This is a genomic window from Halomonas sp. (genome assembly GCF_052095765.1).
GTDB lineage: Bacteria > Pseudomonadota > Gammaproteobacteria > Pseudomonadales > Halomonadaceae > Halomonas.
Genome location: NZ_JBQDJZ010000005.1, coordinates 1 through 52,014, shown reverse-complemented (window position 1 = coordinate 52,014; position 52,014 = coordinate 1). Strand labels below are relative to the sequence as shown.

Below are 52,014 nucleotides of genomic sequence, written 5' to 3'. Positions count from 1 at the left end.
GAGCAGGTGCGCGACCTGTTCCGCAACTCGCGCACTATCGGGCGGCGTTTTCGCATCGTTCACGTACGCTTCGGCCGCGAGGTGATCGAGGTCACCACCTTCCGCGGCAAGCCAAACGATGACCATGCCAACCATATCGCCCAACAGGCCGATAACGGCATGCTGCTGCGCGATAACGTCTGGGGCAACATCGAGCAGGATGCCCTGCGCCGTGACTTCACCATCAATGCGCTGTACTACAACATTGCCGACTATTCGATTCACGACTTCGCCAATGGGGTCACCGATATCAATGAGCGCACCCTGCGCCTGATCGGCGACCCGGAAACACGCTATCGGGAAGACCCGGTTCGCATGCTGCGCGCCGTTCGCTTTGCTGCCAAGCTTGATTTCCAGCTGGCACCCGAAACCGAGGCACCGCTTCACGAACTGGCACCGCTTCTGCTGCAGATACCACCGGCGCGTCTGTTCGACGAATGCCTCAAGCTGTTCATGAGCGGCCACGGTCTGGCGACTTTCCGCCTGCTGCGCCACTATGGGCTCTTCGCCATGCTGTTTCCGGGGGCCGATGAAGCCATGGCAGAACTGCCATGGGCCGAAACAGTAATCGAAAAGGCGCTGGCTAGCACCGATCAGCGTATCCAACAGGAACGTCCGGTAACACCGGCCTTCCTGTTTGCAGCACTGCTCTGGGGCCCTGTCCATCTCCAGCGCCAACAGCAGGAGCAAGATGGTTTGCCGCCGATTCCGGCACAGCACGCCGCTGCCCAAGAAGTCATTCAGCGCCAGCTTGAACACGTCTCGATTCCCAAGCGTTTCAGCATGCCGATGCGTGATATCTGGGACCTGCAGCTGCGCCTGCCCCAGCGTCGCGGAAAACGCGTCATCCAGATCCGTGAGCACCCGCGCTTTCGTGCTGCCTACGATTTTCTACTGATCCGTGAAGCAGCCAATGAGCTCACACCGGGGCTTGGAGACTGGTGGACCGCCTTCCAGGAAGCTGATGAGCATGAGCAACAGCGCCTGATGGCCAAGGTGGACGCTGACCCGAACGCACCAGCCTCTCCGCGCAAACGTCGCCCACGCCGACGCAAGCCGCGACGCACCAGTCCGGAACAATGAAACTTTCCCTTGCCTGGGTCGGTCTGGGCAGCAATATTGACAGACCGCACGAACATATCGAGCGGGCTTTCCGAGAGCTTGACCGGTTGCCGCTGACCCACTGCCGACAGCAGTCATCGCGCTACCGGAGCCGCCCAGTAGGACCTGCTGATCAGCCCGACTTCGTCAACGCCGTAGCGCAACTTGAGACGCGACTCTCGCCACTGGCGCTACTTGATCAACTGCAAGCGCTGGAGCAGCAACACGGTAGGGTTCGCCAGCGTCACTGGGGGCCGCGCACCCTGGATCTGGACCTGCTGCTGTTTGATGACCTCAGCCTGTCAACCCACCGCCTGACTGTGCCACATACGCAGATGCATCAACGTGGTTTCGTACTGGTACCACTGACTGAGCTTGCCCCCGACTTGCGTCTACCGGACGGTCAGCGTATTGATGAGCTGCTGGCTATACTTGATACCAGTGACTTGCAAAGAATGTTACCAAAAGACACATAAGCCTCCAGTTGGTACCACCTATCGACACCACTGTGAACATCAGGTAACAATTGACCTACCCATCGAGGGCCAGCAACCCTCGGCGACCCGAACATACAATGAGAGACAATCATGAAAACCGTCACCCTGAGCACGCTGCAAGCCTACAAGCGCGCCGGTGAAACCTTCAGTTGCCTGACCGCCTACGACGCCAGCTTTGCCCACGCTGCCAGTGCGGCAGGCATAGAAGTACTGCTGGTTGGCGACTCACTCGGCATGGTGCTTCAAGGCCACTCCAGCACCCTACCGGTAACCCTGGAAGACGTTCGTTACCACACCCACTGCGTGGCCCGCGGCAACCAGCGCAGCCTGTTGATGGCTGATCTGCCCTTCATGAGCAACGCCACCACCGAGCACATGCTGAAAGACGCAGCCGTGCTGATGCGTGCCGGTGCGCACATGATCAAGGTAGAGGGTGAGGCTTGGATGGCCGACGGCATCCGTGAACTGACGCGGCGTGGCATCCCCGTCTGCGCACACCTTGGCCTGACACCCCAGACGGTCTATCAGTTGGGCGGCTATAAGGTGCAAGGACGTGGTACCGAGCAAGCCAGACAGATCCTTGAGGATGCCCACACGCTGGTTGACGCTGGCGCTTCGATCATTCTGCTGGAGTGCGTGCCCACCGAGCTTGGCCAGGCAGTGGCAGAAGCCCTTGATGTGCCGGTCATCGGCATTGGTGCAGGCCCAGGCACTGACGGCCAGATTCTGGTCATGCATGACATCCTTGGCGTTTCCAACGGAGTGAAGCCGCGCTTCGTCAAGAATTTCATGGCCGAGGCTGACGACATTCATGATGCCCTCCGCCGCTACCACACAGATGTCAAAGAGCGTCGCTTTCCCGCGCCCGAGCATGGCTTCTGATGCAAAGAGTTCAAGACATTACCGCGCTGCGGCAAGCTCTCGATGCTGTCCGCCAGCGCGGCCAGCGAATTGCTGTGGTGCCAACCATGGGCAACCTTCACGACGGTCATCTGTCGCTGGTCCATGAGGCTCGCCGGCGGGCAGATTTCGTTGTGGTAACGATCTTCGTCAACCCGATGCAATTTGGTCCCAACGAAGATCTGGATACCTACCCACGCACTCTGGCAGACGATCAGGCGCGCCTAGCCGAGGCAGACTGTGACCTGCTATTCACGCCAGATACCGCGGACATCTACCCGCGCGGCCTGAAAGCCCAAACCCGGATCACCGTGCCCGAGGTCAGCATAGGTCTCTGCGGTGGTTCACGTCCCGGCCATTTCGATGGCGTTGCTACCGTTGTCACCATGCTGTTTAACTTGGTGCAGCCCCAGCTAGCATGCTTTGGTGAAAAGGACTATCAACAGCTGGCCGTAATCCGTCGTCTGGTGGCTGACCTGCACCTGCCCGTTGAGATCATCGGCGTGCCCATTGCGCGCGCAGCAGACGGCCTGGCGCTATCATCTCGCAACAGCTATCTCAGCGAGGAAGAGCGCCAGCGTGCGCCCCGTCTGCAGGCCATCCTGAACGAACTGCGCAGCGCCCTGCTGGCCGGCCAGCCTCCGACAGAGGTGCTGGACAATGGTCTGAAGCAGCTTGTTGACAGCGGCTTTGTGCCTGACTATCTGGAGCTGCGAGCAGCCGACCTGACACCACTACGAGCCGAAAGCCGCGAGGCCGTGCTGTTGGTTGCAGCGCACCTCGGCAACACTCGCCTGATCGATAACCTTGTACTGACACTACCTTGCCAGAATAGTCACTGAGCAGACCTGGACATCACCACCACACGTCAACCGATACTGGAGAACTGCAGACCGTGCTGACCACCATGCTAAAAGCCAAGCTGCATATGGCCCGGGTTACCCATTCCGTACTCAACTACGAAGGCTCTTGCGCCATCGACGGAGAGCTGCTGGACATGGCCGGAATACGCGAAAACGAGCAGATACAGATCTACAACGTCGAAAATGGCCAGCGCTTCACCACCTACGCCATTCGCGGTGAGGAAGGCTCAAAAATCATTTCGGTCAACGGCGCTGCTGCCCATTTGGCCGAGGCAGGCCAGCGGGTAATCATCTGCAGCTATTGCCAGTACACCCTGGCAGAGCTTGAGTCCCACGCACCAGCGCTGGTCTATTTGCAGGAAGGCAACGTGGTCAGCCACACCAGCAATGCCATTCCGGTGCAGTTGGCCTAACGGATCGCCTGGTAGCCAGTCTGACACGTCCTGCGCAGAATGCTGATGCTAGTCGCTGACATAGCCCAAGGCGTAATACTCATGTGTGCAGACTGACCTATACTTGATTACCCGTTGGGGATTGCCGCAGCATACAGCCCTCCCCTATGCTGGACAGAGCGAAAGGCCGTAAATCTCAGTTTGTGAAATTCAGTCCGTGAACCTCAGGAGTATTTCTTATGCGAGATGTGGTGATTGTTGCTGCTCGTCGGACCGCCGTAGGCGCCTTTGGCGGCTCACTGGCTAGTGTTCCTGCCAGCGATCTGGGCGCCAGTGTGATCAAGGACATTCTTTCAACCACCGGCGTTGCCGGCGATCAGATTGACGAAGTATTACTCGGCCAGGTACTGACAGCGGGTGTCGGACAGAACCCTGCCCGTCAGGCCGTTATCAAGGCTGGCCTGCCGGACGGCGTGCCAGCCATGACCATCAACAAGGTCTGCGGCTCGGGGCTAAAAGCGCTACATCTGGCCACCCAGGCGATTCGCTGTGGCGATGCCGAGATCATTCTGGCCGGTGGCCAGGAAAACATGTCGATGTCACCGCACGTGCTGCCTAACTCGCGCACCGGACAACGCATGGGCGACTGGAAGGCTGTCGACTCCATGGTGCATGACGGTCTGTGGGATGCGTTCAATAACTATCACATGGGTATCACTGCCGAGAACCTGGCAGAGAAATACAGCATCACCCGTGAAGAGATGGACGAGTTTGCCGCTGCCTCGCAGCAAAAAGCCTCTGCTGCCATCAAGGAAGGCAAGTTCAAGGGCCAGATCGTTCCCATCGAGATTCCCCAGCGTAAAGGCGATCCGGTGGTCTTCGACACCGACGAAGGTCCGCGTGACGTAACCGCCGAGAAGCTGGCTGGCATGCGTCCAGCATTCAAAAAAGACGGTACTGTTACTGCCGGCAACGCGTCATCCATCAATGATGGTGCAGCCATCGTCATGCTGTGCTCTGCCGAGAAGGCTAAGGAGCTGGGGCTTGAGCCGCTGGCTCGTATCAAGGCCTACTCCAACGCTGGCGTTGACCCTGCCATCATGGGTATCGGCCCGGCACCGGCGACTCGTCTGTGCCTGGAGAAAGCCGGTTGGAGCATCGACGACCTGGATCTGATCGAGGCCAATGAGGCGTTTGCTGCCCAGGCATTGTCAGTCAACAAGGAGCTTGGTTGGGACGCGTCGAAAATCAACGTCAACGGCGGTGCCATTGCTATCGGACACCCCATCGGTGCCTCCGGCTGTCGTATCCTTGTCACCCTAGTGCACGAGATGATTGCCCGTGATGCCAAGAAAGGCCTCGCAACGCTGTGTATCGGTGGCGGGCAGGGCGTGGCGCTGGCCATCGAGCGCTAAGCCTCTATAAGCCGCGCTACGGCACCAGTGGGAAGCGCCTGAAGCAGGAAGTAACTGAAATAATAGCCCCCGCAGTCTCTGACTGCGGGGGCTATTCCTGTTACGGCTTGTCGCTTGCGACTTACTGCTCCGTAGCGGCCTCTTCAGCTTCGAAGGCAGCCTTCTCTTCTTCGGTCATTTCCTTGATGGTGAGCTTGACCCGATTGCGGTTGTCGATGTCGAGTACCTTGACGACCGGCTCATCACCCTCATTGAGGAAGTCGCGCACATCGTTGACCCGCTCCGGCACAATCTGGGAAATGTGTACCAGACCATCGGTGCCAGGCATGATGTTAATGAAAGCACCGAAGTCGGCGATACGCACCACCTTGCCGCGATACAGCTTGCCAATTTCCGCCTCGGCAGTGATCTCAAGAACGGTATCGATGGCTTTTTTCGCTGCCGCCTTGTCTTCGGCATAGATGCGCACGGTGCCGTCGTCGTCCAGATCAATGGATGCGCCGGTGTCTTCACAGATCTTGCGAATGGTGGCGCCACCCTTGCCGATGACATCGCGGATCTTGTCGGGATCAATCTTGATGGTGGCCATGGAGGGCGCGTTATCAGACACCTCCTCACGACTCTGGCTGATCACCGTATTCATCTTCTCAAGAATATGCAGACGTGCTGCATGCGCTTGCTGCAAGGCCTGCTCCATGATCGGCTCGTCGATGCCTTCGATCTTGATGTCCATCTGCAGCGCGGTCACACCTTCAGCAGAACCCGCAACCTTGAAGTCCATGTCGCCCAGATGGTCTTCGTCACCCAGGATATCGGTCAGTACGGCAAAGCCGTCGTCGTCTTTGACCAGCCCCATGGCGATACCGGCTACCGGTGCCTTCAGCGGCACACCGGCGTCCATCAGTGCCAGCGACGCACCACACACCGAGGCCATCGAGCTAGAGCCATTGGACTCGGTGATCTCGGATACCACACGGATGGTGTAGGGGAAGTCTTCGTCGTTGGGCAGCATGGCCTGGATGCCACGACGCGCCAGGCGACCATGACCGATCTCACGACGCTTGGGACCACCCATGAAACCTGCTTCGCCCACGCTGTAAGGGGGGAAGTTGTAGTGCAACATGAAACGGTCCTTGCGCTCACCTTCCAACGATTCGATCAGCTGGGAGTCGCGCAGGGTGCCTAGCGTTGCCACCACGATGGCCTGTGTTTCGCCACGGGTGAAGATCGCTGAGCCGTGGGTCTTTGGCAGGCTACCGATCTCGATATCCAGAGGACGCACGGTCTTATGGTCGCGGCCGTCAATACGCGGCTCTCCCTTGACCACACGCGAGCGCACCACGCGCTTCTCAAGGCCAGCGAAGGCGCTCTTTACCTCATCGGCAGCAAACTGGCCCTCAGCGTCACCGGCCAACTGGGCGACGGCGGCATCCTTGAGCGCGGACAGCGCGTCCTGGCGCGCCATCTTGTCGGTTACCCGATAGGCGTCGCCAACCTTGGCTTCAAAGGCCTCGGCCACCGCCTGTTTGAGTGCGGCGTTCTCTGCTGGAGCCTGCCACTCCCAGCGCGGCTTGCCCGCCTCGGCGACCAACTCATTGATGGCTGTAATGGCCGTTTGCATTTCCTGGTGACCATACAGCACAGCGCCCAGCATTTCGTCTTCAAGCAGCTCCTGGGCTTCAGACTCAACCATCAACACGGCTTTTTCGGTGCCTGCCACCACCATGTTCAGCTCTGAGGTCGCTAGGTCCTCAACACTGGGGTTGAGGTAATAACCGCGATCTTCGTCGAAACCGACCCGCGCTGCACCAATAGGACCGTTAAACGGCACGCCGGAAATGGCCAGGGCAGCGGAGGTACCAAGCAAGGCTGCGATGTCCGGATCCTGGTCGCGATCAGCTGACAGAACGGTGCACACCACCTGCACTTCGTTCATGAAGCCGTTGGGAAACAACGGGCGGATCGGGCGGTCGATCAGCCTTGACGTCAGGGTTTCCTTTTCGGTGGGCCGCCCTTCGCGCTTGAAGAAACCGCCAGGAATCTTGCCGACCGCGTAGGTCTTTTCCTGGTAGTGGACAGAGAGAGGGAAGAAAGGCTGCGACGGGTTGGCTTCCTTTCTTGCTACCACGGTGCACAGCACCACGGTATCGTCCATGGTGACCATCACTGCACCAGAGGCCTGGCGGGCAATACGCCCAGTTTCCAGGGTGACGGTGCTGCGACCATACTGGAATGATTTCTTGACCGGATTCACGGCAACTTCCTTCGACGTTTGCGATTCATTTGGGATCATTTTGACTCGGCGACCATTTTAGTGCTTGACGCGCCCGGCGGCCACCATTAGCGGTTTTTCAATACATGCAACGCAAAACGGGCAGCCCCAAAGGGCCACCCGTTTTTGCATCCTGCGGTATGCACGGCGATGCCGCCGCCTCTACTACCGTTTACAGCCTACCTTAGCGACGCAGACCCAGGCGCTGGATCAGCGACTGATAGCGTTCGAAGTCTTTACGGTGCAGATAATCAAGCAGCTTGCGACGCTGGTTGACCATGCGGATCAGGCCACGACGCGAGTGGTGGTCATGCTTGTTGGTCTTGAAATGGCTCTGCAGGCCGTCGATGTTGGCGCTCAGCAGGGCCACCTGGACTTCGGGTGATCCGGTGTCGTTATCGCCACGACCAAACTCGTTGACGATTTCTGACTTCTGTTCGGCAGTAAGTGCCATCTGTCTCTCCAATAGCAATATGCTAGATAGTGAATGTAGAAGACCACGCATATTTGCAGTCTTCATGCCCGTTCAGAGAACGGTTACGTCAAGCTTGCCTCATCGGCAGTACTCAACAGGCGGCGCGGGGCGATCTCCCCGACCGCTGACACCACGCCAAGGCCCATGAAGGCCTCGTCGCAATACAACCTTGCCACCTCATCGGGCACCAGGTTGTCCGTATCAACATTCGCGCTCTGACCATAGCGCAGGCTGCGTGCTGCCCGTGTATCCACATTCAGTCGCGGCACATCGGCAACCAGTATGTCTACTGGCAGCAGAACGTTTTCGCGAGCCTGCTGGTCCGGCAAGGCCTCCAGCGCCTCAGGCGTCAACATGCCGTGTGCCGAAAAAGGCCCGACCTGTAACCGGCGCAGCTGGCTGATATGCGCACCACAGCCGATGGCTTTACCGATATCTTCGGCCAAGGTACGAATATAGGTGCCTTTGCTGACCCGCACTTCAAGTTCAAAGGCCGTGCCGTCAAACCCAAGCAGGCGGGCATCATACACCGTCACTCGCCGGGCTGCACGTGCTACTGTCTTGCCTTCACGCGCCAGCTCGTAGAGCTTGCGTCCCTGATGCTTGAGCGCTGAATACATCGGCGGAACCTGTTCGATCTCACCGATGAAACATTCAAGCACCTGCTCAAGCGCCACAGTACTGAGCTCAGGCACCGCACAGCGTACGGTCACCTCGCCCTCGGCATCACCGCTATCGGTGGCCACACCCAACTCAACCCGGGCGCGATACACCTTGTCAGCATCAAGCAACCAGCTTGAAAACTTAGTGGCTTCACCGAAACACACCGGCAGCAAGCCTGTCGCCATAGGGTCCAGAGTGCCGGTATGACCGGCTTTCTGAGCCTGAAACAGGCGACGAGCCCGCTGCAAGGCATGATTGCTTGAGGCGCCCTGTGGCTTGTCAAGCAACAACACGCCGTTGACCGGCAAACCGCGACGCCGACGTGCCACTAGCTGTTCTCGCTATCCGTATCCGAGCCGTCTGCGCTTGTGTCATCGCTGACATGGCGCGTGCGATCTTCGGCCACAGCCTCATCAATCAATGACGACAAACGCTGGCCCCGCACGACGCTCTCATCAAAATGAAAACGCAGCTCCGGCACATGACGCAGCTTAACTCGTTGAGCCACCTTGCTACGCAGGAAACCGGCAGCGCGCTTGAGCACACCCAGGTTTTCCTTGACGCGCTCCGCATCAGTATCACCAAGCAGAGTCACATGCACATCGGCATAGCCGAGATCACGACTGACCTCAACACCACTGACGGTCACCATGCCCAGACGCGGATCCTTGATCTCACGCTGAATGAGTACCGCCAGCTCCTTCTGGAGCTGGTCGGCTACCCGGTCGGTACGCTTGAACTCGCGCATTACACTGGCCTCGCGACTAGAGCGTCCGTTCGACTTTGATCTGATCGAAGACTTCGATCTTGTCGCCAACCTGGACGTCGTTGTAATTCTTCACGCCGATGCCGCACTCCATGCCGTTACGCACTTCGTTGACATCGTCCTTGAAGCGCCGCAGCGACTCCAGCTCACCTTCATAGATCACCACGTTGTCGCGCAATACGCGGATCTTCTTGTGACGATAAACAGTGCCTTCGACCACCATACAGCCAGCCACTGCACCAATTTTTGGCGCACGGAAGACATCACGAACCTCAGCTATGCCGACGATCTCCTCCTTCCACTCTGGCTCGAGCATGCCGCTCATGGCCTGCTTGACCTCATCGACCATGTGATAGATGACGCTGTAGTAGCGCAAATCCAAGCCTTCACGTTCAATGATCTCGCGGGCAGAGGCATCAGCACGCACGTTGAAACCAACAACGATAGCCTCAGAGGCCAGCGCCAAGTTGGCGTCGGTGCCAGTGATACCGCCCACGCCCGAAGACACTACCGCGACCTCGACTTCGTCGGTGGACATCTCTTCCAGCGCGCCCTTGATCGCTTCCAGCGAGCCCTGCACATCGGCCTTAAGCACGATGTTGAGCTTGGCGGCAACGTCCTGGCCCATCTGGCTGAACATGTTCTCCAGCTTGGCCTTCTGCTGACGCGCCAGGCGTACTTCGCGGTACTTACCTTGACGGAAGTTAGCTACCTCGCGGGCTTTCTTGTCATCGGCGACGACCATGAAGTCATCACCTGCCTCAGGCGTTCCGCCCAGACCCTGGATTTCCACTGGCATTGCGGGGCCAACTTCATCAACCTGCTGGCCGAGCTCATTGGTCAGTGCGCGCACGCGGCCATAGTGCAAACCCGCAAGCACGATATCGCCTTTCCTGAGCGTACCGTTCTGCACCAGCACCGTAGCTACCGGTCCGCGCCCTCTGTCCAGACGCGACTCGATCACCACGCCCTTGCCGGGCGCCGATGGCACCGCGGTCAGCTCAAGCACTTCTGACACCAGCTGGATCGCCTCGATCAAATCATCGATGCCTTCACCGGTCTTGGCTGATACGTGTACGAACTGGGTATCGCCACCCCACTCTTCCGAGATGACACCGTGCTGGGAGAGCTCGTTCTTGACGCGGTCGGGGTCCGCCGTTGGCTTGTCAATCTTGTTGACCGCCACGACCAACGGAACGCCGGCAGCACGCGAATGCTCGATACCCTCAATGGTCTGGGGCATGACGCCATCATCAGCAGCAACGACCAGCACCACCACGTCGGTGGCCTTGGCACCGCGTGCACGCATCGCGGTAAAGGCCGCGTGACCGGGGGTGTCAAGGAATGTTGCGCCGCCCTTGCCATCTTCAACATGGTAGGCACCGATGTGCTGGGTAATGCCACCGGCTTCACCAGTAGCGACCTTTGCGCGACGGATATAGTCGAGCAGCGAGGTCTTACCGTGGTCAACGTGGCCCATCACCGTGACAACCGGCGAGCGGGAAATCAGCTCGCCCTCATAGGAGATGTCCAGCACTTCGGTTTCCAGTGCGTCGTCCTTGACCAGCTTCGGTGTATGACCCATCTCCTCGACTACAATGGCCGCAGTTTCCTGGTCAATAGTCTGGTTGATGGTCACCGCAGCACCCATGGTGAACATCGCCTTGATGACCTCATTGGCCTTGATCGACATCTTGTCGGCAAGATCGGCCACGCTGATCGATTCAGGGATAGACACCTCACGCACGATCGGCTGGGTCGGCTTCTGAAAGCCGTGCTTGCCGCCGCTGGCCTGGGTGCCACCACGACGGCTGCCACGCCGTTCGCTACGCTTGGCCTTGCGACCGCCACGACGCCGCTCTTCGCGATCGCCGCGATCATCCTCGCGCTCCCTTCTAGTGTTCTTGCCAGTTGCCTTTTTAGCTGGCGCACGACGCGCTTCACCACGACCCTCCTTGGGCGGTGCCGGAGCATCATCCGGAGAAGGCGTCAGGTCAACAGGCAGCGGCACGTCCGGCACTATCGTGTCAGCACTCGCCGTCTTGGCAGGTGCTTTCTGCTCGGCGGCTTTCGCGGCTTTCGCGGCCTGCTCTTCAGCACGCTGCTTTGCTTCTTCAGCGGCCCGAGCCTGCTCGGCCTTACGCTGCTTTTCCTCTGCCTGCTGCGTATCAGCCATGTCGCCAACCAGCTGACGCGGCCCGCTTTCTTCAGGCGCGGCTTCCTGGGCCGGGGTTTCTTCACGCTTCACGTAAGTGCGTTTTTTGCGCACCTGCACTTCAATGCTTTTGCCACGCTCGCCGGTCTTGATCCGGCTGCGCGTATTGCGCGTCAGGGTGATACGATTACGCCCTGCGCCTGCGCCACCACCGTGACTTTTGGTCAAGTGCTCAAGCAACGTGCGCTTGTCTTCTTCAGACACCACATCGCTTTCGTCTTTGTGCTCAAGCCCTGCATCTTTCATCTGTTCAAGCAGGCGGGGCACTTCACGGCGCACCTTCTCTGCTAAATCCTTAACGGTCATTTCTGACATTACGACCCTCCTCAGCCCGTGACCCGTTTCATTGTTCGCTTTCGAACCATGGTGCACGGGCAGTCATGATCAATGCTGCTGCGCGCTCTTCATCAAGCTCTTCGATATCTATCAGATCATCGACGGACTGCTCGGCAAGGTGTTCCATGGTAACGATGCCTCGACTGGCCAGCAGGTAGGCCAGTTCGCGCTCCATGCCGTCCATGTTCAGCAGGTCGTCTGCCGGCTGGGCACCATCGATTGCTTCCTCGGAAGCAATCGCCAGATTGAGCAGCTCGTCTTTTGCACGAGCACGCAGCGCTTCGATGAGCTCTTCGTCGAGCTCTTCGATTTCCAACATCTCTTCAACCGGCACGTAGGCAATCTCCTCTAGTGAGGTAAAGCCCTCCTCAACCAACAGGCGGGCCAGATCATCTTCGATATCAAGATGCTGGATAAAATGTTCGACCAGCGTATCTTCTTCCTCGTCACGCTTGGCCTCTGCTTCGGTCTCGCTCATCACGTTCAAGCGCCAACCGGTGAGTTCAGAAGCCAGACGTACGTTCTGACCGCTGCGACCAATCGCCTGGGCCAGATTATCCTCAGCTACAGCAACATCCATGGCATGGGCGTCTTCATCGACAAGAATCGATCCGACGTCTGCGGGTGCCATGGCGTTAATTACCAACTGGGCCGGGTTGTCATCCCACAGCACAATATCCACGCGTTCATTCTGCAGCTCGTTGGATACCGCCTGAACACGCGACCCGCGCATGCCGACACAGGCACCCACCGGGTCAATGCGGCGATCATTGGTCTTGACCGCGATCTTGGCACGCGAGCCCGGATCCCGCGCCGCGCCCTTGATCTCAATCAGCTGCTCGGCAATTTCCGGCACTTCAAGCTTGAACAGCTCGACAATCAGTTCCGGACAAGTGCGCGACAGCAGCAGCTGGGCGCCACGCGACTCAGGATCCACCTGGGTCAGCAGGGCACGCACCCGCTCGTTCATGCGATAACGCTCGCCGGGAATCATCTCGCTGCGCGGCAAAAAAGCTTCAGCATTATCGCCAAGGTCGATGATCAGGCCGTCACGCGTGGTCTTCTTGACAATACCCGCCACCAGCTCGCCTTCACGATCGGTATACAGACGTACCACTTCAGCCCGCTCAGCTTCACGCACTTTCTGCACGATGACCTGCTTGGCCGTTTGCGCAGCAATGCGGCCGAAGGCCTCGTTCTCGATCTGCTCTTCGACCACGTCGCCAAGACCCAACGGCGGATCACGGCGCTCGGCAAAACTCAGCTTAATCTGGGCATCGGGGCCGTCAAAGTCATCATCTTCCACCACCTCCCAGCGGCGAAAGGTTTCGTACTCGCCACTGCGGCGGTCAATGTGTACGCGCACGCTCGCTTCTTCACCCTCGAAACGCTTACGTGACGCACTGGCCAGCGCCGCTTCGACGGCCTCGAAAATCACCTCGCGAGAAACCCCTCGCTCATTGGAGATCACTTCGACGACCGCTAGAATTTCTTTACTCATGCTTTAGCCTCGCCAGTAAACCAACCCGTGCATGAACTCAACTGTCGAATTGCGGGACGACCCGCGCCTGTTCAATGATTTCAACAGGGAAACAGTACTCTTCGCCGTCAACTTGCAGCAGCACTTCATCTGCTTCAACACCGGCCAACAGCCCCTGAAACTTGCGCCTGCCATCAAAGGCCACCCGCAGCTTTACCGACACCACATGCCCGGCATAACGCTCGAACTGGTCAAGGGTAAACAGGGGGCGATCCATACCAGGCGATGAAACTTCGAGCCGATATTCCCCAGCAATCGGGTCTTCGACATCAAGCACCGCACTGACCTGACGGCTGACATCGGCGCAGTCGTCCACACTCACTCCGCTCTCCTGATCGATATAGATCAACAGGCGCGAGTGTTTACCCTGAGAGATATAATCAACACCCCACAGCTCGAATCCCATGGCATCAACCACCGGTTCGACCAGCGCGTGCAGTGCTGCATCCTTGATTGTCACGAAGAGAGCTCCTACAGCCGTTGCATCAGGCACCTGGCCGGGAGTAAACAGGAAAGTCAGGTGGCTGAGGGTATTGCCGATACAGTATCGCCAATCTCACTGCCTGGCGTGCTGCCTGCTAACAAAAAGCCCCTTCACAGGAAGGGGCTTTTACAAGAAACCTGTATACCACTTCGGCAACTGACATGCTTGAATATACATGCCGCCTGGAAGATGGTAGCGGGGACCGGATTTGAACCGATGACCTTCGGGTTATGAGCCCGACGAGCTACCAGACTGCTCCACCCCGCATCAATCTAGGTCGGTTATGTTACGCCTGACCACTATAAACGTCAAGACTTATTCACCGCCGTATAACTTTTCTTTTTTACCCCAGCGAACGCTTTACGCTAGCAATAAAATGGTGCCGAAGGCGGGACTTGAACCCGCACGACCTTACGGTCACTACCCCCTCAAGATAGCGTGTCTACCAATTCCACCACTTCGGCATCGGGGTCGCTGAATCCTGCGTTTTAATTACCGCTTTCCTCCAGCTCTGGCGCTGCATTATCCACACTGGATGACCGATCGTCAAGCGTTGGCAGCTGATTCTGCTGCTCGATCAGCTCTGCCGCGGGAATACCTAACTCTGGCTGCTCGTTGGCCTGGGAAGCCAGATAGGCCAGGCCCAGCGAGGTGACAAAAAAGAGTACGGTCAACATCCCGGTCAGCTTGGCCAGGAAGCTGCCGCTGCCGCGCGAGCCGAACACTGTCTGGGAGGCACCGCCACCAAAGGATGCGCCTGCATCGGCGCCTTTGCCCTGCTGTACCAAGATCAAAGCAACCAGAGCGATGGCAATCGCCACATGGATCATGAGAATAACAGCTTGCATGAATTAACCTGCTGACTGACAAATGGCTAAAAAATCGTCAACCTGGAGAGAAGCTCCTCCCACCAGGCCACCGTCGATATCCGGCTGAGCCAACAGATCAGCGGCATTTGCCGCCTTCATGCTGCCGCCGTATAGAATCTGCGTATTTTCGCCCAAGGCACTGCTATAGCCCACCAGCCGCTGGCGAATAGCCGAATGAACGGCCTGTGCTTGCTCCGGCGTTGCTGTTCGCCCCGTGCCAATGGCCCACACCGGCTCATAGGCAACCACCAGCCGAGTACGCTCATCCACATCAAGCGCATCAAAAACCGCTTCAAGCTGGCCCAGAACAACGGCCTCGGTACGATCATCATCGCGCTGCTCCAGGGTTTCACCCAGGCACAGTATCGGCGTCAGGCCGACTGCAAGCGCTGCACGAATCCGACCCAGCACAGCCTGGTCATCTTCATGGAACAGACTGCGGCGCTCAGAATGGCCGACCAGCACCATACGCGCACCCAACTCACGCAACATGTCACCGCTGACTTCGCCGGTCAGTGCGCCAGACGGCTGATCGCTGAGGGTCTGGGCACCAACACACACTCCGACAGAAGCAAGCTTCTGTGCAGCCTGAGCCAGATAAGGAAAAGGCACTATCAGCGCCACCTCAACCTCTGCAGGTAACTCAACCGTGGCGAAAGCGCGACCGAATTCCTCGATCAGCGCCAGGGAGCCATGCATCTTCCAGTTACCCGCAATCAGTGGCTTGGCCATCAGACCTCCTCCAGAGTGGTGCGAAATGGTATAGGAGCTGCTTCCTCAAGACAACCAGCTGACTCACGCAAGCAGTGTCTCTACCTTGCTGGCCAGACGATGCGCCAGGCCCTCCACGTCAAGGTGCGAGCGCCCTTCCACCATGACCCGGATCAACGGCTCGGTACCCGAAGCACGCAGCAGTACCCGCCCTTCATTGCCGAGCTCTTCTTCAAGCTCGGTAACTGCCCGGCTAATTTCTGGTGAGGCGACGAGCTCCTTCGCACTGGTACCTGGCGTCAAACGCACATTGACTAAGGTCTGCGGTGCCTTTTCGAGATCACCCAGCAGATCAGCCAGCGAGCGCTCTTCGCGAACCATGATAGCCAGCACCTGGAGCGCCGAGACAATACCATCACCGGTAGTCTGGATGTGTCCACAGACGATATGACCCGACGATTCTCCACCCAGCTGCCAACCGTTAGCCACCAAACGCTCTATGACATGACGATCGCCAACCTTGGCCCGCTCGAAGGGGATGCCAAGCTTCTCAAGCGCAACCGCCAACCCGAAGTTACTCATCACCGTACCTACGACACCACCACCCAGCTCGCCCCGGGTATGGCGGTCGCGGGCAATCAGGTAAAGCATGTCGTCACCGTCGATCAAGCGACCTCCGGCATCGACCATCAGCACGCGGTCGCCGTCGCCATCGAAAGCGATACCCAGGTCGGCGCTCTGCTCAAGCACCGCCTCACGCAGCGCTTCAGGATGCGTCGAGCCCACTTTATCGTTGATGTTCAGTCCGTTGGGCGAGGCACCAATCACGCTGACCTCGGCGCCTAGTTCCTGCAGCACGCTGGGTGCAATGTGGTAGGTGGCACCGTGGGCACAGTCAATCACCATGCGCAGCCCATGCAGACTGACTCGGTCAGGAATGGTGGACTTGCAGTACTCAATGTATCGGCCATCGGCATCGTCAATGCGGCGGGCTTTACCCAGCGCCGAGGGCACAACAGTGGTCAGCGGCTCGTCGATCATCGCTTCGATGCGTGCTTCCACATCATCGGCCAGCTTGGCGCCCTTGGCTGAAAAGAACTTGATGCCGTTATCTTCAAACGGGTTATGCGACGCTGATATGACAATGCCGGCATCGGCACGGAACGTGCGCGTCAGGTACGCAATGCCCGGCGTGGGCATCGGGCCAAGCAGGATGACATCAACGCCAGCAGCAGACAGCCCTGCCTCCAGCGCGGATTCGAACATATAACCGGAAATGCGCGTATCTTTTCCGATCAGCACCCGTGTCCGACCTTCTTTCCTCGCCAACACCCGGCCAGTGGCCCAGCCCAGCTTGAGCATGAAGTCGACAGTAATAGGGCTTTCCCCTACAGTGCCGCGAATGCCATCCGTTCCGAAATAGCGTCTTGTCATTTCCGTGACCCTTCTTCCAGCACGGCCCATGCCATGCCGACTGCATCTACATGAGCTTGCACGTCGTGCACCCTGACCAGCCTGGCGCCGCGCTCCACTGCCATCACGGCCAGCGCCAGGCCGCCAGGCAGACGCTCTTCCACCGACCGCCCCAAGGTCTTACCTATCATGCTCTTGCGCGACATCCCCACCAGCAGCGGACGCCCAAGGCGCTCAATATCTGCCAGCCGATCAAGCAGCCGCAGGTTGTGCTCCACGGTCTTGGCAAAACCGAACCCGGGGTCGAGAATCACCCGGTCACGGCCTAGTCCGGCTGCTTCGCATTCGGCCATGCGGCGCTCGAGAAAAGCAGCAACTTGCTCTTCCACGGCCCCGTCATAATGCGGCGCATCCTGCATGTCACCGGGCTCGCCCAGCATGTGCATCAGACACACCGGCACCTTTGCCGCAATGGCGGCCTGAAGCGCGCCCTCACGGCGCAACCCACGCACGTCGTTGATCATGCCCGCACCTGCGCAGGCAGCTTCCTGCATCACCTCAGGGGTGCTGGTATCCACCGAGACTAGCGCATCGAGCTCTTGTATCAGCCGCTCAATCACGGGTATGACGCGGTCCAATTCCTGCTGGACAGAGACCGGCTCGGCACCCGGTCGCGTGGACTCACCGCCCACGTCGATGACCGCCGCACCCTGAGTCAACATTTGCTCGGCATGACGCACGGCTTCACCGATATCCAGGTGGTAACCGCCATCAGAAAAAGAATCTGGCGTCACATTGAGTATTCCCATGACTCGCGGAAAGCTGAGATCAAGGCGGCGGCTGCCGCATTCCAGGAGGGTCGTTGTTTGCATCACCTATCCGAGCGCCCGGTTGACGTGGCGAAGAACCTGATTCTCATCACGGCAAGAGCGCCCACAAGGGGCGCCCGCGTATCTTTCTCTGTGGTCAGCTGCCTGCCGGCCCACCCAGAGGGTCTGATGGTCGCCGCGACGGACGGTCATCTTCCTCACCTGGCTCGCCGTCATCGCTTGTATCCGGCGCAGCACCTTCACTTTTGCTGGTGTCTTCATCCGTGACGGGCGTACCACCACCGGCACCGGGCTTGCCATCCTCCCAGTCCTTGGGCGGACGTGGCGTGCGGCCTTCCATGATGTCCTTCAGCTGATCTGCATCGATGGTTTCATACAGCATCAGTGCTTCAGCCATGGCATCCAGTTTGTCACGGTTTTCCTCGAGGATTTTCTCGGCCTGAGCATAGCACTCGTCGATAATCTTGCGGACTTCTTTATCAATCCGCGACGTTGTCTCACCGGAGTTCATCTTGCCGCCCTGGCCAGGGCCGCCGAGGAACTGATGCGACTCGTCCTCGTCGTACATGATCGGGCCCATGGCCTCGGACAAACCCCACTTGGCCACCATATTGTGGGCAAGCTCGGTGGCGCGCTTGATGTCGTTGGATGCACCAGTGGTAACACCGTTGGGCCCCAGCGTCATCTCTTCGGCAATGCGGCCGCCGAACAGCGAACAGATCTGGCTGAGAATCTGCTGGCGCGACAGACTGTAGCGATCCTCTTCCGGCAGGAACATAGTGACGCCCAGCGCCCGCCCGCGCGGAATGATGCTGACTTTATACACCGGGTCATGCTCCGGCATCACTAGACCAATGATGGCGTGCCCGGACTCGTGATAGGCAGTATTCAGCTTGTCTTTGTCGGTCATGACCATGGACTTGCGCTCTGCGCCCATCATGATCTTGTCCTTGGCTAGCTCCAGCTCTTCCATGCCGACCAGACGCTTGTTGCCACGTGCGGCAAACAGCGCAGCTTCATTGACCAGGTTGGCCAGGTCGGCACCGGAGAAGCCTGGAGTACCGCGAGCGATCAACGCCGGCTTGACGTCGTCGGCTAACGGCACCTTGCGCAGGTGTACATTAAGGATGTGTTCACGGCCACGGATATCCGGCAGACCCACAACGACCTGGCGATCAAAGCGCCCCGGGCGCAGCAGTGCTGGGTCCAGTACGTCGGGACGGTTGGTGGCAGCGATCACGATAACGCCTTCGTTGGCCTCAAAACCGTCCATCTCCACCAGCAGCTGGTTCAGGGTTTGCTCACGCTCGTCGTTGCCGCCGCCCATGCCGGTACCGCGCGAGCGGCCCACTGCATCAATCTCATCAATGAAAATGATACAAGGCGCCTGCTTCTTGGCCTGCTCGAACATGTCACGCACTCGAGAAGCACCGACACCGACGAACATCTCGACGAAATCGGAACCGGAAATCGAGAAGAACGGCACCTTAGCTTCGCCGGCAATCGACTTGGCCAGCAATGTTTTACCGGTACCCGGAGGACCGACCATCAATACGCCACGCGGAATCGTTCCACCCAAGCGCTGGAACTTGCTGGGGTCGCGCAGGAAGTCGACCAGCTCCTCAACTTCTTCCTTGGCCTCATCACAGCCGGCCACGTCGGCGAACGTCGTTTTGATCTGATCCTGGGACAGCAGCTTGGCCTTGGACTTGCCGAAGCTCATCGGCCCGCCCTTGCCACCGCCGCCGCCCTGCATCTGACGCATGAAAAACATGAAGATGCCGAGAATCAGCAGAATCGGGAAGCTAGCAATCAGCAGCCGCGTCCACAGGCTCTGCTGCTCGGGCTTCTTGCCGATGACCGTGACATCGTTAGCCAGCAGGTCATCCATTAGCTTGGGATCCTGGGCCGCCGGGCGGATGGTCTGGAAGCTTGTCCCGTCATTGCGCTCGCCGCTGATGGTATAGCCATCAATGGTGACGCTCTTGACCCTGTCGCTCTGCACCTGCTGGACGAACTGGGAATAGTTCATCGACTGAGGCGTGCTTTCAACATTGAAGTTGTTGAACACCGTCAGCAGCACTGCCGCGATGACCAACCACAGAATCAGGTTCTTCGCCATGTCGTTCAAAGAACTACCCTCATTGCATGAATCGCATAAATCTGTTGGCTAAACGCTTGTGAACGTTTGACACTACATCAGCTGTGAGCGTTCAACCAACCTGTGAGTACGCTGTAAATGGTGAATGCTACCCTTTAAGCACCTACCCCTTAAAGCCCTGAGCCAGCAGATAGACCTCGCGCGAACGCGCCCGGGATGCCTCTGGCTTGCGGGTCACCACGCGCGAAAAGCCGTCGCGCAGTGATTTCAGATACACATCAAACCCTTCTCCCTGGAATACCTTGGCCAGAAAGCTGCCTCCCGGGCGTAACGTTTGCTGAGCCAGGTCAAGCGCCAACTCAACAAGATACATGGACTGAGGCTGATCGATAGCCGCCATACCACTCATATTGGGGGCCATGTCCGACATAACAAGGTCAACCGGACGATTTTCCAGTTGGGCAAGAATTACATCAAGCACCGCCTGCTCGGTGAAATCGCCCTGAACAAAGCTAACCCCTGCCAGGCTGTCCATTTCCAGGATATCGGAAGCGATGACCACACCTTCATCACCCACGCGCTCCGCCGCTACCTGGCTCCAGCCGCCGGGTGCCGCCCCCAGGTCGATAACTGTCATGCCGGGGCGAAACAACTTGTCCTTATCGTCCAGCGCAGACAGCTTGTAGCTGGCGCGGCTGCGATACCCTTCCTGCCAGCTCTGCTTCACAAAGCGGTCATCAAAGTGCTCCTTCAGCCAGCTGGCGCTGGTCTTGCTGGAGGCACTCTTACGGCCAACTCTGTCCTGTGAGCGGTCCCGTGAGCGGGTGTCTGGAGATCGTGCCACTGCATCACCTGTAAAAGGCACCCTGACATAATCAGAGGCTCGTGCAGAAAGTGTAAAAAAGGCGGGCCCGGCCAGGTGCGCGGCACACATTGCGACATTGCGACTGCTTTTACAGATCAGCCGTGCAACAAGCCAGCACGCTTTGCGCTTTCACCGCATGATAATTCACCGTACCATGTCAGTATACATCTAGCTGTGTGCGTCAACCGGGGATTAACAAAGATACCATGAGCTTGTCACAGGCACAAAAGAAAGCATATCGCAGCATTGGCCACCACCTCGACCCTGTGGTGATGGTCTCCGAGAACGGCCTCTCGGAGAATCTGCTTGGCGAAGTACAGCGCGCGCTGACTGATCACGAACTGATCAAGGTCAAGCTTCTGCTCAGCGAGCGAGAAGAGCGCAACGCTATGCTTGACGAACTCGTCAACGAAAGCGGCGCGGAACTGATACACAAGATCGGCAAGGTTGCCCTGCTGTATCGTCCCAACCCTAGAGCCAACCCGAAACTCTCCAACGTCAAGCGCTATGAAGAGCATCACGGGCGCCACTGACACGCTGATCACTCGCTGTCGGCAGCGATAAGCCGAACAACAGCAGCAACAAACCACCCCGCAACCTAGGCTGAACGCACAGGGTTGCGGGGTGGTTTATTCGGCTAAAGACGCTTTAACTCACGTTACAGGTGCTTTACGCTCCCGACCTCGTACTCAACGTCACCGCCCGGTGTGCGCACCAGCACCACGTCACCCTCTTCCTTTCCGATCAGGGCCCGAGCAATGGGCGAGGTTACCGAAATCCGGCCAAGCTTAATGTCAGCCTCGTCCTCGCCAACGATGCGGTAGGTCACCTCTTCGTCGGTTTGCATATTGAGCAGCTCGACAGTCACACCGAAGATCACCTTGCCGGTCTGAGGCAGCTTGGTGACATCAATGACCTGGGCGTTAGACAGCTTGCCTTCGATCTCTTGGACCCGCCCTTCAATAAAGCCCTGCTGCTCACGCGCCGCGTGATATTCGGCATTTTCCTTCAAATCGCCGTGCTCACGCGCCTCGGCGATGGCAGCAATTACCCTGGGTCGCTCTACGCTTTTGAGCGTGTCGAGCTCATCCCTGAGTCGCTGCTCACCAACAACGGTCATCGGGACCTTGTTCATTGATGCACTCCTGCATGCAGTTCCTGTAGCCGCCGCACAGTAATGGCGCTGCCATACTCAAGCGCCATGCAAACAGCCCGGGCTCCTGCCAACGTCGTGGCGTAGGGAACCTTGCGGGCAATGGCAGTGCGGCGAATAACCGAGGAATCACTGATGGCCTGACGGCCCTCGGTGGTATTGACGATATAAGAGATCTCGTCGTTCTTGAGCAAGTCGACGATATGCGGACGACCCTCATACACTTTGTTGACGATCTCCACGGGCAGATCGACCGCTTGCAGAGCCGCTGCTGTGCCACGCGTCGCGCAAAGTGTAAAGCCTAATGCTAACAGAGAACGCGCCACCTCGATAACATCAGCCTTGTCAGGCTCACGTACCGAAATGAATGCCTTGCGCTCTCCGGACAGCGGCGGGATCGCCTCGCCGGCTCCCAGCTGTGCCTTGTAGAAAGCTTCGGCAAAAGTATCGCCGGTGCCCATCACCTCGCCAGTGGACTTCATTTCCGGGGCCAGGATCGGATCAACGCCAGGGAACTTATTAAACGGGAACACCGCTTCCTTGACGCTGAAGAACGGCGGCACCACCTCAGTTTCAAAGCCCTGCTCAGCCAGGCTGGTGCCGGCCATGCAGCGCGCCGCGACCTGCGCTAGCGACGTACCGATGCACTTGGAAACGAACGGTACGGTACGCGAGGCACGCGGGTTGACCTCGATCACGTAGATTTCGCCGTCCTGCCAGGCCAGCTGCACGTTCATCAACCCCTTGACGCCCAACTCTACCGCCATGCGCTTGACCTGATCACGCATCTCGTCCTGCACCTCAGCGGGCAGCGAGTAGGGCGGCAACGAACATGCCGAGTCACCGGAATGCACGCCGGCCTGCTCGATGTGCTGCATGATACCGCCGATCACCACCTGCTTGCCGTCGCTGACCGCGTCGATATCGATCTCGACGGCAGCATTCAGAAAGCGATCGAGCAGCACCGGCGAATCATTGGACACCTTAACCGCGTGGGTCATGTAGGTCTCGAGCTCGGAGGCGTCATAGACGATTTCCATGGCCCGCCCGCCCAGTACATAACTGGGACGCACCACCAACGGATAGCCGATGACCTCGGCCTTGGCAAAGGCTTCCTTGAAGCTGCGCGCGGTGGCGTTGGGCGGCTGTTTGAGGCCCAGCTTGTCGATCATCTGCTGGAAGCGCTCGCGGTCTTCGGCGCGGTCGATGGCGTCTGGTGTGGTGCCGATAATCGGCACGCCAGCAGCCTCGAGTTCACGAGCCAGCTTTAGTGGCGTCTGGCCGCCAAACTGCACGATCACGCCAACCGGTTTTTCCTTGTCGGCGATCTCCAGCACGTCTTCAAGCGTCACCGGCTCGAAATAAAGACGATCAGAAGTGTCGTAGTCGGTAGAAACAGTCTCAGGGTTGCAGTTGACCATGATGGTTTCATAGCCATCCTCGCCCATGGCCAGCGCAGCATGCACGCAGCAGTAGTCAAACTCGATGCCCTGACCGATTCGGTTAGGGCCACCGCCAAGCACCATGATCTTGTTGCGATCAGTCACCGCGGCTTCGCACTCTTCCTCATAGGTGGAGTACAGATAGGCGGTATCCGAGGCAAACTCGGCAGCACAGGTATCCACCCGCTTGTACACAGGGCGAATACCGGCCTTCTGCCGCGTACGGCGGAACTCCTTCTCGGAGACGCCAAGCAGCGAGGCCAGGCGTGCATCGCTGAAGCCCTTGCGCTTGAGCGCATACAGCTCGCGGGGCGACAGCTCGGACAGGGCGCGCTTGGCCAGATCAGCCTCATCCTTGATCAAGTCTTCGATCTGTACCAGATACCAGGGATCAATCCGGGTCAGCGCATACAGCTCATCCACGCTCATGCCAGCGCGCATGGCGTCGGCCACATAAAAGATACGGTCAGCACCGGCGGCCTGCAGCTCACCATTGATGTGTGCCAGGGCCGTGTCGGGGAACTCGCCGAACTTGTATTCAGGAAACTTGGGATCGAGCCCATCGTTACCAGTCTCCAGGCCACGCAGGGCTTTTTGCAGCGACTCCTGGAAGGTACGGCCGATGGCCATCACTTCGCCCACCGACTTCATCTGAGTGGTCAGACGGTCGTTGGCCTGGGGGAATTTCTCAAAGGTAAAGCGCGGGATCTTGGTCACGACATAGTCGATAGACGGCTCGAACGAGGCCGGCGTCTGGCCACCAGTGATGTCGTTTTGCAGCTCATCCAGCGTATAACCGACAGCCAACTTGGCGGCGATCTTGGCAATCGGGAAGCCGGTGGCCTTGGAGGCCAGCGCGGAAGAACGCGACACCCGCGGGTTCATCTCGATGACCACCATGCGCCCGGTCTCGGGGTCCACACCAAACTGCACGTTGGAGCCACCGGTCTCGACACCGATTTCACGCAGCACAGCCAGGCTGGCGTCGCGCAGGATCTGGTATTCCTTGTCGGTCAGCGTCTGGGCCGGTGCCACGGTAATCGAGTCGCCAGTGTGCACGCCCATGGGATCAAAGTTCTCGATGGAACACACGATGATGCAGTTGTCGTTGCGGTCGCGCACCACTTCCATCTCGTACTCTTTCCAACCCAGTAGCGACTCGTCAATCAGCAGCTCATGGTTGTTGGACAGCTCGAAGCCGCGCTGGCAGATTTCCTCAAACTCTTCCTTGTTATATGCCACGCCGCCGCCCGAGCCGCCCATGGTATAGGACGGACGGATGATCACCGGAAAGCCCAGCTCGGCCTGAATTTCCCGGGCTGATTCCATGCTGTGAGCAATCTTCGCCTTGGGGCACTGCAAACCGATACGCTTCATGGCCTGGTCAAACAGGTCGCGGTCTTCAGCCATGTTGATGGCATCGGCATTAGCACCGATCATTTCCACGCCGTAACGCTCAAGCACGCCATGCTTTTCCAGGTCCAGGGCACAGTTGAGCGCCGTCTGCCCACCCATGGTGGGCAGAACGGCATCGGGTCGCTCGGCCTCGATGATCTTCTCCACTACCTGCCAGGTGATCGGCTCGATATAGGTGGCATCGGCCATCGCCGGGTCGGTCATGATAGTGGCCGGGTTAGAGTTGACCAGAATCACCCGATAACCTTCTTCACGCAGCGCCTTACACGCCTGGGCGCCGGAGTAGTCGAACTCGCAGGCCTGGCCGATCACAATGGGGCCGGCGCCAATGATCAGGATGCTCTGGATATCTGTACGTTTTGGCATGGTGCTTCCCGCTGAAAAAATGACGAACGAAAAATAACGACCGAGGTGATGACTACAGTGCAGAGCCTGGGCTCAGCGCCGAACCTGCATCATCTCGATAAAGCGGCCAAACAGCGATGCCACATCGTGCGGCCCCGAACTCGCCTCAGGGTGACCCTGAAAACTGAAAGCCGGCACATCGGTGCGCTCGATACCCTGCAGTGAGCCATCGAACAGCGAACGGTGCGTCACACGCAACGTTTCCGGCAACGTCTCATCGTCAGCGGCAAAGCCGTGGTTCTGACTGGTGATCAACACCTTGCCGGTCGCTAGCTCCTGAACCGGGTGGTTGGCACCGTGATGGCCAAACTTCATTTTCACGGTGCGCCCACCGCTAGCCAGTGCCAGCAACTGGTGGCCCAGACAGATGCCGAAGATCGGCACGCCGGAACCGAGTAGCTCACGAATGGCTTCAATGGCGTAATTACAAGGCTCTGGGTCACCGGGGCCGTTAGACAGGAAGATGCCGTCCGGCTTCATTGTCAGCACTTCCTGCGCAGATGTGGTGGCCGGCACCACAGTCAGCCGGCAACCCAGTGACGCCAAGGTGCGCAGGATATTGCGCTTCACGCCGTAGTCATAGGCCACTACGTGGTAAGGGCGCTCGGTCTCACTGACATCAGGGTAGCCTTCGCCCAGCATCCACTCGCCTTGGTTCCACTCGTAAGGTGTCTTGCATGACACCTTACGCGCCAGGTCCATGCCCTCGAGCCCCGGGAAAGCCTTGGCCAACCCCAGGGCGCGCGCTTCGGCGTCATCGCCCTCGGCGTCAGCACCGGCGAGAATGGCGCCACTCTGGGAGCCCTTGTCACGCAGGATGCGGGTAAGCCGTCGGGTGTCGATATCAGCGATGCCGACGACCTTGTGCTCGCTCAGGTATTCGGAAAGCGTCTGCTCGCTGCGGAAATTGCTGGCCAACAGCGGCAGATCGCGGATCACCAGGCCTGCCGTCTGAATACCATCAGACTCCACATCCTCGGCATTAATGCCGGTGTTACCGATGTGCGGATAAGTCAGGGTGACGATCTGACGGGCATAGGAGGCATCGGTGATGATTTCCTGATAACCGGTCATGGACGTATTGAACACCACTTCACCACTGGTCTGCCCATCTGCGCCAATTGCCGTGCCCTTAAAGATGCTGCCATCTTCCAGAGCCAGTATCGCGGGTCTGTTCAACGCAAGGTCCTCCCATGCCGTCCAAGAAAATTCGAAGAGTTCTGACCGAAAACGCCAGCAGCGGGCCGAAAAAAAGCGGGACGAAGCCGATAAAAATCGGTCTCATCCCGCTTGTTGTCTTTTGCTCAGCATACTGGGCCGCCACAACAAGCGCTATAACAAGGCATTTCGCCTCTGCGCCCGGCCAAAATTTATGGAATATTACAGCATTGCTGAAAAAATGACTAGCCCGAAAGCATTATGGCAGCACGTCAGCTCAGACGATCATTCCAGGCCCAGTACGTCCGACATGTCATAGCGCCCCGCACTCCTGCCCGCAACCCAACGCGCAGCCCGCACCGCACCGCGGGCAAAGGTCATGCGGCTGGAGGCTTTGTGGGTAATTTCGACGCGCTCGCCTTCGGTGGCGAACATCACCGTATGCTCGCCGACAATATCGCCAGCACGCAGTGTGGCGAAACCGATCTCCTTGTCGCTGCGCGGGCCGCACTGGCCGACTCGCTTGAACACGCCATGCTCCTTGAGGTTGCGACCCAACGCATCAGCCACCACTTCCCCCATGCGTAGCGCTGTGCCCGATGGAGCATCCACTTTATGGCGATGGTGCGCCTCTACCACCTCGATATCGTAGCCTTCATCACCCAGCGCCTTGGCCGCTGTTTCAAGCAGCTTTAACGTCAGGTTGACCCCCACACTCATGTTGGGCGCAAACACCATCGGCACCCGGTCACGATAGCTGTCGAGCTCAGCCAGCTCCTTGTCGGAAAACCCGGTGGTACCGATCACCATGGCTTTGCCGTGCTCAGCGCAGAATGCCAGGTTGGCCAGTGTTACAACCGGAGACGTAAAGTCGATCAGCACATCGAACGTATCGGCAATATCCGCCAGCGACCCCACAGCGACAACACCCAGCCGGCCACAACCCGCCAGCTCGCCAAGGTCGGCGCCGACCAGCGAGCTACCCGGTGACACGCTGCCACCTGCCAGACGGGCCTGTTCATCCTGAGACACAGCACTGACCAGAACGCGACCCATGCGACCAGCAACACCAGCAATGGCAATAGAAGACATGCAAGCTCCTTTACAAGAAAATACCCAACAGTAAGGCAGGGGCAGGAAGACACTCATTCGGCTATTACTTCGGCTGCTAGTATAGCGCGTCACTATCAGCATGCGACGAGACTAGGCTACCCTTCTCGCTTGTCATTCATCGGAAAACACCTGAGCAAGGAGCCACCATCATGATTGTCAGCTGCGTAGCCTATGAAAAAGGACACCGACTGTGCGATCTAGAGCCCCGTCAAATCAGAGAACATCTGGGCCGGCCAGACCGTTTTGTATGGGTTGCCGTGCATGGTCCCAGTGAAGAAGAACTCAGCCTGCTCAAGGATACCTTCAATCTGCATGAGCTGGCCGTCGAGGACACACTAAATTCTGGCTTGCGCGCCAAATTGGTGGAATACGACGACTCGCTGTTCATGGCCATGCAGTTGCTGCTGCAGCAGCAGAATGAATTAGAGTCAGGCCATATTTCCGTATTTGTCGGATCAGACTATGTGCTTTCAGTACGACAGTATGCCGGGCAAGGCTTCAGTGAAGTCCGCCGTCGCTGTGAAAGCGAGCCAGAGCTGCTCAAACAGGGGCCAGCTTTCGTACTTTATGCACTCATAGACGCAGTGGTTGACCGTTACTTTCCAATAGTTGACTCCCTCGAGGAAGAACTGGAAAGCATTGAAGAGCATATTTTCATGCGTGGTGAGGCACGCGAAAGTCTTGAACGGTTATATATACTGAAACGCAAGATCGTGCAGCTGAAACACGCCACATCACCACTGTCAGAAGCAATAATTCATCTGCTCGGCAACCGTGCCCCGGCACTGTGCCGACCTTTTGATCAATACTATCGCGATGCCTACTACCATCTGCACCGTATTGAGAACGCGGCAGACTCCGTGCGCGAAATGATAACCACCGCCATCCAGGTCAACCTGTCCATGGTGGAAATTGAGGAAGGCGAAGTCACCAAGCGCCTGGCTGCCTGGGCCGCCATCTTTGCCGTGGCAACCATTTTTGTCGGCATCTGGGGAATGAACTTTACCAACATGCCTGAACTTGATTGGCCATTGGGTTATCCGCTGTCAATAGGCACCATTGTCAGCGTCTGCGGCCTGCTTTACTGGGGATTTCGCCGCGCCCGCTGGCTTTAGGGCTTAGCTTTAGGGCTTAGCTTTAGGGCTAGCGCATCCGCACATCGCGGCGCAGCAGCAGGACGATACACAAGACCACCAGCAGACTACCCGGCAGCCACTGTGGTGAAATACGCTGCGGCATCTCGATAAACAGAATCAGCATCGAGACAAAAGGCACCAGATAGCCATAAGCAGTCACTCCGGCCGGCGTCAGCACTGCCGTGGCGCGCTGCTGCAGCCAGAAAGTCAGACCGCTGGAGAACAAGCCCAGATAGATGATCAGCAATACATCCCCGGCGGTGAGCCGGGCCAGCGCCCCTGGCGGCTCAAACAGCAGCGCCAGCAAAGCAATCAGCACAGCACCAAGCCCCAGGCTCCATAATGTGCGCACACCCGCCCGGGCCGAGAGCACACCCTTGGCCAACCCCAGCTTGGTCAATACCGGATAGAGCGCAGAGGCAATGCAGCCGACAAAAAATAGCGCCTCGGCACCACCAATGCCGAGCCGTGAGTGATCACCCCCCGCTTCGGCCCAGGCCAGGGCTAGTGCCCCGCTGGCGCCCAGCACCAGCAGCGCAAGCAAACCGCCAGCCTGCCGCTCAACGCCAACCAGCCGCCCCAGCCCATAGGCCATCAGCGGTACGCTGACGAACAGTGTCGCCATGGTCAGCGCCGTTACCTGGTGTGCCGCCCAGAACATGGTTCCGAAAAAGCCCGCCAAGCACAGCCCCATCAGCGCATACAGTACCAGCCCCGCCACACCCGGCCACAGCTCGTGCCTGTTGCGCAGCAACGGCAGCAAGGCCAGTGCGGCGATAGTAAAGCGCATTGCCGTCAACAACAGCGGCGGCAACCCTTCGCTCAAAAGCCCGACGGCTGGAAAAGACAACCCCACCAACAAGGCCCAGCCCAGCATACCCAGATGGGCATACCAGGCGGTGGCTGAAGATCCCTGACACACCTCCTGCTGCGGTGCCGACGCCTTACCCCGTGTGGTTTTTTCTGTGCCCATTGCTTGTGCTTACCTCCTGACTCTCATTCCCTGCGGCTATCTGTTTGCTACGCTGATGAGGTAGCTCACGATGGACCGGAAGGTTAGTAGACATCTCAGTAATTTATCGAAATTATCCTAAAGTAATAGACACTTCTGAGCCCCCCTGTGCTTTACTCAGGCTGCAGATGTGTCACAGGACAGATGTCCAACCACACGCCGCCATAACCACAACATCACTGCACCGGAGTCTACTTCATGAAGCTCTCATTGTTTTTGAAAAGCACCTTAGCTGTCTCTGTCGCGGCCTCCGTCATGGCCAGCCAGGCAGTATCCGCAGAAACCGTACGCCTGCGCTTCCATACCTTTTACGGCACCGAAATGGACGATATCGGCAAGCAGCTGCGCGATTCGGTCAAGGAAGCCAGTGACGGTACTCTACGCATCCAGTATTTCCGTGGTGGCGAGCTGGTTGACAGCGACCAGTTTGTCGAGGCTGTTGGTCGCGGCACCATCGACATCGGTTACGGCGTGGGCAGCTACTGGCCTGGCCAGGTGAACATCGGCAATATTGAGGCCGGGCTGCCAGGTGCCTGGGTTAATGTCGACGAAGCCCGCAATATCTTTGAAAACCAGGGCCTTGATGATCTGGTTGCTGATGCTTATGCAGAAAAAGGCGTCAAACTGATCGGGCGGGGCTATGGCAGCAACTACGACTTGTTGACTCGCGAGCCGGTGACCAGCCTGGATGATCTTAAGTCGATGCGCATCCGTGCTACCGGCCAGTTTGCAGAAGTGCTGCAGGCGTTTGATATTCCAACCGTCTTCCTGCCAGCAGAAGAGCTATACGTGGCCTTGTCGACCGGCGTTATTGACGGCGCCGTCTATGGTGGTCCGGTCGAATATGAACAGCTGAAGCTTCACGAAGCCGCCAACAACTATACCTTCATGAACATCCTCAATCCGGGTTGGATCGAAACGGCGATCATCAACCAGGACTCCTGGGACAACCTCTCTGAAGAGCACCAGGAAATCCTGCGTGAGGGTGTCGCCCAGTATGCCCAGGGCATCCATGAGTGGCTGGAAGAAGGTAACCAGCGTCTTATCGAAGAGGGTGAGCTGTTCAACTTCGCATCGCTGCCTGACGAAGATGCCAAGCGCCTGACCGAAGCTGCCCAGACAATCTGGCAGGACGAGGCCGACAAGTCTGAGCGCAACACCCAGGCTATCGATATCCTGGTCAACAATGCCGTCGAAAAAGGACGCCTCAGTGAGTAACGTCACCCGCTATCTCAGGGTGCAGGATGGCCTTTCCGACTGGGTCGGAATGGTCATCGCCTGGCTGACGCTAGGGATGATCGGCGTACTGCTGATCGAAGTTGTGGCACGCTATCTGCTTAACTCTCCCACCATCTGGGGGCATGAGCTGGCGACCATGTTCTTCGGTGCGCTGAGCATCCTCGCGGGAAGCTACACCCTTCGCCACCATGGCCACGTCCGCAGCGATGTCATCTACGGCCTTCTTCCACCCCGCGTGCGTGCATTCTGCGACCTGGTGGTGTTTGGTCTTGGCACCGCGGTGCTGGTCATCTTCTTCAACATGGCAGTGGAGTTCGCCTATGACTCCTGGCAGATGGGCGAGTTTTCCAATCGCAGTGTCTGGCGACCGCCGTTGTGGCCCATCAAGTCAACCATTGCGATTGCTGTTGGCTTGCTGATCCTACAAAGTCTGGCCGAGATGGTGCGCGCGGCGCTCCGGCTCACAGGCGTTGCCTATGACGACCCGCGCGATGACCAGGCCGGGGACGCGATCTGAGTCGCTGCTCTGCTATGCTAAAACACCATCGACGTGCCCATGGTGGCATGTCCTGAAAAGGGCTTTTTTATGGCCAATCTCGAGCCCCTGACGATTACCGCTATCATGTTTTTCTCCATGCTGGTGCTGATGTCAATGGGTGCACCGCTTGCCTGGGCACTGATGATATCCGGCATGGGAAGTGCCTACGTGATGTTTGGGCCGGGTGGCTTAGACTTGCTGCTGGCCTCTGCCTTTGGCGCCATGGACAACTTCTTGTTGGTTTCCCTGCCGCTGTTCATCTTTATGGGCCTAGTACTCGAGCGCTCAGGCATTACCGACAACTTGTTCGAGATGATCCACAAGCTAATGGGCGGCCTGCCCGGCGGCCTGGGAGTAGGCACAGTACTGATTTGTGCGCTGATTGCCGCCATGGCCGGGGTCTCTGGCGCGGCCACCGTGAGCCTCGGGATCATCGCCCTGCCCGCCATGCTCAAGCGCGGCTATCACAAGCGCCTGGTGACCGGCACCATCATGGCCGGCGGCGCACTGGGCTTTCTGATTCCGCCCAGCGTGCTGATGATTGTCTACGCCTTTCTGGCACGCGAGTCCGTCGGCAAGCTGTTCGCTGCGGGCCTGATGCCCGGCATGATGCTGGCCGTGATTTATATGATCTACATCCTGGTCCGCTGCCGCATCGATCCCTCGCTCGGGCCACCCGCCCCGGTAGAGGAGCGCTTTACGCTGAAGGAGAAACTGGCATCGCTACGCCACCTGATTGCCCCGGGCCTTCTCGTATTCACCGTGCTTGGCTGCATCATCGGCGGCATTACTTCGCCATCTGAAGCCTCTGCCGTGGGCGCAGGGGGCGCGCTGCTGATCGCCGGGCTGCGTGGCAACGTCAACTGGCCGCTGCTGCGCTATGTAATGCTCAATACCACCAAGATCACTGGCATGCTGCTGTGGATTACCATAGCTGCGGTGTTCTTCAGCAAAATCTACATGGGCCTGGGTGCCGGCATGATCCTGTCTGAGATGATTGAGGATTACAACCTGTCACCCTACACGGTGATTATTTTCATGCTGATGAGCTTTTTCATTCTAGGCATGTTCCTGGATGACTTCGCCATCCTGTTCATCACCATTCCGTTGTATGTGCCGATCGTCAACGAGCTGGGCTTTGATACCACCTGGTTTGCCGTATTGTTCATTCTGAGCATGCAGTCGGCCTACCTAACACCGCCCTTCGGCTACAACCTGTTCTACATGCGCTCGGTGGCTCCCAAAGAGATTACCATCAACGATATCTACCGTTCGGCGCTACCTTTCGTGGCATTGCAGATACTGGGACTGGCACTAATTGTCGCCTTCCCGGCGATTGCCCTGTGGCTACCCGAGACGCTATTCTGATCCGTGGCTAGCCTGGGCTGGCGCTGAAAACAGATGAGCAGTTAAAAGATACGTCCGGCCAAAAATGCCGGACGTATCCTCACCCTTGCTTCATGACTCACTGCGACAACACCTTGCCGTCAGCCATCCGGATTTCTCTGATACACTAATCGGCCTTTACTTCTTTTATCTGAAAGGCAATCGTGCGCTCATGCTCGGCCAGAGCCCTCCCAAAAAATCTGATGCGTTATTACGCCGGTTCCATCACAACCTCCGACGCAAAGAAGCCAATAATGCGCCATTGAAAATACTGTTTCTGGCTGCAGTGGTAGGCTGTCTAGCAGGTGTTCTCGGGGTCATGTTCAGCAGGGCTGTCAACTGGGTAGTAGCCCTGCGCACCGAGTCAGTTATTGATCTGAACCTGAGCCTATGGGTTTCCGTACCCCTGATGTTTCTCATCTCCGGCGGGCTGGCCATGCTGGGTTACCTGCTGGTGCAACGCCTTGCGCCGGAAGCTGGTGGCTCGGGCATTCCTGAAATCGAAGGCGCCTTACAGAACATACGCCCCGTGCGCTGGTGGCGGGTGATACCCGCCAAATTCATTGGTGGCATGGGAACTCTGGGTGCAGGAATGGTGCTAGGTCGTGAAGGACCCACCGTGCAAATGGGCGCCAGCGCCGGACAAATGGTCCACGATGTGTGCAGGCTCAACAACAAGAGCTCTAGGCATACGCTACTCGCAACGGGCGCTGGTGCCGGACTGGCTGCGGCCTTCAATGCGCCATTGGCCGGCATTCTCCTGATCATTGAAGAGATGCGTCCCGAGTTCCGCTACAGCCTGGTTTCCATCCATGCCGTCACTATCGGCGCCATCATGTCCACTGTGGTCTATCGTTTTTTTGATGGCCAGCTACCGATGCTCGAAGTGGCGCAGGACCTGCTGGCAGCACCACTTGAAACCTATTGGCTGTACCTAGTGCTTGGCGCCTGTTTCGGCGTCGTTGGCACCATGTTCAACACACTGATCCTTCAGGCACAGAAAGCTTTCCAACACGTCAACGGCACGAGCAAGCTGCGCTTTATCGTAACTGGGGGCATTATCGGTGGGAGCATTGGCGCAATCGGGCTGATGTACCCCAGCATCAGCAATGATGGCTTTCACCTGATTGACCGCATCAGCGCCGGCCACTTTTCTCTGGCGCTGCTGGCCAGCATATTCTTCCTGCGCTTGCTGACCACCGTGGCCAGCTTCAGCTCAGGGGCGCCAGGCGGCATCTTTGCCCCGGTGCTGGCGCTGGGCACACTGTTTGGCACGGCCTTTGGCATGGCCGCCATGATTATTTTCCCTGACTATGACATGCAAGCAGGCACCTTTGCTGTGGCTGGCATGGGCGCGCTCTTTGCCGCGACGGTACGTGCGCCGCTCACCGGCACCATACTGGTGCTGGAAGTTACCGCCAGCTACCAGCTTATCATGCCGATGCTCATTACCTGCCTGGGCGCCACCCTCGTTGCCCAGGCGCTAGGGGGGCAGCCGCTCTACTCCCAACTTCTGGAGCGCATTCTGCTACGCCAGAAAAAAGCCGAAACAAATAACGAGCACAGCTGATCATCACCTCGAAGCCTCCGACATCAACTGATTACAATGCCGGGGGCTTAGATACTTCCAGTTAAACTCGGGTCAGATCAGGTGACCGTGATGACATCGCACTTGGCGGTATGGCTCACCTTGTGGGAGACACTGCCAAACACCATGCCGCGAATGTTGCCCAGCCCGCGACTGCCCATGATGATGGCATCCACTCCCAGCTCTCGGGCTTCCGTGGTGATCCTCTGTGCGGTGAGACCCGATCGCACAACATCCTTGACCTCAATCCCGTCCAGATTGACAACACCCCGCGCCCGATCAAGCACCTGCTGGGCCGACGCATTGACCTGGTCTGCCAGCTTCTTGCGCTCTGACTCGCTCACCGGCGCATCAATGCCCCCAATGAACATCCCCATTCCATCAGCAGGATACTCAATCACGTTCAGCAGGTAGATGGTCGAGCCTGCGCCATGGGCCAGCTGTGCCGCTACCTTCAACGCTCGCTCGGCATGATCCGAACCATCAATGGGTACCAGAATTGACTTGTACATCTGCATACACCTCCTAGGTAACAATAACTTGTTATTTTTTCATTGTTTACTGGCTTTATTCACCGACCTGACCCGATAGACTGATTCACCAACCCCGACTCAGGTGACGGTAATCACGCTGCAAGCGGCGGTATGGCTGACGTTGCGCGACACACTGCCAAACATCATGCCACGGACACCGCCAACACCACGGCTTCCCATAACAATCGCGTCGGTACGCAGGCTTGCCGCTTTGCTAGCAATCAGCTCAGCCGGCAAGCCCGAGCACACCTCCTCACTGATATCGATCCCCTCAAGATTCACGGCACCCCGCGCTTTCTCGATCCGCTTACGGGCTTCAGCGTCGAGCTTTTCGGTCAGTTTCTTGAGCTCGGCATCAGAAACATCCACGTTTACACCGCCAATCAGAATGCCAATGCCATCGGGCGGTGACTCCGACACCGTGAGCAGGTGCAGCGCTGCACCCGAAGCCCGTGCCAACTCTGCCGCTACCGCTAACGCTTTTTCGGCATGAGACGAACCATCAACAGGAACCAGAATATTCTTGTACATCGCCTGTACCTCCTGATCCAACACCATGGGACACAGGTTCAGCTTATCAAACTTGAGCGCCACTCTGAGTGGTAAACGTAAAAACGCCCGATATCGTCAGATACCGAGCGTTTTTGTGCTTCAGCCCATGGGGTCAGGCCAGCGCTTCAAATCAGGGCTTCATATCCTCGAAGAACTTCTTTACCCCGTCGAAAAAACTAGTCTTCTTCGGTGAGTGGTGGCTGTTGCTGCCATCCAGGCTGTCTTGGAAACGGCGTAACAGATCCTTCTGTTCCTCGTTGAGCTTGACCGGCGTCTCGACCACCACGCGGCACAGCAAGTCGCCTGCAGGGCCACCGCGCACCGGCTTCACACCCTTACCCTTGAGCCGGAACACTTTTCCGGTCTGGGTCTCGGCAGGAATCTTCAATTTGACCCGACCATTCAGCGTAGGCACTTCAAGCTCGCCGCCCAACGTGGCATCAACAAAGTTGATCGGCACTTCACACTGCAGGTGTCGCCCGTCACGCTCGAAAATAGCGTGGGGCTTGATCGCCACCTGGACATAAAGATCACCCGGCGGGCCACCGTTAATGCCGGCTTCGCCCTCGCCGCTGAGGCGGATACGGTCACCAGTATCCACGCCAGCAGGAATTTTCACTGACAAGGTGCGCGTCTCACGCACACGGCCATCACCGTTACACTTGTGGCACGGCACCTTGATGTGCTGACCGCTACCATGACAGGTCGGACAGGTCTGCTGCACAGCAAAGAAACCCTGCTGCATGCGCACCTGGCCCATGCCCTGACAGGTAGGACAGGTTTCCTTGGTTGAGCCTGGCTCAGCACCTTCGCCCTCACAGCGCCCGCACTCCACATGACGCGGTACACGGATATCAACGCTGGTGCCGGAGACAGCGCCTTCCAGATCCACTTCCAGGTTATAACGCAGATCACTGCCGCGCTGAGGCGCATTCGGATGGCGACGACCGCCGCCGCCGAAGATATCGCCGAATACATCACCAAAAATATCGCCAAAGCCTCCGGCACCGGCACCGGCACCGCCACCGAAGCCACCACCGGCCTGGCCGTCGACACCTGCATGACCGAACTGGTCATATGCCGCACGTTTCTCGCTGTCGGTCAGCACCTCGTAGGCTTCAGTAACCTCGCGAAACAGCTCGCTCGCTTTCTCGTCATCCGGGTTGCGATCCGGATGATGCCTCTGTGCCAAGCGTCGATAAGCTTTCTTGATCTCTTTCTGATCAGCTCCGCGATCAACGCCCAGCACTTCGTAGTAATCACGCTTGGACATGGGTCTGTCCGCCTCCGTAGCGGCTCTTTACAAACACCAACGCGGGAGGCTGGCCCCCGCGCTGGCTTTGTCCGTGGTTCAGACGTCGTGGTTTACTTCTTTTTCTCGTCGTCTTTGACTTCTTCGTACTCGGCATCAACCACGTCGTCGTCCTTCTCGGTGCTCGCATCCTGCGCTGCACCCTCAGCCTGGGCCGCATCGGCCTCGGCATAGAGCTTCTGCGCCAGATTGCCAGAGGCTTCGGTCAAGGCATCCAGCTTAGTCTGGATCTCGTCCTTGTCGTCACCTTTGAGCGCTTCTTCAAGCTCAGAAGCCGCTGTTTCAATGGCCTGCTTATCTTCATCACTGGCCTTGTCGCCGGCGTCTTCCAGCGTCTTGCGAGAGGCGTGGACCATGCCATCAGCCTGGTTGCGCAGCTGGACCAGCTCCTCGAACTTCCTGTCTTCGTCAGCGTGGGCTTCGGCGTCGCGCACCATCTGATCGACTTCTTCGTCAGACAGACCGCTGGAGGCCTTGATCACAATCGACTGCTCCTTGCCGGTCGCCTTGTCCTTGGCGGACACGTTGAGGATGCCGTTGGCGTCTAGGTCAAAGGAGACCTCGATCTGCGGCATACCACGTGGTGCGGGCGGGATATCACTTAGGTCAAAACGGCCCAGTGATTTGTTACCGGAAGACTGCTTGCGCTCACCCTGCAGCACGTGAATGGTCACTGCTGTTTGGTTGTCATCCGCGGTCGAGAAGGTTTGCGTCTTCTTGGTCGGGATGGTGGTGTTCTTCTCGATCAGCGCCGTCATCACGCCGCCCATGGTCTCGATACCCAGCGTCAGCGGGGTAACGTCGAGCAGCAGTACGTCCTTGACGTCACCACCCAGCACGCCGCCCTGGATCGCCGCACCCACAGCCACAGCTTCGTCCGGGTTAACGTCACGACGCGACTCTTTACCAAAGAACTCAGCAGCCTTGGCCTGAACCAGCGGCATGCGCGTCTGGCCACCGACCAGGATGACATCGTCGATATCTGATGCTGACAGCCCGGCATCCTTCAGCGCGGTCTGACAGGGCTTCAGCGAACGGGCCACCAGCTCTTCCACCAGTGACTCCAGCTTGGCACGGGTCACCTTGACGTTCAGGTGCTTCGGGCCAGTGTTGTCGGCAGTGATGTAGGGCAGATTGACGTCAGTCTGCTGGGCACTAGACAGCTCGATCTTAGCCTTCTCAGCAGCCTCTTTCAGGCGCTGCATGGCCAGCTTGTCATTGGATAGGTCCATACCGCTGTCTGACTTGAACTGATCAACCAGATAGTTGATCAGCGCCATGTCAAAGTCTTCACCACCCAGGAAGGTGTCGCCGTTAGTGGCCAGCACTTCAAACTGGGTCTCGCCATCAACATCGGCCACTTCAATGATGGAAATATCGAAAGTACCGCCACCCAGGTCATAGACCGCCACGGTCTTGTCGCCGCGCGACTTGTCCATGCCATAGGCCAACGCTGCTGCCGTGGGCTCGTTGATGATGCGCTTGACGTCGAGCCCTGCAATACGGCCGGCGTCCTTGGTAGCCTGACGCTGACTATCGTTAAAGTAGGCCGGCACGGTGATGACCGCTTCGGTGACTTCTTCACCGAGGTAGTCTTCAGCGGTTTTCTTCATCTTCTTGAGGATCTCGGCGCTGACCTGGGGCGGCGCCAGCTTGTTGCCCTTCACTTCTACCCAGGCGTCACCGTTGTCAGCCTTGGCAATGGTGTAAGGCACCATCTTGATGTCTTTCTGAACTTCGCCGTCTTCAAAACGACGGCCAATCAAACGCTTGATCGCGTAGATCGTATTCTCAGGGTTGGTGACCGCCTGGCGCTTGGCCGACTGGCCCACCAGAATCTCACCGTCGTCGGTGTAAGCAATGATTGAAGGGGTAGTACGTCCGCCTTCGGCGTTTTCGATTACCTTGGCCTCGTCACCATCCAGAACCGCCACACAAGAGTTGGTGGTGCCCAGGTCAATACCAATTATGCGTCCCATAGGATGTCCTCGAATGCAGTGTTGCAGATATTTTTCAGTGTTCGGTCGTTTCGGCGCTTAACGCCGGATTGCTATGTATCTGGGGGTTCTCGACGGCTTTTCAAGGGGCCGGAAAACCTTTTTGCCAGTATCCGGGGCAATGGCTCAACCAGCAGCCTGGCTAACCACCACCATGGCCGGCCTCACCAGACGTCCGTTTAGCACATAGCCTTTTTGCACTACGTCCATGACGGAGTTCGGATCTAGCTCGGGGTTAGGCACCATGGCCACCGCTTCGTGATACTCAGGATTGAAGGGCTCACCGTGCGGATCCAACACCTCGACACCAAACTTGCCAAGCACATCAAGCTGCATCTTCAGCGTCATGGCAACGCCTTCGCGGTGCGCCTGTGAGCCGTCCTGCAGGGTTTCCAAGGCCTTTTCCAGGCTGTCGACCACCGGCAGAAGCTCCTTGACGAATTTTTCCAGCGCAAACTTGCGCGCCTTGGCGGCTTCCTGTTCGGCACGGCGGCGCACATTTTGCGCCTCGGCTGCAGCGCGCAGCGCCTGATCCTTGGCGTCGCCCAGCTCCTGCTGTAGCTCTTCGACACGAGCCGCCAGCATGTCAGCCTCCGGGTTGTCCGAGGCGTCGAACGTCACAAGCGACTCGTCTTCAGCCTCGATGGCCGCATCAATGACATCCTGCGGGTCCGTCTCAGCGCCCTGCGGATTTGCGCTGGTAACCGCTGGCTCAACCTGCGGTTCGCTTTCCTGTTGCTGGCGAGCCAGCTCGTCGTCCAGCGGGGTCTGTGAATCTCTAGCCATGGGGTTCTCCTGAATGACAATCGACGACCACTAAGCCGCCGGCAGGATGGAGTTGATGATAAAAGTGTGTCTGCGCTGTATATGGGGATTGCCTCGCCGAACTCAAGGCATCAATGAGCGGACTGAAAAAAGTGGGCGTTGTTCGCGGCCTCTAACTACTGTATAAAAGGCCAACAACTGAATAGATGACCAGCTATCTGGATCGCCCCCGGGGAGGCCCCATGCTGACAGAACTCGCCATTCGCAATTTCGCTATCGTCGACCATCTTGAGCTTGAGCTGGAGAGCGGCATGACCGCCATCACCGGCGAAACCGGCGCAGGCAAGTCAATCCTGCTGGGCGCCCTCGGGCTGTGCCTGGGCGAACGAGCCGATACCGGTAACGTACGCCATGGCAGTGAACGCGCTGACATCAGCGCCCGCTTCGATATCTCAGCCCTACCTCGCGCCCAGGCCTGGCTGACCGGGCGCGATCTGCCTGCCGACGACTGTTTGCTACGTCGGGTTGTCACCCGGGGCGGCCGCTCCAAGGCCTGGATCAACGGCCAGCCGGTGACGATTGCCGACCTCAAGGCGATTGGCGAACATCTGATCGAAATTCATGGCCAGCATGCTCATCAGGCGCTACTGCATGAGGATACCCACCTGCGCCTGCTAGATGACTTTGCCGGCCATGGCGATGTCGTAAGCGCTATGGCCGCCACCTTCCAGGAGTGGCAGGAAATCAGACGCCGTCTCAAGCGCATGGCCAATGACAGCGACGAGCTTCGCGCACGCCGCCAGCTGCTGCACTATCAGGTCGAAGAGCTTGAGCTACTGGCATTGGGCGACGGCGAGAGCCGCCAGCTTGAAGAAGAGCAGGAGGCCTTGGCCCACGCCGAAGAGCGACTGCGTGAAGCGCAATTTGCGGTGAGCTGCTGCACCGGCGACAACGAAAACCAAAGCGGCGGCGCACTGTCGCTGCTGCAGCAAGCCATCAGTCACCTCTCGACACTCCCCGACAGCAACCGTGGCACCCTCGCTGAAGCGCTGACCATGCTCGGCGATGCCCTGATCAATATCGAAGAAGCCAGCCGTGAGCTGAGCCACTATAGCGCTGGTGTAGAACTCGACCCCGAGCGCCTGGCGCAAGTTGAAGGGCGCCTGGCAGAAGCACACCGCATCGCCCGCAAGCACCACGTTCCACCTGAAGAGCTTGCCGCGCTGCACCAGCAGCTGGCCGACGAACTTGCTGAACTGGACGGCGGCGACAACACACTTGACACACTGGCCGCCCAGGCCGCTGAACTGGAAGCCCGTTGGCACAAACAGGCAACAGCCATCAGCAAGCAACGCCTCAGTGCCGCCCGACGTCTTGGCAAGGAGGTCCAACAGCAGTTGACCTTCCTGGCCATGGACAAGGCACGCTTCGAGGTCGCGCTGGAAGCACGCCACCGGCCTGCACCTGAAGGGCTGGATCGCGCCCGCTTTCTGATCAGCGCCAACCCTGGCCAGCCCGCCCGCCCACTGGCCAAGGTGGCATCGGGTGGTGAGCTGTCACGCATCAGCCTGGCGATCCAGGTGGTCGCCGCACAGCACTCCACCATTCCCAGCTTGGTATTTGATGAAGTAGACGTTGGCGTATCAGGCGCCACGGCGGAAGTCGTCGGCCAGCTGCTGCGGCGGCTTGCCAGTAACGGGCAGATTATGACTGTCACTCACCTACCACAGGTCGCTGCGCAGGCCCATCAGCATCTGCATATATCAAAACATGCCGAGGAAGATGACACCTTAACCCAGATGGCATTGCTTGACGAAGCGGGTCGGGTCGGTGAGCTGGCCCGCATGCTCGGTGGCATGACACTGACCGACCAGACCTTAGCGCATGCCAGGGAAATGCTCAGCGCCAGCCAGCGCCCGCACCACTAGCCAACTCAAGAACGCAAAAGGCCGCGGTGAACTATCGCGGCCTTTGACCTGAAACTGTCGTTAACCATCAACGCTTACTTTCTGATCGGCGCGTCTTGACGGGTCGTTTTGGATCCTTCACGCCGGACGTACAGCACTAGGGCGTGGTCGACCAGCTCAAAGCCATGCTCCTCGGCAATTTGCTGCTGGCGCTTCTCGATGATTTCATCGTAGAACTCGAAGATTTCGCCGCTATCCAGGCACACGATATGATCGTGATGCTCTTCCCGCGTAAGCTCAAAAATGGCATGCCCGCCGTCGAAGTTATGCCGCGTAACAAGACCAGCCGCTTCGAACTGAGTCAGGACGCGATATACCGTCGCCAGTCCCACGTCATCACCTGCATCAAGCAATGTCTTGTAGACATCTTCGGCGCTCAGGTGGTGGACACCGCTGGCTTCTTCGAGAATATGCAGGATTTTGACGCGTGGCAGGGTCACCTTGAGACCAGCGTTGCGTAACTCTTGATTCTGGTCGTTCATGATTGCTCTTCGCAGTATGGTGTAGGGTCAGTTATGATCGACTCACCAACGATAGTGAAGAACAGACCCAAATGCAAAAGCTGACCAGAATCATCACCCTTTCCGTCGCAGTCACGCTAATCAGCGGCTGCAGCTTCTTTGGTGTTTACAAGCGCGACCTGGCGCAAGGCAATCTGGTGACCAACGACATGGCCAGCCAGCTTCAGCCAGGCATGACACGCCAGCAAGTCCTCAACCTGATGGGCACGCCGCTGCTTGAGTCACCCTTCGACACCAATGAGTGGGACTATATATACCGTCTCGATGAAGCCTATAGCGGCATTGAGCAGCGCCGCCTGACGCTCGTGTTCAACGGTAACCAGCTCACCAACATCCAACGCCACGGTGACTTTTCCGAACCACCAGCACTCATCAAGGAGCGCGGTATCGGACCGGCTTCTGGTGACGGCCAGCAGGAAGGCTCGGTGCTGGATCGGCTGAAGAGCCAGGACCAGAACTAATCAACTGAGCCAGACTCAGGGCACGCTGTCAGGTGCGTAGCAAAGGACAGGTCCAGCCAGCCGCTCAGCGGCGGCTGTGTTTTCTGGCACGCGCCTGGCGGGCGGCTTTCGGGTCCACCTTGAGTGGGCGATAGATTTCGACGCGATCACCCTCGCGCAGAATCTGCGCCTCAGGCTGTTTCAGCTGCTTGCCAAAAATCCCCAGACTGGCCTGAACAAACGTATCAGACGGCAGCTGCGGAAAACGGCTTTCCATGCGCGCCATAACGACTGCCTGGCGTGCTGTTGTCCCTTCGGGAACCTGTAGCTCGACAATGCACTGATGCTCCGGCAAGGCAAAAGCCACCTCCACCGCAAGCTTGCTGTCGCTATCGTTGTCAGCCATCAGGCTGACGTTCGCCCGTAAACCTTGTCAGCCCGCTGAGTGAACGCATCAACCAGCTGCCCGGCCACCTGTTTGAACAGTTTGCCAAACGCCAGGCCCAACAGCCGGTTGGCAAATTCAAACTCCAGCTCAAGACTGACCCTGCAGGATGAGTCATCGATCGGCGTAAACATCCAGCGCCCCTTGAGGCGCTTGAACGGCCCCTTGACCAGCGACAGCTCGATACGCTCAGGCTCATACAGGTCATTACGTGTGGTAAAACTCTGCTCAATGCCAGCGCCACCGAGGGTCATTTCACCCACCAGGTAAGTCGCCTCGCGCTCGATCAAGCGTGAACGGCGACATCCCGGCAGAAACTCCGGGTAACGCTCAAAATCATTGACCAGATCAAACATCTGTTTAGGGGTATGCCGCACCAGGGCAGACCGATTAACCGTTGCCATTAAGCTCTCCGCTGACTTCACGTGTTCCAGGGCGTATCATGAGCGGTAATACATGGCTTGGAATGATATCACGCCTCACCGTTAGCGGAGAGACGCTTCATCATCATTACAAACAAGTGCAAGCAAGACAGCTAAAGATAACTCGAGGTTTCATGGCCACCAAAAAAGGCAAGGGCCCGGGCAATAATGTCATCGCCCTCAACAAGAAAGCGCGTTTCGAATACCATATCAACGAGGTGTTCGAGGCTGGCCTGGTGCTGGCCGGCTGGGAAGTCAAAAGCCTGCGCGCCGGCAAAGCACAGCTGACCGACACCTATATCCTGATCAAGAACGGGGAAGCCTGGCTGCTGGGCAGCCATATCATCCCGCTCAACACGGCCAGTACCCACGAGGTTGCCGACCCGACACGCACGCGTAAACTGCTGCTACACAAGAAAGAAATCGCCAGGATATTTTCTCGCACCCAGGACAAGGGGCACACGTGTGTGCCGCTCAAGCTTTACTGGAAAGGCAACCGGGTCAAATGCGAACTGGCGGTGGTCACCGGCAAGAAGCTACATGACAAGCGTGCTACCGAAAAAGACCGCGACTGGCAGCGCCAGAAAGGCCGCATCATGCGCGAAAACGCCAAAGCATAGGCAGCCGCAGCAAATGGATGAAGCACTGGGCTGACAAAACGCCGTTTAATCTGCTATGATGGCAGCGTATTGGGGGCGACACGGTTTCGACGCTGATGACAACCCCTTAGGTGCATGCCGAGAGCGTGATGTATCTCGTAAATCCCACATCACAAATGAATAGTCGCAAACGACGACAACTACGCTCAGGGCGCGCTGGCTGCTTAATAGCCGCTAGCTTCTAGTCCGGCCCGGCGGTAATGTGCCCATTCATTGCCAAAGGGATATGAGCTAAGAATGATGGGATCGTGGTTGGCCCTGTCCTCGTGTCAATCGCTAAACTTTAGAGGAATCGCGTCAAGGGATCCTGCCCGTCGGAGCCCGCGACGTTAAATCAAATGACGGACCTAAGCATGTAGAGCCGATGGGCGAGTATTGGCGGACGCGGGTTCAATTCCCGCCGCCTCCACCAAATAAGTCGACGAATCAAGCACCTGTGGGTGCTTTTTTCGTTTTATGAGACACCTTTCAGAGTCTCTCACTTTCTGGGCAGCATTTGTCAAGGCGCACAACGCTGGTAGCGATTGCATCCTTGCCCTTATAATGTTGACCCGATTTTACCAGCAGGATCCTTTCGTGATCGAGAATCTCCGTAACATTGCCATTATCGCTCACGTTGACCACGGGAAAACCACCCTGGTTGACAAGCTTCTTCAGCAGTCCGGCACCTTGGACCGTAAAGCGGAAGCACAGGAGCGCGTCATGGACTCCAACGATCAGGAGCGGGAGCGCGGCATTACCATCCTGGCTAAGAACACGGCGATCCGCTGGAAAAATGCCGAGAGCGAAACGGAATACCACATCAACATTGTCGATACCCCCGGGCACGCCGACTTCGGTGGTGAAGTCGAGCGGGTGCTGTCGATGGTCGACTCGGTACTGTTGCTGGTCGACGCAGTAGATGGCCCCATGCCACAGACCCGTTTCGTCACCCAGAAAGCCTTCGACCAAGGTCTCAAGCCGATAGTGGTGGTCAACAAGATCGACCGCCCCGGCGCGCGGCCTGACTGGGTGATTGACCAGATCTTCGATCTGTTCGACAACCTCGGTGCTTCCGATGAACAGCTCGATTTCCCGATCACCTACTGCTCGGCTCTCAATGGCATAGCTGGCATGGATCCCGAGGAGCTGGCTGACGACATGAGCCCGATGTTCCAGGCCATTGTCGATATCGTCGAGCCGCCTCAAGTCGAGCAAGAAGGCCCCTTCCAGATGCAGATCTCGGCACTTGACTACAACAGCTACGTTGGCGTCATCGGGCTGGGCCGCATTTCGCGCGGCTCGGTCAAGCCCAACCAGCAGGTTGTGATCGTGACCAAGGAAGGCAAGCAGCGTCGCGGCAAGGTCGGTCAGGTCATGACCCACCTCGGCCTGGAACGGGTGCAGACCAATGAAGCCACCGCGGGCGACATCATCTGCATCACTGGCATCGACGATCTGGCCATCTCCGACACCCTGTGCGATGTGGCCCATGTCGAAGCACTGCCGCCACTCACCGTCGACGAACCCACGGTGTCGATGACCTTCCAGGTCAACGATTCGCCGTTTGCCGGCAAGGACGGCAAGTACGTCACCAGCCGCAACATCATGGAGCGTCTGAATCAAGAACTGATCCACAACGTGGCACTGCGCGTTGAACAGGGCGACAGTCCGGAGAAGTTCAGCGTATCCGGCCGCGGCGAGCTCCATCTCTCGGTGTTGATCGAAACCATGCGCCGCGAAGGCTTCGAGCTGGCCGTGGGTCGCCCGGAGGTGATCGAACGTGAAGTCGATGGCGTCAAGCAGGAGCCTTACGAAGAAGTCATCATCGACTGTGAAGAGCAGCATCAGGGCTCAATCATGGAAGAGCTGGGCTATCGCAAGGCTGAGCTGACCAACATGCTCCCCGACGGCAAAGGTCGGGTGCGCCTGGACTTCATCATTCCGGCCCGCGGCCTGATCGGCTTCCGAGGCCACTTCATGACCCTGACCTCCGGCACCGGCATTCTGACCAGCCGCTTCGATCACTACGGTCCAATCAAGCCTGATGCATCCGTCGAGCGACGCAACGGCGTGATGGTTTCCATGGTCACCGGCAAAGCGCTGGCCTATGCACTCTTTACCCTGCAGGAACGCGGTAAGCTAATCGCCGAGCATGGCACTGAAGTCTACGAAGGTATGCTGGTCGGCATTCACAACCGTGACAACGACCTCGTGGTTAACCCCACCAAGGCCAAGAAGCTCGATAACATGCGCGCCTCGGGTAACGACGAGAACATTGTGCTGACGCCGCCGATGAGATTCACCCTAGAGCAGGCCATCGAGTTCATCGACAGCGATGAGCTGGTAGAGGTCACGCCTCACTTCCTGCGCCTGCGCAAGAAACACCTGACCGAAAACGAGCGCAAGCGCGCCAGCAAGAAGTAAGCTTTCGGTTACTGTTACTGCGCTCCACCGTAGGCCTCCCAGCGAGCCCGTCCACCTTGTGTGGGCGGGCTCGTTGCGTTACTGGCCTAGCGACAAGACCCATGGCATTGTGTTTGTATCGTCAGACTGCTCAACACCAGTTTCAATTCAGGAGATACGCCTCATGAATCGACACAAGCATGTGAACTGGGATGATCCCGGCCTCCATAGCGTCATGGCGTTTTTTGAAAGTCACCCCGACGACTACCGCGAACCCGCCCCCGGCAGCGTGTTGTCAGCGCGCTACTCAGGCCATGTGGTACGCGTCAAGGCAGAGGCCTACGTTGACGGCACCAGCATCGGCAATATTGCAGCCATCATCTCGCCCACCACCGGCGAGCGGGTCTCCAGCGTCAACGATCTGAGACTTGGCGATGTCGTACGCCTGCCAGATGACAAACGCGCCATGGAAGTACCGCCCTCCGAGGACGACAAAGACAACCCTCAGGACGACTGACCGACTCCAACGATACTCTCGGTCCAACACATGATCGGCTCCATGCCACAACAACAAAACACAGCCAATGGAGGGCAGCCTTGAACGCCATGATCGAGGTGCAGAACCTACGCAAGGCTTTTGGTGGCCTGCAGGTTCTCAACGACTGTTCAATCCGGGTGGAAAAGGGCTCAATCACCGGCCTGATCGGCCCCAACGGCGCTGGCAAGTCAACGCTGTTCAACATTATTGCCGGTGCCCTGGCGCCCGACAGCGGCAAAATTCTTCTGGATGGCGAAGACATCACCGGCCAGCCCACTCATCGGCTGTTTCATCGCGGTCTGGTGCGCACCTTCCAGATTCCCCACGAGTTCTCGATGATGACCGTGCGCGAGAACCTGATGGTGGTACCGCCCAATCAGCGTGGCGAAAATCTGTTCACCAGCTGGCTGGCTTGGGGCAAGGTCCGCGAGCAAGACGCCAGCATCCTCGAGCGGGTTGATGACGTGCTGGATTTCCTGGAGATTTCCCACGTCGCCGATGAGCTGGCCGGCAACCTCTCTGGCGGTCAAAAGAAGCTGCTGGACCTGGGGCGCGCCATGATGACCGATGCCAGGGTTGTGCTGCTCGACGAGCCCGGTGCCGGCGTCAACCGCACCCTGCTAGGCAAGATCCGCGAGGCCATCCGCCGGCTCAATGAAGAGCGCGGCTACACCTTCTGCGTGATCGAGCACGACATGGAGCTGGTGAGCTCACTATGTGACCCGGTGCACGTCATGGCCAACGGCGAACTGATCGCCTCCGGCCAGATGGATGAGCTACGCCGCAATGAGCAGGTGCGCGAGGCCTACCTGGGCGGCGGCACCAGCGGGCGCGGTGGCGAAACCTCTCCGCCAGATGCCACACCGACAGTCTCGACCAACGGCACAGACAAGGAAGCCAGCCAATGAGCACACTGCTAGAAGCTCGCGATCTCTACGGTGGCTACGGCGGCAACGATATCCTCAAAGGTGTCAGCCTGCGCGTAGAGAACGATGAAATCGCAGTTATCGTTGGCCCCAACGGGGCCGGTAAGTCCACGGCCATGAAAGCCATTTTTGGGCTGCTGAACATCCGCCAGGGCCAGGTACTATTCCGTGGTGAAGACATCACCAACACCAAGCCCGAACAGATGGTGCGTCGCGGTGTTGCCTATGTGCCCCAGGAGCAGAATATTTTTCCCTCGCTGACGGTACAGGAAAACCTCGAGATGGGGGCCTACTTAATGAAAGGCGATATCCGGCCGCGTCTGGAACACGTTTACCAACTGTTTCCGCGACTGGCCGAACGCAGGCGCCAGCCCACCGGGCAGATGTCCGGCGGCGAACGCCAGATGGTGGCCATGGGACGCGCACTGATGATTGACCCCAGCCTGCTGATGCTCGACGAGCCCACCGCCGGCCTTTCACCCAAACTGATCGACGAAACCTTCGTCCAGATCCAGAAAATCAACGCCGAAGGCATAGGGGTGCTGATGGTGGAGCAAAACGCCAAACAGGCCCTGGCTATCGCCACACGCGGCTATGTGCTGGCCACCGGTGCCAACCGTCACGAAGACACTGGCCCTGCACTGCTGGCGGATCCTGCCGTCGCTGAAATGTTTCTGGGGGGCTGAGGATGAACGAGATCCTGCAATTACTGGTCTATGGCCTGGTGCTGGGCAGCGTACTGGCCATGGGCGCGATCGGGGTGTCGATGATCTTCGGCATCCTACGCTTTGCGAACTTCGCCCACGGCGACTTCATGACGCTGGGTGCCTATCTGGGCCTGGCCTTCATCTCCGCCTTCGGACTCGGCGCCTGGTGGTCGCTGCCAGCGGCCATGATTGGCATGGCGATTGTCGCCGTGGCCATCGATCAGCTGATCTACCGGCGCTTGCGTCGGACCCAACCGGTCATTCTGCTGATTTCTTCCTTCGGTATGGCGCTGATTCTGAGAAGCTTGGTGCAGCTGATCTGGGGCTCAGACAACCAAACCTACGTCAGTGGCATCCAGTTCCCGTGGCGCCTGGACTGGCTGGGCGGGCTGCGCCTCAAGCCCGACCACCTCTGGATCGTACTGATCTCGGCGGCCCTAATCGTTACCGTACACCTATTCCTCAGCCGCACCCGATTGGGCAAAGCCATGCGTGCCATGTCTGACAACATGGACTTGGCACGGATCTCGGGCATTCCCGCCGAACGGGTGATCATGATGACCTGGATCATTGGCGGGGCACTGGCCGCCGCCGCCGGTGTTTTCCTTGGCATCGACACCCGACTACATCCGATGATGGGCTGGACGACACTGCTGCCGATATTTTCAGCGGCCATCCTGGGCGGTATCGGACGTCCTTACGGCGCCATTGTTGGCGGCATGGTGATCGGCATCTCCATGGAGATGTCCACCCTGGTGATCTCTGCGTCCTACAAGCCGGCCGTCGCCTTCGCCATCATGGTGATCATGCTGATTGTCCGGCCCCAGGGCATTTTCAAGGGGACTCTCTAATGGAACTTGCAGGCCTTTCCAGTTACCTCATCTCGTTTCTTACCTTCACCGGTATCTATGCCGTGCTGGTACTCGGCCTCAATAGCCAATGGGGGTTTACCGGTCAGTTCAACATCGGCATCGCCGGATTTTTCGCGGTAGGCGCCTATACCTCGGCCATCCTGACCACCCCAGGCAGCCCGGCCTATCTGGGCGGGTTCGGCATGCCCTTTGTGGTCGGCCTGGCAGGGGCCGTTCTGGCTTCCGTGCTGATCGGCCTGGTTATCGGCCTAATTACCGCGCGACTGCGCACCGACTACCTGGCCATTGCTACCATCGGCATTGCCGAGATGATCCGGCTGTTCATCAAGAATGAGGACTGGCTGACCAACGGCGTGCGTGGCATTGCCGGCATCGCCAGGCCACTTGCCGGCACGCCGTTGGATACGCCCATGGGCTATCTGCTGATTGTGGCGCTGTTCGTGGTGCTGGCATATTTCCTGGTGGAGCGTGCCTATGTCTCACCCTGGGGCCGGGTACTGCGGGCGATTCGCGAGAACGAGCCCGCCACCGCCGCCGCGGGCAAATCCATCGCCCGCTTCAGGCTGCAGGCGTTTGTGTTGGGGTCGGCCTTGATGGGGCTGGGCGGCGGGCTCTACGCCCACTTCTTCGGTTTCCTGAGCCCCGAGGCTTTCAAGCCGCTCTACGGCACTTTCATCATCTGGGTGATGCTGATCGCCGGCGGCAGCGGGAACAACCGGGGCGCACTGCTTGGCGCACTGATCGTGTGGGGTATCTGGAGCGGTACCGAACTGCTGACTGGCATGCTGCCCTCTGAACACGCCACCCAGGGTGCGGCACTTCGCGTCCTGCTGATCGGTGTATTACTACAGGTGATCCTGCTGACCCGGCCCCAGGGGCTGCTACCCGAGAAGCCGCCGCGGCTGATCGCCAAAGGCGCCGGAAAAACCCAGCGCAACAACCGATCGTCATAAAGCCGCTGCGAAGTATCAAAAACGGCTGAACTGCGACAAGCCAGAACAGACAGGGCCCGGTGAAGTCCACCGGGCCCTGTCTGTTTCAACGATCTCTTACAGGCTGTTACTTAACTTTCCATTACCTGAAGCAAGCGCTATTCCGTGGTTTCCTTACCGGGCTCGAAGACCCGCTTGGTCACGATTTCACCGTCTTCATAAGCGAACACACCGAAAGTACCCGGCACATCGCCATTCTCGTCGAAGTTGACCGAGCCCGACGCGCCCTCGTAATCAATCTCCTCGCCATTGCTCAACAGCTCCACGGCCTTGGCAAACTCGCCCGGGCCGACCTGAACACCCGGCGGGTTGGCCACTTCACGCAAGCTGTTGCGGATGGCGGTACGGTCAGTAGAACCGGCGTGCTGGGTAGCCAGCGCGATCAGATACACAGCGTCATAGGCCGTATCGAGATAGGGCTTGGGCGGCACTTCGCCGTGAGCTTCACTATAGGCAGTGGCGAAATGCTCCGCACCGGGTGAGTCACTGCGCGCCTGAGGCACGGTACCCACGGTGCCTTCCAGCGCCTGAGCGCCCAGGTTTTCAATCAGTTCAGGCGCTTTCAGACCGTCAGAGAACACGAACTTGTCGAAGAAGCCACCTTCCAGCGACTGACGCAGGATGGTCTGTCCGTTCTCAGGGTAGCCAATCAGGATCAGCGCATCAGCGCCGCCCTTGCTGGCCTGGGACAGTTCGCCACGATACGCCGCCTGACCTTGCTCATAAGCCACGCTGGCGGTTACCTCGCCACCAGCAGCCGTAAAGGCATCGGTAAAGGCCTCGACTAGCCCCTTGCCGTAGTCGTTATTGATGTAGATAACACCGACTTTTTCATAGCCCTGCTCGGCAGCCACTTCTGACAGCGCTACACCCTGGAAGGCATCCGACGGCACGGTACGGAACAGGAAGTCGTTATCCTCCAGCGTGGTAATCACCGGCGAAGTGGAAGCGTTACTAATCTGCAGCACCCCTTCCGAGGCTGACACGCTTTGCGCCACCGGCACGGTCACGCCACTGGACAACGCGCCGACAATGGCATGAACGCCCTCCAGGTTGACCAGCTTCTGGGCGGCGGCAACGCCCGGCTGCGGAATGGTCTGGGTATCACCTGAGGCAAGTTTCACCTGTTCGCCCAGCACGCCACCCGCCTCGTTGATTTCCTTGACAGCGAGCTCAGCTGACTTCAACGATGGCTCGCCATAGCTTTGAAGATCGCCGGTCAGCGGCACCAACGCACCAATTTTCAACGAATCCGCCGACGCCGACAGGCTGCCGGCCAGCATCAGTGCAGACAAAGCCCCAACCAGTGGTTTCTTCTTCAACATAACGACCTCCAGACCTACTCATGTGTTTATGTATTTATTATGGAAGTACACCTGCACCTGACAATCTGAAAGGCTTGGCGGCAAAACTCAAGTCTGTTGTGTCATCACTGGCGAACGACCCAAGTATCACCACGTCTTTTCGACCGGCCCAATGGTAACTTTCCTGCCACAGGAAAAGGTTGCTACACCGCGCTCTCTTGCCTAAAAAGGCTCCTTTTTATTGATGCATATCAAAGAGCTTTTGGTAACTTAATGATCGTTATGCGACAATTAAGTGCCTAACCGAAAGTTTTCGTGCATAATGTATGTAGGATAACTGACAC

General features: G+C 58.2%; 48 protein-coding genes, 2 tRNA genes and 1 other RNA gene. 22 read left to right on the top strand and 29 right to left on the bottom strand.

Features of this window, described 5'->3' with window-relative positions; all coding sequences use genetic code 11:
• From pcnB to ACTH3D_RS01645, 6 genes are all read left to right on the top strand, one after another.
• Positions 1-1,122: polynucleotide adenylyltransferase PcnB (gene pcnB, locus ACTH3D_RS01670; protein WP_441664597.1), on the top strand; the 1,122-nt coding region annotated here is incomplete at its 5' end.
• Positions 1,119-1,616: a 2-amino-4-hydroxy-6-hydroxymethyldihydropteridine diphosphokinase gene (gene folK / locus ACTH3D_RS01665; protein WP_441664595.1), complete on the top strand. Its 498-nt coding sequence runs from the start codon at positions 1,119-1,121 to the stop codon at positions 1,614-1,616. The genes pcnB and folK, both read left to right, overlap by 4 nt.
• A gap of 111 nt (positions 1,617-1,727) precedes the next feature.
• Positions 1,728-2,519, top strand: coding sequence for a 3-methyl-2-oxobutanoate hydroxymethyltransferase (panB, locus tag ACTH3D_RS01660; RefSeq protein ID WP_441664593.1), 792 nt, complete (start codon positions 1,728-1,730; stop codon positions 2,517-2,519).
• Complete coding sequence (gene panC, locus ACTH3D_RS01655) at positions 2,519-3,379, top strand: pantoate--beta-alanine ligase (protein WP_441664591.1); 861 nt, start codon at positions 2,519-2,521, stop codon at positions 3,377-3,379. The genes panB and panC overlap by 1 nt, the downstream gene beginning before the upstream one ends.
• A 53-nt stretch (positions 3,380-3,432) precedes the next feature.
• Positions 3,433-3,813 carry an aspartate 1-decarboxylase gene (gene panD / locus ACTH3D_RS01650; protein WP_441664589.1) on the top strand — a complete coding sequence of 127 codons (381 nt, stop codon included), beginning with the start codon at positions 3,433-3,435 and terminating at the stop codon, positions 3,811-3,813.
• Between the two features lie 218 nt (positions 3,814-4,031).
• Positions 4,032-5,207, top strand: coding sequence for an acetyl-CoA C-acetyltransferase (locus ACTH3D_RS01645; protein ID WP_441664587.1), 1,176 nt, complete (start codon positions 4,032-4,034; stop codon positions 5,205-5,207).
• Between the two features lie 121 nt (positions 5,208-5,328).
• Here ACTH3D_RS01645 and pnp read toward each other — a convergent pair whose 3' ends face one another.
• The 15 genes from pnp to rlmE form a co-directional block, all read right to left on the bottom strand.
• Positions 5,329-7,461 (bottom strand): polyribonucleotide nucleotidyltransferase, encoded by a 2,133-nt coding sequence (pnp, locus tag ACTH3D_RS01640; protein ID WP_441664585.1) that lies wholly within the window; start codon positions 7,459-7,461, stop codon positions 5,329-5,331.
• Between the two features lie 202 nt (positions 7,462-7,663).
• Positions 7,664-7,933: a 30S ribosomal protein S15 gene (gene rpsO / locus ACTH3D_RS01635; protein WP_441664583.1), complete on the bottom strand. Its 270-nt coding sequence runs from the start codon at positions 7,931-7,933 to the stop codon at positions 7,664-7,666.
• Positions 7,934-8,016: 83 nt separating this feature from the next.
• Entirely contained in the window at positions 8,017-8,946 is a 930-nt protein-coding gene (gene truB, locus ACTH3D_RS01630) for a tRNA pseudouridine(55) synthase TruB (protein WP_441664581.1), read from the bottom strand.
• On the bottom strand, positions 8,946-9,365 hold the full coding sequence (rbfA, locus tag ACTH3D_RS01625; RefSeq protein WP_441664579.1) for a 30S ribosome-binding factor RbfA: 420 nt from the start codon (positions 9,363-9,365) through the stop codon (positions 8,946-8,948). The genes truB and rbfA overlap by 1 nt, the downstream gene beginning before the upstream one ends.
• Positions 9,366-9,381: 16 nt before the next feature.
• A complete protein-coding gene (infB, locus tag ACTH3D_RS01620) occupies positions 9,382-11,913 on the bottom strand; it encodes a translation initiation factor IF-2 (protein WP_441664577.1) in 2,532 nt (843 codons plus the stop codon).
• A gap of 28 nt (positions 11,914-11,941) precedes the next feature.
• Positions 11,942-13,435, bottom strand: a complete 1,494-nt coding sequence (nusA, locus tag ACTH3D_RS01615) for a transcription termination factor NusA (RefSeq protein WP_441664575.1) — start codon at positions 13,433-13,435, stop codon at positions 11,942-11,944.
• Between the two features lie 37 nt (positions 13,436-13,472).
• Entirely contained in the window at positions 13,473-13,934 is a 462-nt protein-coding gene (rimP, locus tag ACTH3D_RS01610) for a ribosome maturation factor RimP (RefSeq protein ID WP_441664573.1), read from the bottom strand.
• Between the two features lie 214 nt (positions 13,935-14,148).
• Positions 14,149-14,225: transfer RNA gene (locus ACTH3D_RS01605), tRNA-Met, on the bottom strand.
• 110 nt (positions 14,226-14,335) lie between these two features.
• A tRNA-Leu gene (locus tag ACTH3D_RS01600) sits at positions 14,336-14,422 on the bottom strand.
• Between the two features lie 24 nt (positions 14,423-14,446).
• Entirely contained in the window at positions 14,447-14,806 is a 360-nt protein-coding gene (secG, locus tag ACTH3D_RS01595) for a preprotein translocase subunit SecG (protein ID WP_441664571.1), read from the bottom strand.
• Between the two features lie 3 nt (positions 14,807-14,809).
• Positions 14,810-15,559, bottom strand: coding sequence for a triose-phosphate isomerase (tpiA, locus tag ACTH3D_RS01590; RefSeq protein ID WP_441664569.1), 750 nt, complete (start codon positions 15,557-15,559; stop codon positions 14,810-14,812).
• Between the two features lie 63 nt (positions 15,560-15,622).
• Entirely contained in the window at positions 15,623-16,972 is a 1,350-nt protein-coding gene (gene glmM / locus ACTH3D_RS01585; protein ID WP_441664567.1) for a phosphoglucosamine mutase, read from the bottom strand.
• A complete protein-coding gene (gene folP / locus ACTH3D_RS01580; RefSeq protein WP_441664565.1) occupies positions 16,969-17,823 on the bottom strand; it encodes a dihydropteroate synthase in 855 nt (284 codons plus the stop codon). Before folP ends, glmM begins: the two co-directional genes overlap by 4 nt.
• A gap of 94 nt (positions 17,824-17,917) precedes the next feature.
• On the bottom strand, positions 17,918-19,912 hold the full coding sequence (gene ftsH, locus ACTH3D_RS01575) for an ATP-dependent zinc metalloprotease FtsH (RefSeq protein WP_441664563.1): 1,995 nt from the start codon (positions 19,910-19,912) through the stop codon (positions 17,918-17,920).
• Positions 19,913-20,045: 133 nt separating this feature from the next.
• Positions 20,046-20,726: a 23S rRNA (uridine(2552)-2'-O)-methyltransferase RlmE gene (gene rlmE, locus ACTH3D_RS01570; RefSeq protein WP_441664561.1), complete on the bottom strand. Its 681-nt coding sequence runs from the start codon at positions 20,724-20,726 to the stop codon at positions 20,046-20,048.
• A 227-nt stretch (positions 20,727-20,953) separates the two neighbouring features.
• On the opposite strand from rlmE, the gene yhbY reads away from it, so the two are divergent.
• A complete protein-coding gene (yhbY, locus tag ACTH3D_RS01565; RefSeq protein WP_441664559.1) occupies positions 20,954-21,280 on the top strand; it encodes a ribosome assembly RNA-binding protein YhbY in 327 nt (108 codons plus the stop codon).
• Between the two features lie 125 nt (positions 21,281-21,405).
• Here yhbY and greA read toward each other — a convergent pair whose 3' ends face one another.
• From greA to dapB, 4 genes are all read right to left on the bottom strand, one after another.
• Positions 21,406-21,882, bottom strand: a complete 477-nt coding sequence (gene greA, locus ACTH3D_RS01560; protein ID WP_441664557.1) for a transcription elongation factor GreA — start codon at positions 21,880-21,882, stop codon at positions 21,406-21,408.
• On the bottom strand, positions 21,879-25,124 hold the full coding sequence (gene carB / locus ACTH3D_RS01555; RefSeq protein WP_441664555.1) for a carbamoyl-phosphate synthase large subunit: 3,246 nt from the start codon (positions 25,122-25,124) through the stop codon (positions 21,879-21,881). The genes greA and carB overlap by 4 nt, the downstream gene beginning before the upstream one ends.
• 72 nt (positions 25,125-25,196) lie before the next feature.
• A complete protein-coding gene (gene carA, locus ACTH3D_RS01550) occupies positions 25,197-26,342 on the bottom strand; it encodes a glutamine-hydrolyzing carbamoyl-phosphate synthase small subunit (RefSeq protein ID WP_441664553.1) in 1,146 nt (381 codons plus the stop codon).
• Between the two features lie 264 nt (positions 26,343-26,606).
• A complete protein-coding gene (gene dapB / locus ACTH3D_RS01545; protein WP_441664551.1) occupies positions 26,607-27,413 on the bottom strand; it encodes a 4-hydroxy-tetrahydrodipicolinate reductase in 807 nt (268 codons plus the stop codon).
• A 170-nt stretch (positions 27,414-27,583) separates the two neighbouring features.
• Here dapB and corA point away from each other — a divergent pair, with 170 nt between their 5' ends.
• The gene (gene corA / locus ACTH3D_RS01540; RefSeq protein WP_441664549.1) at positions 27,584-28,549 is read left to right on the top strand and encodes a magnesium/cobalt transporter CorA; all 966 of its coding nucleotides are present in this window, start codon (positions 27,584-27,586) and stop codon (positions 28,547-28,549) included.
• A 28-nt stretch (positions 28,550-28,577) separates the two neighbouring features.
• Here the strand turns inward: corA and ACTH3D_RS01535 are convergent, their stop codons facing one another.
• Positions 28,578-29,543: a DMT family transporter gene (locus ACTH3D_RS01535; RefSeq protein WP_441664547.1), complete on the bottom strand. Its 966-nt coding sequence runs from the start codon at positions 29,541-29,543 to the stop codon at positions 28,578-28,580.
• Positions 29,544-29,780: 237 nt separating this feature from the next.
• Between ACTH3D_RS01535 and dctP the strand changes: the two genes are divergently transcribed.
• The 4 genes from dctP to clcA all read left to right on the top strand — a co-directional run bounded on the left by dctP (position 29,781) and on the right by clcA (position 34,315).
• Positions 29,781-30,800: a TRAP transporter substrate-binding protein DctP gene (dctP, locus tag ACTH3D_RS01530; RefSeq protein ID WP_441664545.1), complete on the top strand. Its 1,020-nt coding sequence runs from the start codon at positions 29,781-29,783 to the stop codon at positions 30,798-30,800.
• Positions 30,793-31,338: a TRAP transporter small permease subunit gene (locus ACTH3D_RS01525; protein WP_441664543.1), complete on the top strand. Its 546-nt coding sequence runs from the start codon at positions 30,793-30,795 to the stop codon at positions 31,336-31,338. Before dctP ends, ACTH3D_RS01525 begins: the two co-directional genes overlap by 8 nt.
• A 69-nt stretch (positions 31,339-31,407) precedes the next feature.
• On the top strand, positions 31,408-32,727 hold the full coding sequence (locus ACTH3D_RS01520; protein ID WP_441664541.1) for a TRAP transporter large permease: 1,320 nt from the start codon (positions 31,408-31,410) through the stop codon (positions 32,725-32,727).
• A gap of 64 nt (positions 32,728-32,791) precedes the next feature.
• Positions 32,792-34,315: a H(+)/Cl(-) exchange transporter ClcA gene (clcA, locus tag ACTH3D_RS01515; protein ID WP_441664539.1), complete on the top strand. Its 1,524-nt coding sequence runs from the start codon at positions 32,792-32,794 to the stop codon at positions 34,313-34,315.
• 77 nt (positions 34,316-34,392) lie between these two features.
• Here clcA and ACTH3D_RS01510 read toward each other — a convergent pair whose 3' ends face one another.
• From ACTH3D_RS01510 to grpE, 5 genes are all read right to left on the bottom strand, one after another.
• Positions 34,393-34,845: a universal stress protein gene (locus ACTH3D_RS01510; RefSeq protein ID WP_441664537.1), complete on the bottom strand. Its 453-nt coding sequence runs from the start codon at positions 34,843-34,845 to the stop codon at positions 34,393-34,395.
• A gap of 99 nt (positions 34,846-34,944) precedes the next feature.
• Entirely contained in the window at positions 34,945-35,397 is a 453-nt protein-coding gene (locus ACTH3D_RS01505) for a universal stress protein (protein ID WP_441664535.1), read from the bottom strand.
• A 151-nt stretch (positions 35,398-35,548) separates the two neighbouring features.
• Positions 35,549-36,691, bottom strand: a complete 1,143-nt coding sequence (gene dnaJ / locus ACTH3D_RS01500) for a molecular chaperone DnaJ (protein WP_441664533.1) — start codon at positions 36,689-36,691, stop codon at positions 35,549-35,551.
• A 92-nt stretch (positions 36,692-36,783) separates the two neighbouring features.
• The gene (gene dnaK / locus ACTH3D_RS01495; protein WP_441664531.1) at positions 36,784-38,709 is read right to left on the bottom strand and encodes a molecular chaperone DnaK; all 1,926 of its coding nucleotides are present in this window, start codon (positions 38,707-38,709) and stop codon (positions 36,784-36,786) included.
• Between the two features lie 144 nt (positions 38,710-38,853).
• Positions 38,854-39,513 carry a nucleotide exchange factor GrpE gene (gene grpE, locus ACTH3D_RS01490; RefSeq protein ID WP_441664529.1) on the bottom strand — a complete coding sequence of 220 codons (660 nt, stop codon included), beginning with the start codon at positions 39,511-39,513 and terminating at the stop codon, positions 38,854-38,856.
• A gap of 221 nt (positions 39,514-39,734) precedes the next feature.
• On the opposite strand from grpE, the gene recN reads away from it, so the two are divergent.
• The gene (recN, locus tag ACTH3D_RS01485; protein ID WP_441664527.1) at positions 39,735-41,420 is read left to right on the top strand and encodes a DNA repair protein RecN; all 1,686 of its coding nucleotides are present in this window, start codon (positions 39,735-39,737) and stop codon (positions 41,418-41,420) included.
• A 74-nt stretch (positions 41,421-41,494) separates the two neighbouring features.
• Here recN and fur read toward each other — a convergent pair whose 3' ends face one another.
• Positions 41,495-41,941: a ferric iron uptake transcriptional regulator gene (gene fur / locus ACTH3D_RS01480; protein ID WP_441664525.1), complete on the bottom strand. Its 447-nt coding sequence runs from the start codon at positions 41,939-41,941 to the stop codon at positions 41,495-41,497.
• A 71-nt stretch (positions 41,942-42,012) separates the two neighbouring features.
• Here fur and ACTH3D_RS01475 point away from each other — a divergent pair, with 71 nt between their 5' ends.
• The gene (locus ACTH3D_RS01475) at positions 42,013-42,441 is read left to right on the top strand and encodes an outer membrane protein assembly factor BamE (protein WP_441664523.1); all 429 of its coding nucleotides are present in this window, start codon (positions 42,013-42,015) and stop codon (positions 42,439-42,441) included.
• Positions 42,442-42,505: 64 nt separating this feature from the next.
• Here the strand turns inward: ACTH3D_RS01475 and ACTH3D_RS01470 are convergent, their stop codons facing one another.
• Positions 42,506-42,826 (bottom strand): RnfH family protein, encoded by a 321-nt coding sequence (locus tag ACTH3D_RS01470; protein WP_441664521.1) that lies wholly within the window; start codon positions 42,824-42,826, stop codon positions 42,506-42,508.
• Positions 42,826-43,269, bottom strand: a complete 444-nt coding sequence (locus ACTH3D_RS01465; RefSeq protein ID WP_441664519.1) for a type II toxin-antitoxin system RatA family toxin — start codon at positions 43,267-43,269, stop codon at positions 42,826-42,828. Before ACTH3D_RS01465 ends, ACTH3D_RS01470 begins: the two co-directional genes overlap by 1 nt.
• A gap of 152 nt (positions 43,270-43,421) precedes the next feature.
• Here ACTH3D_RS01465 and smpB point away from each other — a divergent pair, with 152 nt between their 5' ends.
• From smpB to ACTH3D_RS01425, 8 genes are all read left to right on the top strand, one after another.
• Positions 43,422-43,907 carry an SsrA-binding protein SmpB gene (gene smpB / locus ACTH3D_RS01460; protein ID WP_441664517.1) on the top strand — a complete coding sequence of 162 codons (486 nt, stop codon included), beginning with the start codon at positions 43,422-43,424 and terminating at the stop codon, positions 43,905-43,907.
• A gap of 71 nt (positions 43,908-43,978) precedes the next feature.
• Positions 43,979-44,358, top strand: a transfer-messenger RNA (tmRNA) gene (gene ssrA / locus ACTH3D_RS01455).
• Between the two features lie 164 nt (positions 44,359-44,522).
• Positions 44,523-46,352: a translational GTPase TypA gene (gene typA, locus ACTH3D_RS01450; protein ID WP_441664515.1), complete on the top strand. Its 1,830-nt coding sequence runs from the start codon at positions 44,523-44,525 to the stop codon at positions 46,350-46,352.
• Positions 46,353-46,515: 163 nt separating this feature from the next.
• Positions 46,516-46,848 (top strand): hypothetical protein, encoded by a 333-nt coding sequence (locus ACTH3D_RS01445; RefSeq protein WP_441664513.1) that lies wholly within the window; start codon positions 46,516-46,518, stop codon positions 46,846-46,848.
• 80 nt (positions 46,849-46,928) lie between these two features.
• Complete coding sequence (locus ACTH3D_RS01440) at positions 46,929-47,777, top strand: ABC transporter ATP-binding protein (protein WP_441664511.1); 849 nt, start codon at positions 46,929-46,931, stop codon at positions 47,775-47,777.
• A complete protein-coding gene (locus ACTH3D_RS01435; RefSeq protein WP_441664509.1) occupies positions 47,774-48,481 on the top strand; it encodes an ABC transporter ATP-binding protein in 708 nt (235 codons plus the stop codon). Before ACTH3D_RS01440 ends, ACTH3D_RS01435 begins: the two co-directional genes overlap by 4 nt.
• A 2-nt stretch (positions 48,482-48,483) precedes the next feature.
• On the top strand, positions 48,484-49,353 hold the full coding sequence (locus ACTH3D_RS01430) for a branched-chain amino acid ABC transporter permease (RefSeq protein WP_441664507.1): 870 nt from the start codon (positions 48,484-48,486) through the stop codon (positions 49,351-49,353).
• A complete protein-coding gene (locus tag ACTH3D_RS01425) occupies positions 49,353-50,327 on the top strand; it encodes a branched-chain amino acid ABC transporter permease (protein WP_441664505.1) in 975 nt (324 codons plus the stop codon). The genes ACTH3D_RS01430 and ACTH3D_RS01425 overlap by 1 nt, the downstream gene beginning before the upstream one ends.
• A gap of 137 nt (positions 50,328-50,464) precedes the next feature.
• Here the strand turns inward: ACTH3D_RS01425 and ACTH3D_RS01420 are convergent, their stop codons facing one another.
• A complete protein-coding gene (locus tag ACTH3D_RS01420) occupies positions 50,465-51,691 on the bottom strand; it encodes an ABC transporter substrate-binding protein (protein ID WP_441664502.1) in 1,227 nt (408 codons plus the stop codon).
• Between the last annotated feature and the right edge of the window lie 323 nt (positions 51,692-52,014).

Bases quoted from the DNA above. Each gene is read 5' to 3' on its own strand.
- nusA (WP_441664575.1), bottom strand. From the start codon at position 13,435: ATGAGTAAAGAAATTCTAGCGGTCGTCGAAGTGATCTCCAATGAGCGA.
- glmM (WP_441664567.1), bottom strand. From the start codon at position 16,972: ATGACAAGACGCTATTTCGGAACGGATGGCATTCGCGGCACTGTAGGG.
- panB (WP_441664593.1), top strand. From the start codon at position 1,728: ATGAAAACCGTCACCCTGAGCACGCTGCAAGCCTACAAGCGCGCCGGT.
- dapB (WP_441664551.1), bottom strand. From the start codon at position 27,413: ATGTCTTCTATTGCCATTGCTGGTGTTGCTGGTCGCATGGGTCGCGTT.
- greA (WP_441664557.1), bottom strand. From the start codon at position 21,882: ATGAACAAGGTCCCGATGACCGTTGTTGGTGAGCAGCGACTCAGGGAT.
- folP (WP_441664565.1), bottom strand. From the start codon at position 17,823: ATGCAAACAACGACCCTCCTGGAATGCGGCAGCCGCCGCCTTGATCTC.
- infB (WP_441664577.1), bottom strand. From the start codon at position 11,913: ATGTCAGAAATGACCGTTAAGGATTTAGCAGAGAAGGTGCGCCGTGAA.
- tpiA (WP_441664569.1), bottom strand. From the start codon at position 15,559: ATGGCCAAGCCACTGATTGCGGGTAACTGGAAGATGCATGGCTCCCTG.
- dctP (WP_441664545.1), top strand. From the start codon at position 29,781: ATGAAGCTCTCATTGTTTTTGAAAAGCACCTTAGCTGTCTCTGTCGCG.
- smpB (WP_441664517.1), top strand. From the start codon at position 43,422: ATGGCCACCAAAAAAGGCAAGGGCCCGGGCAATAATGTCATCGCCCTC.
- ACTH3D_RS01435 (WP_441664509.1), top strand. From the start codon at position 47,774: ATGAGCACACTGCTAGAAGCTCGCGATCTCTACGGTGGCTACGGCGGC.
- corA (WP_441664549.1), top strand. From the start codon at position 27,584: ATGATTGTCAGCTGCGTAGCCTATGAAAAAGGACACCGACTGTGCGAT.
- dnaK (WP_441664531.1), bottom strand. From the start codon at position 38,709: ATGGGACGCATAATTGGTATTGACCTGGGCACCACCAACTCTTGTGTG.
- rpsO (WP_441664583.1), bottom strand. From the start codon at position 7,933: ATGGCACTTACTGCCGAACAGAAGTCAGAAATCGTCAACGAGTTTGGT.
- fur (WP_441664525.1), bottom strand. From the start codon at position 41,941: ATGAACGACCAGAATCAAGAGTTACGCAACGCTGGTCTCAAGGTGACC.
- yhbY (WP_441664559.1), top strand. From the start codon at position 20,954: ATGAGCTTGTCACAGGCACAAAAGAAAGCATATCGCAGCATTGGCCAC.
- ACTH3D_RS01465 (WP_441664519.1), bottom strand. From the start codon at position 43,269: ATGGCAACGGTTAATCGGTCTGCCCTGGTGCGGCATACCCCTAAACAG.
- recN (WP_441664527.1), top strand. From the start codon at position 39,735: ATGCTGACAGAACTCGCCATTCGCAATTTCGCTATCGTCGACCATCTT.
- ACTH3D_RS01645 (WP_441664587.1), top strand. From the start codon at position 4,032: ATGCGAGATGTGGTGATTGTTGCTGCTCGTCGGACCGCCGTAGGCGCC.
- secG (WP_441664571.1), bottom strand. From the start codon at position 14,806: ATGCAAGCTGTTATTCTCATGATCCATGTGGCGATTGCCATCGCTCTG.
- ACTH3D_RS01475 (WP_441664523.1), top strand. From the start codon at position 42,013: ATGCAAAAGCTGACCAGAATCATCACCCTTTCCGTCGCAGTCACGCTA.
- ACTH3D_RS01520 (WP_441664541.1), top strand. From the start codon at position 31,408: ATGGCCAATCTCGAGCCCCTGACGATTACCGCTATCATGTTTTTCTCC.
- panC (WP_441664591.1), top strand. From the start codon at position 2,519: ATGCAAAGAGTTCAAGACATTACCGCGCTGCGGCAAGCTCTCGATGCT.
- ACTH3D_RS01425 (WP_441664505.1), top strand. From the start codon at position 49,353: ATGGAACTTGCAGGCCTTTCCAGTTACCTCATCTCGTTTCTTACCTTC.
- carB (WP_441664555.1), bottom strand. From the start codon at position 25,124: ATGCCAAAACGTACAGATATCCAGAGCATCCTGATCATTGGCGCCGGC.
- ACTH3D_RS01445 (WP_441664513.1), top strand. From the start codon at position 46,516: ATGAATCGACACAAGCATGTGAACTGGGATGATCCCGGCCTCCATAGC.
- ACTH3D_RS01510 (WP_441664537.1), bottom strand. From the start codon at position 34,845: ATGTACAAGTCAATTCTGGTACCCATTGATGGTTCGGATCATGCCGAG.
- dnaJ (WP_441664533.1), bottom strand. From the start codon at position 36,691: ATGTCCAAGCGTGATTACTACGAAGTGCTGGGCGTTGATCGCGGAGCT.
- ACTH3D_RS01430 (WP_441664507.1), top strand. From the start codon at position 48,484: ATGAACGAGATCCTGCAATTACTGGTCTATGGCCTGGTGCTGGGCAGC.
- folK (WP_441664595.1), top strand. From the start codon at position 1,119: ATGAAACTTTCCCTTGCCTGGGTCGGTCTGGGCAGCAATATTGACAGA.
- ACTH3D_RS01505 (WP_441664535.1), bottom strand. From the start codon at position 35,397: ATGTACAAGAATATTCTGGTTCCTGTTGATGGTTCGTCTCATGCCGAA.
- clcA (WP_441664539.1), top strand. From the start codon at position 32,792: ATGCCGGACGTATCCTCACCCTTGCTTCATGACTCACTGCGACAACAC.
- grpE (WP_441664529.1), bottom strand. From the start codon at position 39,513: ATGGCTAGAGATTCACAGACCCCGCTGGACGACGAGCTGGCTCGCCAG.
- ACTH3D_RS01535 (WP_441664547.1), bottom strand. From the start codon at position 29,543: ATGGGCACAGAAAAAACCACACGGGGTAAGGCGTCGGCACCGCAGCAG.
- ACTH3D_RS01420 (WP_441664502.1), bottom strand. From the start codon at position 51,691: ATGTTGAAGAAGAAACCACTGGTTGGGGCTTTGTCTGCACTGATGCTG.
- ACTH3D_RS01470 (WP_441664521.1), bottom strand. From the start codon at position 42,826: ATGGCTGACAACGATAGCGACAGCAAGCTTGCGGTGGAGGTGGCTTTT.
- rbfA (WP_441664579.1), bottom strand. From the start codon at position 9,365: ATGCGCGAGTTCAAGCGTACCGACCGGGTAGCCGACCAGCTCCAGAAG.